We start from the raw sequence: 43,947 nt of genomic DNA on the forward strand, positions 1-43,947 counted from the left end.
AGATCCGCGAACTGGGCGGCCGCGTGGGCCGCACCGGGAGTGCCGGCGGCGGGCGTCGCGGGCGCCGGGCCGGGGGCGAGTCCATCAGTCAGAAGCTGTGCGAGTTAGTCGCCAAACAGCCGGAGATGGGCATCAAGGAGATCAAGGCGGAGGCGGAGAAGGCCGGCCTGGATACCAAGAACATCAGTCAGACCCTGGCCTACCTGAAGCGCCAGGGTCGCCTGACCTCGCCGCGCCGCGGCGTCTACAAGGCGTCCTGACGCGGCCGCAGGCCCGCCCGGATAACGATCACGGGCGGATCTGCAGCCCTTCTTCCGCACGTGTCAACTCACCATCGCCCGCAAACCAGCGGGCGATGGTCTTCCCGGCGATCTCGTGGCGCCAGCCACTGCCCAGGCGGCCGCTCGTGCCGTCGCCCTTCAGGAGTTCGACGACATCCTTGCGCTGCGCAATCGCGCCGGCGGTGATCTGGTTGCGTCGTGCGCACTCGCGCAGCAGGGCCATGCCGATGTCCGCAAGGACTTCTTCTGCTTCGGTCAGCTTGGCCTTGTCCGGCAGTTGTGGCCACTCCTCGCGGGGCAGGGCCTGGCCCTCGCGGATTGCCTCCAGCAGTTCCTCCTGACGCGGTGGCTTCATGCCGTCAGGAAAGCCGCGCAGCTGGTGCAGGGCGTTGGTGTCCTGGGGGGTGCGCCGCGCGATGTCGATCAGGATGTCATCGGCGAGGACCCAGCGACGCGGGCGGTCGCTTGCCTGCGCAGCTCGTTCGCGCCAGGCGGCCACGGCCTTTAGCACGCCGCGCTCGCGTGGCTTGAGCCGCTTGGCGCCGGAGACCCGTTTCCAGGCGTTCTCGGGATCCGGCTCATACAGGGCCGGGTTGCTCAGCGCCTCCATCTCAGGGCGCAGCCAGTGCATGCGCTCATGGCTCTCCAGTTCGTGCAGCAGGCGCATGAATACGGTGGCCAGAAAGCGTACGTCGTCCGCCGCGTAGCGGATCTGCTGCTCGCTCAGGGGCCGGCGTGACCAGTCGGTGCGGGTCTGGCTCTTGTCGAGGTCGCGGTCGAGGACCGCCTTGACCAGGTTGGCGTAGCCGACCTGCTCCCCGTAACCGAGCATGCTGGCCGCGATCTGGGTGTCGAATACCGGGGTGGGCACCCGTCCGAGTTCGCGGTACAGGACCTCGAGATCCTGTGAAGCCGAATGGAAGACCTTGGTTACGCCGGCGTCGAACAGGAGTGGTTCGAGCAGGTGGATGTCCAGCTTCAGCGGGTCGACACAGGCGATCTGGTCCAGCGTCGCGAGCTGGATCAGGCACAGGCGCGGGTAGTAGGTCTTCTCGCGCATGAACTCGGTGTCCAGCGCGATCCAGTCGGTCCCGGCGATGGTGTCGAGGAAGCCCCGCAGGGCCTCCGGGGTCTCGATCAGGCCGTGATCATGCATCGTGCGACTTCTGGCTGGCCTCGAAGGCCGCCTTCTGCTCGGCGGTGGCCTCTTTCTGGTAGCGCTCCTTCCACTCGCCGTAGGGCATGCCGTAGACGATCTCGCGGGCGCCTTCGTAGTCGACCGATTCGCCGCGCTCCTCGGCGGCCGCCACGTACCACTTGGACAGGCAGTTCCGGCAGAAGCCGGCGAGGTTCATCAGGTCGATGTTCTGCACGTCCTTGCGCTCGTCCAGGTGCTGCAGCAGGCGTCGGAACACGGCGGCTTCGATCTCGGTTTGCTTGCTCGGGTCCATGGAATGCTCCTCGTTGCGGGTTGGCACAGTATGCGCGACCGGCCCGGATGCTTCGAGCAGGCCCCGCGTCTCAGGGGCCTGCGAGCCATCTCAGGTCAGGTGCAACAGCCAGCGCCGGCGCATGTCGCGCAGCAGGAAAAAGATCAGCGGCCACAGCAGCGCGCTCGTGATTGCCGGCGACCAGTACATGATGTCGCCCGGCGGGAACCCGGTGATGCCCTGGGGCCACAAGGCCAGCAGCTTGAACAGCGCGATCAGGATCGCGACCACCATCATCTGCTGCCAGACCGGGTACACCCGCAGCCGCGGATGGATCTGCAGCACGATGTAGATGATCACCGCCAGGGCGATGGCGTTCTGTCCCAGCAGCTGGCCCAGCAGGGTGTCCAGCAGCACTCCGGCGACGAATGCCGTCAGGACGCCGACACGGGTCGGAAAGGCCATGGTCCAGTAGATTAGCACGAGTGCCAGCCATTCCGGGCGCGCCGGGCGCAGGGCATCGGGGATTGGCACGATCGCCAGCGCCAGGGCCGCCAGCAGGGTCAGTGCTACCGGCCAGGGGATGCCGATGCCGCGGGTCACGGCGCTTCCGGAGGCGCTTCGGCCGGCTCCGGTTCATGCGCCTCCGGAGAAACATCCCGGACCTCGTCGACCTCGAGGGGGAGGATCCCTGGCATGCTGCCCTCCGTCCACAGCAGCAGGACCTCGCGCGAGCGGTCCAGTGCGGCCAGGGGCTCGGCCTCGATGCTCAGGAACGGCTGACCCTGCGGCCGTTCCACCGAGGTCACGCGGGCCACCGGGTAGTCGGCCGGGAAGCGGCCACCGAGGCCGGAGGTTAGCAACAGGTCGCCGGGCTCCACATCCTCCTGCAAGGGGACGTGGCGCATCTCCAGGCGTTGCGGGTTGCCGGTGCCAACCACCAGCCCCCGCAGGCCCGTGCGCGCGCTGAGCACCGGAAGGGCGTGGCTGGGGTCGGAGATCAGCAATGCGACCGAGCTGGTCAGCCGGGTGGACAGTACCTGGCCGATCACGCCGTCGGCGTTGATCACGGGCTGTCCGGCGTAGACGTCGTCATTACGGCCCTTGTTGAGCACGATCTGCTGGCGGAAGGGATCCAGGTCCACGGCCAGCAGCTTGGCGATCTCGACGCGTTCCTCGGCCTGCTGGGCGGTGTTCAGCAACGCCCGCAGGCGGTCGTTCTCCTGTTGCAGGGCCTCGAAGCGCAGCTGGCGCGCGCGCAGCTCGGCGTTCTCGCTGCGCAGGATCCGGTTCTCGGTGATCAGGTCCTCGCGGCTGGTGAACGACTCGAATACCCGGCTGAACGCCCGGACTGGCGCGTCCACCGCGACCTGTAGCGGGTATGTGACCGTGGCCAGGGCGCTGCGGACAAACTGCAGTTCGTTCACGCGATGATCCAGCGCCATCAGCGCCAGTCCCAGAAGAACGACCGCGAGCAGGCGCAGAGTGGGCGATACACCCAGTCTGAACAGCGGCTTGCTGATGGCGTGACCTCCGGTTCCGGATCGCGTCGACTAGGCAAGGCGGCGCGGGGGTTCGCTCCGTGCGGCCTTGCCGACCTGTTGCGGCCCGGAGTGTAACCCGAACCCGTCGTCCGGGGAGACCCGCACCGGGGAAAAGCGGGCGGTGTGGCTCGGCGTTATTCCATCGACAGGAAGTCGACCCGCTTCTCGTCAAGCATCTCCAGCACCCGTCCGCCGCCGCGGGCCACGCAGGTCAGCGGATCGTCGGCGATGACCACCGGGATTCCGGTCTCTTCCATGATCAGGCGGTCCAGTTGCTGCAGCAGGGCGGAGCCGCCGGTCAGTACGATGCCGCGCTCGGCGACGTCCGCGCCAAGTTCTGGCGGGGTCTGTTCCAGCGCGGTACGCACAGCGGAGACGATGCCGTACAGCGGGTCCTGCAGGGCCTCGAGGATCTCGTTCGAGTTCAGGGTGAACGAGCGCGGCACGCCCTCGGCCAGGTTGCGGCCCTTGACCTCGATCTCCAGCAGTTCCTTGCCCGGGTAGGCGGAGCCCACCGCGTGCTTGATGCGCTCGGCCGTTGCTTCGCCGATCAGCACGCCGTAGTTGCGGCGCACGTAGGCCATGATCGCCTCGTCGAAGGTGTCGCCGCCGATGCGCACGGACTCGGAGTAGACGATGCCGTTCATCGATAGCACCGCAACCTCGGAGGTCCCGCCGCCGATATCCAGCACCATCGACCCGACCGCTTCGTCCAGCGGGATGCCGGCGCCAATGGCCGCGGCCACGGGTTCCTGCAGCAGGTAGACCTTGCGCGCCCCGGCGCCGAAGGCGGATTCGCGGATGGCGCGACGTTCCACCTGGGTGGCGCCGCAGGGCACGCAGACCAGCACGCGCGGGCTGGGACGGAAGATCCGGCGCTCGTGCACCTTCTTGATGAAGTACTGCAGCATCTTCTCGGTGGTGGTGAAGTCGGCGATCACGCCGTCCTTCATCGGACGCACCGTTACCACGTGCTCCGGCGTGCGGCCGAGCATTTTCTTGGCTTCGATCCCCACGGCTTCGATGGAACGCGGACCGCCCGGGCCGCGGTCCTGGCGAATGGCGACCACGGAGGGTTCGTTCAGGACGATGCCCTGGCCGCGCATATAGATGAGGGTGTTGGCGGTGCCGAGATCGATGGAGATGTCGTTGGAGAACAACCCCAGAAGGCGTTTGAACATGAAGAAGAAACCTGCTTGAGTGGGCGGGCGGGAAAGCCGTCGACTCTAGCAAGCGCCCGGGGTTTGGGCAACATCGGCTTTGTGGTAAGTTTGCGCTCCGTTTCGCCCGTGAATCCGAACGCTACAGGACCCTCCCGTCATGTCCGTCGATACATCCGAAGTCCGGCGCATCGCCCATCTCTCCCGTCTGGCCATGAACGACGACCAGACCCGGGATTTCGCCGGAGGGCTGAGCGACATCTTTGCCTTTGTCGAACAACTGAATGGTGCGGCCATCGAGGGTGTCGAGCCGATGGCCCACCCGCTGGATGCCGAGCAGCGCCTGCGCCCGGACGCGGTCACCGAGCCGGACCAGCGCGAGGCCTATCAGGCAATCGCCCCGGCCGTCGAGGGTGGCCTGTATCTGGTCCCGCGCGTGATCGAATGATCCGCGCGGTCCCCGTTCTGTTGAACCCGTCACGCTTCTAGCCAGCAAGAGTCCCCGAAACCATGGCCCAGGAAACCCTGTCCGGCTGGGTGCGCAAGCTCCAGGCCCGCGAGATCAGTTCGCGTGAACTGACCCAGCTGTATCTGGACCGGATCGAGCGTCTCGATCCGCAGTTGAACAGCTTCATCACCGTGACCGCCGAGCAGGCCCTGGCGCAGGCCGATGCCGCCGATGCGCGCCTGGCGAAAGGCGAGCAGAGCCCGCTGCTGGGCGTGCCGGTCGCGCAGAAGGACATCTTCTGCACCGAGGGTGTGCGTACCTCCTGCGGCTCGCGCATGCTGGATCCGTTCGTCTCGCCCTACAACGCCACCGTCGTCGAGCGCATGAATGCCGCCGGCGCGGTGATGCTGGGCAAGACCAACATGGACGAGTTCGCGATGGGCTCGTCCAACGAGACCAGTTTTTATGGCCCCGTTCGCAACCCCTGGGATACCGAACGCGTCCCGGGTGGTTCCTCCGGCGGCTCCGCCGCCGCGGTGGGCGCGCGCCTGGTGCCGGGTGCCACGGGTACCGACACCGGTGGTTCGATCCGCCAGCCGGCAGCCTTCTGCGGCATCACCGGGCTCAAGCCGACCTATGGCCGGGTCTCGCGCTACGGCATGATTGCCTTCGCCTCCAGTCTCGACCAGGGTGGCCCGATGGCGGCGACCGCCGAGGACTGCGGACGAATGCTGAACGCGATGGCCGGCTTCGACGAGCGCGACTCCACCAGCGTCGAGCGCCCGGCCGAGGACTTTACCGCCGGACTGGAACAGGACCTGAAGGGCCTGCGCATCGGCCTGCCGACGGAATTCTTCGGCGAGGCCGGGCTGGACGAGCGCGTGCGCGGCGTGATCGACGCCGCCATCGAGGTGCTCAAGGGCCGCGGGGCCGAGGTGCGCGAGGTCGGCCTGCCGAACAGCCACCTGTCGGTGCCGGCCTATTACGTGGTCGCCCCGGCCGAGTGTTCCTCCAACCTCGCGCGTTTCGACGGCGTGCGCTACGGCTACCGCTGCGAGAATCCCGAGGACCTGATGGACCTCTACACGCGCTCGCGCGGGGAGGGCTTCGGCGACGAAGTGAAGCGCCGCATCATGGTCGGGACCTACGTGCTGTCCGCTGGCTACTACGACGCCTACTACCTGAAGGCGCAGAAGGTCCGGCGCATCATCGCCGATGACTTCTGCGGCGCCTTCGAGGACGTGGACGTGCTGCTGGCGCCGACGACCCCGGAGCTGCCGTTCGCGCTGGGTGCCAAGGCCGACCCGGTCAGCATGTACCTGTCGGACATCTACACCATCGCCGCGAACCTCGCGGGGCTGCCGGCGATGTCGCTGCCGGCCGGCGAGATCGACGGCCTGCCGGTCGGGCTGCAGCTGATCGGCAACTATTTCGACGAGGCGCGCCTGCTGGGCGTGGCTCACCAGTATCAGCAAGAGACCGACTGGCACGCCCGCGTGCCGGCGGCCTTCGCCTGAGGGCCCTGAACATGGAATGGGAAACCGTCATCGGGCTGGAGATTCACGCCCAGCTCAATACCGTCTCCAAGATATTCTCCGGGGCGCCCACCGCCTACGGCGCCGAGCCCAACCGCCAGGCCTGTCCGGTGGACCTGGGCATGCCCGGTGTACTGCCGGTGCTGAACCAGGGCGCGGTGGAGCGGGCCGTGATGCTGGGGCTGGCGATCAATGCCGAGATCACCCCGCGCTCGGTCTTCGCGCGCAAGAACTACTTCTATCCGGACCTCCCCAAGGGTTACCAGATCTCGCAGTTCGAACTGCCGATCGTCGGTCTGGGCCATCTCGATATCGAGCTGGAAGACGGCACGATTAAGCGCGTCGGGGTGACTCGCGCGCACCTCGAGGAGGATGCCGGCAAGAGCCTGCACGAGGGCTTCGAGGCGATGACCGGCATCGACCTCAACCGCGCCGGCACCCCGCTGATCGAGATCGTCTCCGAACCGGAGCTGCGCTCCGCGAAGGAGGCGGTCGCCTACATGAAGAAGCTGCACTCCCTGGTGCGCTACCTCGATATCTGCGACGGCAACATGCAGGAAGGCAGTTTCCGCTGTGACGCGAACGTCTCGATCCGGCCCAGGGGCCAGACCAAGTTCGGTACCCGCGCGGAACTGAAGAACCTGAATTCCTTCCGCTTCGTCGAGCGCGCGATCAACTTCGAGGTGGAACGCCAGATCGACGTAATCGAGGGCGGCGGCTCGGTGGTGCAGGAGACCCGCCTGTACGATCCGGACCGCGACGAGACGCGCTCCATGCGCAGCAAGGAAGAGGCGAACGACTACCGCTACTTCCCCGATCCGGATCTGTTGCCGCTGGTCGTGGACGATGCCTTCGTCGACTCCGTGCGTGCGAAGCTGCCGGAGCTTCCGGATGCCAAGCGGGTGCGCTTCGTCGAGCAGTACGGCCTGTCCGACTACGACGCCGGCGTCCTCACCGCGACCCGCGAGATGGGCGACTTCTACGAGGCCGTGGCCGCCGGCTGCGATGCGCCCAAGCTGGCCGCCAACTGGGTCATGGGCGAGTTCTCCGCCGCGCTCAATCGCTCCGAGGTCGAACTGAAGGACGCCCCGGTCAATGCCGACGGTCTGGCCGGCCTGCTCGCACGCATCCAGGACGAGACCATCTCCGGCAAGATCGCCAAGGAGGTCTTCGAGGCGATGTGGAGCGGCGAGGGCAACGCCGATGCCGTGATCGAGGCCAAGGGCCTCAAGCAGATCACCGACACCAGCGCGATCGACGCCATCATCGACGAGGTGATGGCCAGCAACCCGCAGCAGCTCGAGCAGTATCGTGGCGGCAAGGACAAGCTGTTCGGCTTCTTCGTCGGCCAGGTAATGAAGGCGACCCAGGGCAAGGCCAATCCGGCCCAGGTCAACGAGCGCCTGAAGGCGAAGCTCGACGCTTGATTTTGTCCGAGGTCAGTCGCCATGCTTGAGACCGACACCCTGCACCGGTTCATGCTGGAGGAGGCCGGGGTGCGCGGCGAATGGGTGCACCTGGATGCCGCCTGGCAGGCCCTGCTGCAGCGCCACGAGTACCCGCCGGTGGTGCGCGACCTGCTGGGCCAGGCCTATGCAGCCGTGGCCCTGACGGCCGCCACGCTCAAGTTCGACGGCTCGCTGATCCTGCAGATCACCGGCCCGGGCCCGGTTCACATGATCGTCGCCCAGGCCGACGGTCAGGGACGGCTGCGCGGGCTCGCCCGCTTTCGCGAGACTCCGCCGGAGGGCGCGACGCTGGTCGAGTGTGCCGGCGAGGATGCCCGGCTCATGCTGACCCTGGACCCCGGAGATGGCGGCGAGCGCTACCAGGGCGTGGTCGAGCTGGAGGGCGAGACGCTGGCGGACGCGATGAACGTCTATTTCGAACGTTCGGAACAGCTGCCGACGCGGCTTTGGCTGGCAAGCGGGGCACAGTCCGCGGCCGGCATGCTGCTGCAGGCGCTACCCGGCGAGGGTGGTGGTGATGCAGTGACGCGGGATTCCGAGGAGTGGAACCGCGCGACGATCCTCGCCGAGACCACCACCGCCGAGGAGCTGCTGGAGCTGGATGCCGGGACCCTGCTGGGCCGGCTGTTCGCCGAGGAGCGCGTGCGCCTGTTCGATGGTGCCTCCGTGAGCTTCCACTGCCCCTGCTCTCGCGAGCGCATCAGCGAGACCCTGCGCAGCCTGGGCCGCGACGAGATCCGCAGCATTATCGAGGAGCAGGGTGCGGTCGACGTGACCTGCGAGTTCTGCAACGCCCACTACCACTTCGACCCGGTGGATGCCGAGGCCCTTTGCGTCCCCGAGGGTACCCAGCCGCCGACCCCGGAAACCCGCCAGTAGCCAGCGCCCAGAGGCGTGCCGCCTGCCCTCCTCGTTAGCCCGCCGTGACCCCCGGAGGGCCGAACCGCGTGCGAGGCGCTCCCGACCGTCTGCGGTATTGCTATAGATGCAGGACTGATCTTCCAGCGTTCGCAGACGGGGGCGCAATGTATTCCCGGCACACCGAGATCCCGACCCTGGATGTCCGCCCCGGCTGGCTGGTGGAGGCGCGCTACTTCAACCAGGTCCGTCGGGCCCTGGGCCTCCTGGGGCCGGAGATCCGCCTGTCGCCGCCGGGGCTCAAGCACCTGGACCTGATCCTGCAGCGTGATGCCTGGATCGTCGTCGACCGGGTGCTGAACGACATGCCAGTGGTCGCCTGGACCGCCTTCCACTCTCGCGGGCGGCGCAGTCTGCACCGTCCGGTTGCCTGCGAACTGCTGCTGTTTCACGCGATGGCCACCATGGTGATGAACCGCACCCTGTCCGCGATGGAGCCCGAGCTGGCGGTGGCGCTTGCCGAGGCCGCGCCGTCGCAGTCACCCGGCAAGGTCCTCCCCTTTCACCCGAGCTCCTGTGCCTGATCCGGTGCGCTAGCGCGCCCATTAATCAGGGTTTCCCCTGGCTCAGGCCGGGGCGTGGCGGTGGCTGCACGCCGGGCAGGCCGGGTCGCGGCGGAGGCGGATCTCGCGGAACTGCATGGCCAGCCCGTCGAGGATCAGCAACCGGCCGACAAGGGTCGGGAGTCCCATCAGCAACTTGAGTGCCTCGGTCGCCTGCAGGCTGCCGACCACGCCGGGAAGACTGGCCAGCACGCCGTTGGCGGCGCAGGTGTCCTCGTCGCCACCCCCCTCGCCGTACAGGCAGTGGTAGCAGGCTGCCCCGGGATCGCGGTAGTCGAAGGTGGTCAGCTGGCCCTCGAAGCGGATCACGGCCCCGGACACCAGCGGCGTCCCGGCGGCGAGCGCGGCGCGGCTGATTGTCCCGCGCGCGGCAAAGTTGTCCGTGCCGTCCAGTACCACGTCGGCGTCGGCGAACAGCCGGCGCATGGCCTCGTCGTCGAGGTGTTCGGCGCGCGCGTCCACGCGGCAGCCGGGATTCATCGCGATGACGCGATCGGCCGCAGAGGCGACCTTTTCGCGACCGATATCGGCTTCGGTATGCAGGATCTGGCGCTGCAGGTTGGTCACCTCGACGTGGTCGGGGTCCACCAGGGTCAGGTGGCCCACCCCGGCCGCGGCCAGATAGGCGGCGACCGGCGAGCCCAGTCCGCCAAGCCCCATGACCACCGCATGGGCCTGCCGCAGTGCCTCCTGTCCCTCGACCCCCACGCCGGGGAGCAGGATCTGGCGGCTGTAACGCAGGAGTTGGTCGTCTTCCATCGGGAGGGTCTCCGGGGGCGGCCCGAAATTGTAACCGGCGTCATGGTTCGCGGGCGGCTTCAGTTGGGTACCGTTCAGGAGCGCGTCATACGCTGGACTCGTGAGACGCTGATTGAATCGCGCGCTCGCGCCCGAGTCACTCTTGCGAGCGAACAAGGCGCGTTGACCGCTGTGCAGTCATTCTGCACAGGGGAGCCGCAACGCCGATCACGCGCAAAAGCGGCCACAAACCCGAACGCGGGATTCAATCAGCGTCGCCGATGGCAATCCTGCCACAACCATGGATTGGCCGATGCTCCTGTGGAGTGTGCGGCGCCCCGAATGGAAGCGGGCTATCCATGAAACGAATCGCGATTCTGGCACCTGCGGCATTGCTGGCGGTCGCGCTGTACGCCCCGGCCCATGTGGCGTGGCGATTCGCGGGGATACGAGCACTACCGGGGTGACCCGGCTACGTGTGGTCAAAGACAGGCGAAGCGGGCGAAACAGCGCGGTCGTCGGCATCACAAGCGTTCGCGCAGTCCCGAGCATCGTCACTACCACTACTACGACAACGCTTCGGGCCGCCACCGTTCGTCGCCCAGTGGTTCGCTCAACCTCCAACTGCGCCTTCCGCTTTGACCCGGACGCGTCCCGGTGCAGCGCGAGCCCTGGCCCCGGGGCCAGGGCGGGGTGTAGGTGTCCCGGTTCGAGGGCTGAGCGGGCTCAGCGCATCCCCAGGGTGGTGCGTTCGTGCCCGGAGCGGTCTCGCAGCGTGCGAATCGCCCGGTAGCCCGCCTGCCGCAGGCGTTCCCGCACGGGCGGGGCCTGGTCGAAGCCGTGTTCCAGGAGCAGCCAGCCGCCCAGACTCAGGTGGGCACGGGCGGTGTCGATTACCCGGTACAGGTCGGCCAGGCCGTTTGCGGCCGCGGCCAGGGCCGAGCGCGGCTCGAAGCGCAGGTCGCCGCGCGTCAGATGCGGATCATCCGGAGCGATGTAGGGCGGGTTGCAGGTGATGATGTGGAAGTGCGCCGCAGGTGCCAGCGCCTCCAGCCAGTCGCCCCGCCACAGCCCGACGGGCAGCCCGAGTTCGGCCGCATTGGCCCGCGCCTGTTGCAGGGCCTCGTGACTGCGTTCGCTGGCGAAGGCGTCGATGTCCGGACGTTCGCTTTTCAGCGCCAGGATGATGGTGCCGGGGCCGGTGCCGAGGTCCAGCACGCGGGGGGTGGCGGTCGCGAGGTCGTCGATCACCGCCAGGGCCTGTTCCACCAGCAGCTCGGTCTCGGGGCGCGGGATCAGGCAGGCCGGGGACACCTCCAGGTCCAGCGTCCAGAAACTGCGCCGGCCAAGGATGTGGGCCATCGGCTCGCCGGCGCAGCGGCGCTGGCAGAGCGTGTCGGCGCGGGCGGCCTGCTCGGCGGTAGCGGCGTCGTTGCCGTGGGCGATCAGCTGCGTGGTATCCCGGCCGGTGGCAGTGCCCAGCAGCATGCGGGCCTCCAGTCCGGGGTTTTCGATCCCGGCGTCCTGCAGGCGGGTGCGCAGGGCCCGCAGCAGGGCGTCCAGCGTGGCGGGCGTATCCATCAGACCTCGGAGAGGGTGGCGAGCTGCTCGGCCTGGTATTCGTGGATCAGCGGGTCGATGATGGGGTCGAGGTCGCCGGCCATCACCTGTTCCAGCTTGTACAGGGTCAGGTTGATGCGATGGTCGGTCACCCGGCCCTGCGGGAAATTGTAGGTGCGGATGCGCTCGGAGCGGTCGCCGCTGCCGACCAGGCCCTTGCGTTCGGCGCTCTGCGCGGCGGACTGGGCCTCGCGCTCCGCCTCGAACATCCGCGCGGCCAGGTAGGTCATGGCCTTGGCGCGGTTCTTGTGCTGAGAGCGCTCTTCCTGGCATTCGACCACAATGCCGGTGGGGAGGTGGGTCAGGCGCACGGCGGAGTCGGTCTTGTTGATGTGCTGGCCCCCGGCGCCAGAGGCGCGGAAGGTGTCCACGCGCAGGTCGGCCGGGTTGATCTCCGGCATCTCGACCTCTTCCAGCTCCGGCAGGATGGCGACCGTTGCGGCCGAGGTGTGGATGCGGCCCTGGGACTCGGTCTCGGGGACGCGCTGCACGCGATGGGCGCCGGACTCGAACTTGAGCCGCGAATAGGCCCCATGGCCGGCCAGGCGTGCGATGACCTCGCGGTAGCCGCCGTGCTCGCCCTCGCTGGCGCTGAGAATCTCCAGCTTCCAGTTCTGCTGCTCGGCGTAGCGGGTGTACATCCGCAGCAGGTCGCCGGCGAAGATCGCGGCCTCGTCGCCGCCGGTTCCGGCGCGGATCTCCAGGAATACGTTGGCGTTGTCGTGCGGATCCTTCGGGATCAGGTGACGGTAGAGTTCCGCCTCCAGCGCCTCGGTTTGTTCGGTCAGGGATTCGATCTCCGCCTCGGCCATGGCGCGCAGATCAGCGTCGTCGTCGTCGAGCATCGCGCGCGCTTCTTCCAGCGCGGCGTGGTTGTCGTGCCAGGCCTTCCAGGCCTCGGCCACCGGTTCCAGCTGGCTGTATTCCTGTGAGAGCCGGCGCAGCTGGTCCGGGTCCTCGGCGGCGTCCGGGGTGGCCAGCAGCTGCGCGATCTCGGCGTGGCGTTCGGCCAGGCCCTCGAGCTTGGTACGGAACGAGGCCTTCACGAACGGGTGCCGGATTCGGAATCGTCGCCGGGATCGTCTTCCGGAGCGGGCAGCTGGAACAGGCGATGGGCGGCCTCCAGCAGGCGCGCATCGCCCTCGTGCGCGGCGGTGTTCAACGACTTGCAGGGGGCATGCATCAGCTTGTTGGTCAGGTTGTGGGCCAGCAGCTGCATCGCCTCCTCGGGTGACTTGCCGGCGCGCAGCATGGCCTCGGCCTTGGCGAGGGCCTCGGCCTTCACGCTGTCGGCGCGCTGGCGCAGCTGGCGGATGCTGTCCACCGAGTCGCGGGCGCGCAGCCAGCGCATGAACTCGCCGGCGCGCTGGGTGATGATCTCCTCGGCCTGCTCGGCGGCGGCCTGGCGCGAGGCCATGTTCTCGTCGATGACCTCCTGCAGGTCGTCCACGGTGTAGAGGTAGACGTCCTCGAGCTGGCCGACCTCGGGTTCGATGTCGCGTGGCACGGCGATGTCCACCATGAACATCGGTTTGTGGCGGCGCTTGCGCAGGGCGCGTTCCACCGCGCCCTTGCCGAGGATCGGCAGTGGCGCGGCGGTGGAGGAGATCACGATGTCGGCCTCGGCCATTCGGTCGGGGAGCTGGTCGAGGCTGATGGCCTCGGCATCGAAGCGGCCGGCCACCGCGCGGGCGCGCTCCACGGTGCGGTTGGCGACGATCATGTTCCCGATGCCGCCTCCCGAGAGGTGCTGCAGGGCCAGTTCAATGGTCTCGCCGGCCCCGATGACCATCGCGGTCAGGGGCTTCAGGTCGCCAAAGATCTGGCGGGCCAGCGAGACGGCGGCAAAGGCCACCGAGACGGCGCTCTGGCCGATGGCGGTCTGGGTGCGGACGTCCTTGGCGGTGGCAAAGGCATGCTGGAACAGGCGTTCCAGCGAGCGGCCCAGCGTGCCGGCATCGTGGGCATGCTGGTAGGCCGTCTTCATCTGCCCGAGGATCTGCGGCTCGCCGAGGACCATGGAGTCCAGCCCGCTGGCGACGCGCAGGGTGTGGCGCACGGCGGAGCCGTCGTGGTGCAGGTAGAGATAGGGCTTCAGCTCGTCGCGGTCGATACCGTGGTAGCCGCCGATCCAGTCGAGTACACGCTGTTCGCTGTGCGGGTCGCCCTCGCGGAAGTACACCTCCGTGCGGTTGCAGGTGGACAGGATCGCGGTTTCCGGCAACAGGACACCGGAGCGCAGCGAGTGCAGGGCCTCGCCGAGCTCGTGCTCGTTGACGGAGAGCCGTTCGCGTATGGCGACCGGGGCCGTCTTGTGATTGATCCCGAGAGTGAACAGCATGCTGGCGCGTATTGTGCCGGAAAACGCGGGCGTGTGGCCGAATTTCCCGATAGTGTACTGTGCTGTAGGCTTGGCGGCAGTGGCTTTTGGCCGGGATGGAACCCCGGAGGTGCCTGCCCCGTCCCATCCGATATGTCCGTACTGATCCCGACTGGATACAACATGATTCGAAGCCTGCTCGCGCTGGCCGCCGTGCTCTCCCTGGCGGGCTGCGCACATACCCAACTGGACGCCTCCGAACCACCGGAGTCGGACCGCCCCGCGGTGCAGCCATTGATGCAGACCGAGGACCCGGAGGCGGCGTTGATGTTCAGCGTCCTGGCTGCCGAGATCGCGGTGCGCTCCGGCGAGCATGCCGAGGCGGCGCGGTACTACGGTGCGGCGGCATTGCTGAGCGATGACCCCGCGATTGCCGAGCGTGCCACCCGGATCGCGCTGTTCGCGCGTGACCAGGAGCAGGCCCAGCGTTCGGCCGATCGCTGGCTGCGCCTGGCCCCCGAGAGCACGGATGCCAGCCAGATCTCGACCGTGCTGCGGATCAACGCCGGTGACGCCGAGCAGGCGGCCGAACAGCTGGATTCGCTGATGAATCGTGTGGTGGTCCAGGGAGACGATCCCCACTCCACGCTCGGTGCTGTCATTGGCCAGGCTCGGGATCAGGCGGCGGCGCTGGAGACGATGCGCCTGCTCACCGAGCGGCGCCGGGACGATGTTGGAGTTCACCGCGTTCAGGCCGAGGCCGCGCTGCGCTTTGGCGAGCCGGGCGAGGAGGTGGTGGCGATCACTGGACGGGCCACGGAACGCTTCCCGGAATCGGTCCCGCTGCGTCTGCTGCACGCACGCGCCCAGAGCGAGGCGGGGCAGGAGGATGCCGCGGTCGAGACCCTGCGCGCGACCGTGGAGGCGCACCCGGAGAGCCGCGAGGCGCGCCTGGGCTATGCGCGCGTCCTGACGGAGATGGAGGACGACGCCTTCGCCCGCGAGGAGATGGATCGCCTGGTGGAGATGGCGCCGGAGGATACCCAACTCCTGCTGGCGCTCGCCTTGATGAACCTGGAGGCGGAGCAGCTGGGACCGGCTCGCGATTATCTGGAGCGTCTCGATGCCCTGGGCGAGCGCGAGAACGACGTCGCGTACTACCTCGGAAGGTTGCACGAGCTCGCCGACGAGCCGGATGACGCCCTGGCGGCCTATGCCCGTGTGGAAGGCGGCGAGCATGTCGAGGATGCCCGGCTGCGCAGCGCGCGTCTCACGCTCCAGCGCGACGGGCCCGAGGCCGCCCGGGAGCGTTTTGATCCCATGCAGCAGGGCGTCGACGACGGCCTGGCCCGGCGGGCCTATCTGGCCGAGGCCAACGCCCTCCGCGAGATGGGGGCGTATGCCGAGGCCCGCAGCCGCCTGAACCGAGGGCTGGTCCAGTTCCCGGGCGATACCCGACTGCTGTACCTGCGCGGGCTCGTCCACGAGCGGGAGGATGATATCGCGGCTGCCGAGGCGGATTTCCGCGCCATCCTCGAGTCCGATCCCGAGAATGTCGCGGCGCTGAACGCGCTGGGTTACACGCTGGCGGATCGCACGGAGCGCTTTGAGGAGGCCTATGAGCTGATCCTGCGCGCCTACGAGCAGGAGCCGGATGATGCCGCGATCGTCGACAGCTATGGATGGGTCCTGTATCGCCTGGGCCGTCTGGAGGAGGCCGAGACCCAGTTGCGGCGTGCCTACTCGTTGTCCGAGGACGGCGAGATCGCCAGCAACCTGGCGGTAGTGCTGTGGGAGCGCGGCGAACGCGACGAGGCGCGCGAGATCGTCGAGGCCGCGCTGGAGCGCGAGCCGGACCATGAGCGCCTGCAGCGGGTGCGTGACGACTTGACCGAATGAGCCTGCCAAGGGTCGTTCGGAGGCCGGGCCGAGTCCCGGGCGGGGGCTGGCTGGCCGGCTTGCTGGTTGCCTGGGGGCTGCTGGCCGGCTGTGCCGCTCCCCTGCCCGAGGCGGATACCTCGCCGTCGGCCGAGGCCGCCTTCGAGGCTCGCAATGATCAGCTCGCGGCACTGGACAGCTGGCGACTGGTGGCGCGCCTGGGGCTGACCTCCGGGGATGAGTACTGGTCCGCCCAGCTGAACTGGCGCGTGCAGGAAGGCCGGCACGTGCTCGATCTGTCCGGCCCGATGGGGCGTGGCGGTGGTCGGCTGACGCTTTCCGACAGAGGCCGGGCACTGCTGGTGACCCGGTCCGGCGAGCGCTTCGAGGCGCGCGATCCGGATGCACTGGTGGCGCAAGTTCTGGGGGAGTCCATTCCGGTCAGTGGCATGATCTACTGGGTGCGCGGCCTGTTGCACCCGGAGGCCACCTACCAGCTGGATATCGATGCGGACGGCCGGCCGCTGGAGATCCTGCAGTCCGGCTGGGCCATCGGATACACCGAGTTCGAGGAGGTTGACGGCGTGCAAATGCCGGTCGCTATGGTCCTCGAACGCGAGGGGGTGGAGTTGCGCGCCCGCATTGGCCGGTGGCAGCTCGGTGGGGAGGCGCGGTGACGCCCGCGGCCGCGTCCGGCGCCTTCGACACGAGCTTTCCCGCGCCGGCCAAGATCAACCGCTTCCTGCACATCACCGGGCGCCGGGCGGACGGCTATCACGAGTTGCAGACGGTGTTCCAGTTCCTCGGGCTGGAGGATACCCTGCGTTTCGAGCCGTTGCCCGCGGGCCGTTTCGAGATGGCCCGCGCGGGTATCGACGGCAACGACAACCTCTGCCTGCGTGCCGCCCGGCGCCTGGCCGGAGCGGTGGAAACTCCCTTCGGCGTGCGCATCCACCTCGAGAAACGGATCCCGGTCGGGGGCGGTCTGGGGGGCGGCAGCTCCGATGCGGCCACGACGCTGGTGGCTCTGAATCATCTGTTCGGCCTGGGTTGCTCCGTCCAGCAACTGGCGGCGGTTGGGCTGGAGATGGGGGCCGACGTCCCGGTGTTCGTTGCAGGACAGGCCGCCTGGGCCGAGGGCGTCGGCGAGCAGTTGGTGCCCGTGGACCCGGACACCGGCTGGGTGCTGCTGATCGACCCCGGCGTGTCGGTCGCCACCGGGGCCATGTTCGGGTGTGCGGAATTGACACGCGACTGTCCCGCCGAGACAATTTCGTCCGCGGTGGATGCCGGGCGGTTCAGGAACGTGTTCGAGCCGGTTGTCCGGGCGCGCTATCCGGAGGTCGATCGGGCGCTGGCCTGGCTGGCGGAGCAGGCGCCGCAGGCGCATCTGAGCGGTAGCGGCGGCTGCGTGTTCGGGATCTTTTCCGACGAGGCGGCGGCCCGGGCGGCACAGTCCGCGCAGCCGGTAGCTTGGCGGAGCTGGGTAACGCCGCTGGTCAATGTGTCGCCCCTGCAGGCCTGGCTGCCGCCGCGCGGCGCCGGCCTCGAGGCGCGATAGCATCCAGCGAGATATTGGGCTGTAGCCAAGCGGTAAGGCAGTGGGTTTTGATCCCGCCGTGCGCTAGGTTCGACGCGAGCGGCGCAGCCGCGAGCGACCGTCGCCAAAGGTGACGGCCCGTAAGGGTGGCGCGCAGCGCCAGCATCCTGCCGGCCCGGATCGGCGACGCCGATCCGCGGGATGTGCCGGGCGCGGTGCCTGCCAGGCAGTACAATTGGAGTCCAGCGAGATATTGGGCCGTAGCCAAGCGGTAAGGCAGCGGGTTTTGATCCCGCCATGCGCAGGTTCGACGCGAGCGGCGCAGCCGCGACCGACCGTCGCCGAAGGTGACGGCCCGAAGGGTGGCGCGTAGCGCCATCATCCTGCCGGCCCGGATCGGCGTTGCCGATCCGCGGGTTGAGCCGGGGCACGACGCCGGCCAGGCAGTACAATAGAGTTCAGCGAGTTATTGGGCCGTAGCCAAGCGGTAAGGCAACGGGTTTTGATCCCGTCATGCGCAGGTTCGAATCCTGCCGGCCCAGCCAACAACCGCTTCGCGCCAGAAAGGCGCGAGGCAAGCCATCAAGACCCCGGTCCCGAGCCGGGGTCTATAATGTGGAGCCTGCGCGGTGCATCCGCCCGCTCCACTCCATCCAGACCGGGACGAACCGTGGTCGACAAGAATCGCATGATGATCTTCGCGGGCAATGCGAACCCGCGTCTCGCCCAGGCCGTTGCGGAACACCTGGGGCTGCCGATGGGCAAGGCCATCGTCGGGCGTTTCAGCGATGGCGAGGTACAGGTCGAGCTGCTGGAGAATGTGCGCGGCCGCGATGTCTTCCTGATCCAGCCGACCGGCCAGCCGACCAACGAGAACATCATGGAGCTGGTGATCATGGTGGATGCGCTGCGCCGCGCCTCGGCCGGTCGAATCACCACGGTCATACCGTACTTCGGCTATGCCCGCCAGGACCGCCGCGTGCGCTCGGCGCGGGTGCCGATCTCGGCCAAGGTGGTCGCGAACATGATCGAGGCGGTGGGCGCCGATCGCGTGCTGACCATCGACGTTCACGCGGACCAGGTTCAGGGTTTCTTCAACGTCCCGGTGGATAACATCTACGCCTCGCCGGTGCTGCTGGGCGACGTCTGGCGGCATGTCTCGGGCGATCTGACCGTGGTGTCGCCGGATGTCGGCGGGGTGGTCCGTGCCCGCGCGATCGCCAAGCGGCTGGATGACGCCGATCTGGCGATCATCGACAAGCGCCGGCCGCGTGCGAACGAGTCCGAGGTGATGCACATCATCGGGGATGTGCGTGGCAAGTCCTGCATCATCATTGACGACCTGGTGGATACCGCCGGCACGCTGTGCCAGGCGGCGAAGGCCCTGAAGGCACACGGGGCGCACTCGGTGATGGCCTATGCCACGCACCCCGTGCTTTCCGGCGCGGCAATTGATAACATAAACGGTTCGGCGCTTGACGAACTCGTGGTGACCGACACCCTGGCCCTGCAGCCCAATGCGCAGGCCTGCGACAAGATTCGTCAGCTGTCGGTCGCCGAGATGCTTGCGGAGACTATCCGCCGCATCAATCGCGAGGAGTCGGTCAGTTCGCTGTTCATGGACTAGCGAAGCCGCCGGGCCGAAAACGAATTCGGGGAGTTCGTGTCCCCTTCAGCGCCCCGCCTGGTCGCGGGCGGGGTGTGTTCAGGGCGCTTCGGGTGAAGCGCCTTTCATTTTGGAGACTGTAGCAATGAGCATGAGCTTTACCATTGAAGCCGAGAAGCGTGACGAACAGGGTTCGAGTGCGAGCCGCCGCCTGCGTCGCGCCGGCAAGCTGCCCGCCATCCTGTACGGAGCGGACAAGGACGCCGAGGCCATCACGCTGGATCACAATGCGATGGTCCACAACCTCAAGGAAGACGCGTTCTACTCGCACATCCTGAGCGTGAAGCTGGACGGCAAGACCGAGAAGGCGATCCTGCGCGACGTGCAGCGTCATCCGTTCAAGCCGACCATCTACCACGTTGACCTGATGCGTGTGAGCGCCAACCAGCCGATCCGGGTCAGCGTGCCGCTGCACTTCCACAACGAGGAAGAGGCCAAGGGCGTGAAGCTGGGCGGCGGCATGGTCAGCCGCATGATCAACGAGCTCGAGGTCGAGTGCCTGCCGGGTGACCTGCCCGAGTCCATCGATCTCGACGTGATCGAGATGGATGTCGGTGACACCCTGCACATCTCCGAGCTGGAGCTTCCGGAAGGCGTGCAGAGCGTGGCGCTGATGCATGGCGAGGAATACGACTACGCCGTGGTCAGTGTCCTGCTGCCGCGTGCCGCCAAGACCGAGGAAGAAGAGGTCGAGGAAGGCGAGGCCGCGGAAACCGAAGGTGGCGAGGAAGCCGCGGGTGGGGAAGAGGCCGCCGGCGACGAATCGGAGTCCGAGGACAAGGAGTAAGCCCTGCGGCTTGCCGCCTGAACGATGGCGATCCAACCCGAACCGATCCGTCTGTTGGTTGGGCTGGGGAATCCAGGCCCGCGTTATGCCGAAACCCGGCATAACGCGGGTTTCTGGTTTGTGGACACCCTGGCCCGCCGGCATGGCGCGGAATTCCGCCCCGAGAGCCGCTTCGATGGCGAGGTGGCGCGTCTGGTCCTGCCCGAGGGCGACTGCTGGCTGCTCAAGCCCATGAGCTTCATGAACAAGAGTGGCCTGCCGGTGCGCAAGTGTGCCGACTTCTACCGCATCCCGCCCGAGGCCATCCTGGTCGTGCATGACGAACTGGATCTCGATCCGGGGGTGGTCCGGCTCAAGCTGGGTGGCGGGCATGGCGGGCACAACGGCCTGCGTGACCTGCACCGGCACATGGGCGGCCCGAACTACGCCCGGGTCCGGGTCGGAATCGGCCATCCGGGCCATCGTGACGATGTGGTGCCCTTCGTCCTGGACCGTCCCGGAAAGGCCGACACCCAGGCCATCGAGGAAGCCATCGACACGGCTCTGCCTGAGGTTCCGGCGTTGGTGGCCGGGCGCTGGGACGAGGCGGTACGCAATCTGCATGGGGGTAGGTCGAAACCGGCCGGCCCCAAGAATTCCGAGGAAGCCCGATGAGTCTCAAATGCGGGATCGTGGGTCTGCCGAATGTCGGCAAGTCCACCCTGTTCAATGCCCTCACACGCGCGGAGATCGCTGCGGAGAACTATCCCTTCTGCACCATCGACCCGAACGTGGGCGTCGTCGAGGTCCCGGATCCGCGCCTGACGCGGCTGAGCGAGATCGTGAAACCCCAGCGCACGCTGCCGACCACGGTCGAGTTCGTGGATATCGCTGGTCTGGTCGCGGGCGCCGCCCAGGGCGAGGGTCTGGGCAACCAGTTCCTGGCACACATCCGCGAGACGGACGCCATCGCGCAGGTGGTGCGCTGCTTCGAGGACGACGACATCGTGCATGTCGCCGGCAAGATCGACCCGATCGCCGACATCGAGACCATCAGCACCGAGTTGATGCTGGCGGATCTGGAGACCGTGAACAAGGCGCTGACGCGCCTGGCGCGTGCGGCCAAGTCGCAGGACAAGGCCGCGATTGCCCAGCTACAGTCTGCCGAGAAGGTCGCGGCCGGCCTGGATCAGGGGATTCCCGTGCGGGCGCAGGACCTGGACGATGACGAGCGGAGCGCGCTGTATGACCTGCATCTGCTGACGCTCAAGCCGCTGATGTACATCGCCAATGTCAACGAGGCCGCGCTGGCCGGCGGCAACGCGATGGTCGAGGCCGTGCAGGCCAAGGCCGCCGAGGAAGGCGCCGAGGTGGTCAGTGTCTGTGCCGCCATCGAGTCCGAGATCGCGGTGCTGGACCCCGATGAGCGCGCGGAATTCCTGACCGATCTGGGACTGGAAGAGCCGGGGCTGGACCGGGTGATCCGCACGGCCTATCGCCTGCTGAGCCTGCAGACGTTCTTTACTGCCGGCGAGAAGGAGGTCCGCGCCTGGACCGTCCGCCAGGGCTCCACCGCGCCGCAGGGCGCGGGGGTGATCCACACCGACTTCGAGCGGGGTTTTATCCGTGCCGAGGTGGTGGGGTACGACGATTTTGTCGCCCACAACGGCGAGCAGGGTGCGAAGGATGCGGGCAAATGGCGCTTGGAAGGCAAGGAATACCTGTTGAAGGAAGGCGACGTGGTACATTTCCGCTTCAATGTCTGAGCGTTATACTCGGAATTGAGCTTGGGGTGCGCCGCGACGCCGCCAGCACCCCGTTCTGGCACCAAATTTTAGGAGTACAGTAATGGACGTAATGGATCGTATCCGCCAGCAGGTGGAAGACAACCCTGTGGTGATCTTCATGAAGGGCACCCCGCAGTTCCCCATGTGCGGGTTCTCCAGCCGTGCGGTGGAGGCGTTGAAGCGCTGTGATCAGGAATTCGGCTACGTGAACGTGGTCGCGGACCAGGAAGTCATGCAGAACCTGCCGCGCTTCGCCGACTGGCCGACGTTTCCGCAGGTCTACATCGACGGCGAGTTGGTTGGGGGTTGCGACATCACCCTCGAGATGTTCGAGAGCGGCGAGCTCAAGAAGATGGTCGACGCCGCCCACGCTAAGCGCACCGCGAGTTAAGAGCGCCGTGCCGTAGCCCAGCTCCGTGGGCTGCGGCACACCCCAACTCCATTATCGCGAGGCCCCGCCAGGTGCCGCGGCGATTTCCCGGCATACGCGCAAGGCGGGCTTGCGTCAGCTCCCGGGCGGGAGTTCTTCCGGGTCGGGCAGGCGCAGCGCGTGTTGCGGTACGCCGATCCCGTCCTGCCAGCGGTTGGCGATCTGGCAGAAAATGTCCGCCGTCTTTTCCGCATCGAAGGCCGCGCTGTGCGCCGCCTCGGTGTCCCATCCCAGTCCCGCGGCATCCGCCGCCCGTGCCAGCACCGTCTGCCCGAAGGCCAGCGCCGACAGGGATACGGTATCCAGGCTGCTGAACGGGTGGAACGGGTTGCGCTTGATCCCGCAGCGTTCGGCCGTCGCGTGCACGAAGCCCAGGTCGAAGTGGGCGTTGTGCCCCACCAGCACCGCGCGCTTGCAGTGGTTCACCTTCACCTCGCGGCGCACTTCGCTGAACAGCTTGCCCATTGCCTGATCCTCGGGCCAGGCCGCCCGCAGAGGGTGGTAGGGGTCGATGCCGTTGACCTCCAGTGACTTCGGGTCCAGCTCCGATCCCTCGAACGGGCGCACATGCAGGCTCACCGTACGGTCACGCATCAGGTGGTCGTTGGCGTCCCGGCGCAGGAATACCGCGGCGATTTGCAGCAGCGCGTGGCGGCGGCAGTCGAAGCCGCCGGTTTCCACGTCGACGACCACCGGGAGGAAGCCGCGGAAGCGGTTCGCCATCGGGCGGTGATTGGGGTCCAGCTGCAGGGATTCGGGCATTGGGGTACTCGGTTTCGGGTGGGGCGGTGATTCGGGATGCGGACAGTCTCAGGCGGGGCGCTGGCCCGTGATTCGCCGCCTTGGGCGGATTGCTGGAGGTTTGCGCACGTTCCCGCAGATTTCCCCGACGATCGGCGCCATAGAAGGCTTTCGCTTGACCTGTTGGCAGCACAGTCGGGATACTTGCGCCTTTTATGCCCGCCTGACACCGGCGCATGGTAGCAAATGCCCGGCCGCCCGGTGGCCCGGCCCGGTAGGGGCAACCCGATTCCCAACCCGTCTTCAGGGGTAGAACGCATGGACCCGAACGCGACCGAACACGATATCGACCCGCAGGAGACCCAGGAGTGGATTGACGCCCTGGCCTCCGTGCTGGAGACGGATGGCCCCGAGCGGGCGCATGCCCTCCTTGAACGCCTGGTCGACAAGGCGCGCCGCAGTGGGGCCTACCTGCCGTATTCCGCCAACACCGCCTATGTGAATACCATCCCCACGCACCTCGAACCCGAGTATCCGGGTGACGGCGCGGTGGAGCATCGTATTCGTTCCTACATCCGGTGGAACGCGATGGCGATGGTGGTCAAGGCCAACCGCGCCTCGGCCGAGCTGGGTGGGCATATCGCGACCTTTGCCTCTGCCGCGACGCTTTACGACGTCGGCTTCAACCACTTCTGGCATGCCCCGTCGCACGACCACGGCGGTGACCTGCTGTTTGCCCAGGGTCACTCCTCGCCGGGCATCTACGCCCGCGCGTTCATGGAGGGGCGCCTGACCGAAGACCAGCTGGATCACTTCCGCCGCGAGGTCGACGGCAAGGGCCTGTCGTCCTACCCGCACCCGTGGCTGATGCCGGACTTCTGGCAGTTCCCGACGGTGTCCATGGGGCTCGGCCCGATCATGAGCATCTACCAGGCGCGCTTCATGCGCTACCTGCAGGATCGCGGCATGGCGCAGACCGAGAACCGCCGCGTCTGGAGTTTCGTCGGTGACGGCGAGGTCGACGAGCCCGAGACCCTGGGGGCGATCACCCTGGCCTCGCGCGAGAAGCTGGACAATCTGACCTGGGTGGTGAACTGCAACTTGCAGCGCCTGGATGGCCCGGTGCGCGGCAATGGCAAGATCGTGCAGGAGCTGGAGGCGATCTTCCGCGGTGCCGGCTGGAACGTGGTCAAGGTCCTGTGGGGCCGCTACTGGGACCCGCTGCTGGCCAAGGACACCGACGGCCTGCTGCAAAAACGTATGATGGAGGCGGTCGACGGCGACTACCAGAACTACAAGTCGCGTGACGGCGCCTACGTGCGCGAGCACTTCTTTGGCAAGTACCCCGAACTCAAGCGCATGGTGGCCAACATGTCCGACGAGGACATCTGGCGCCTGAACCGCGGGGGGCACGATCCGGTCAAGGTCTATGCGGCCTACAAGGCGGCGGCCGAACACAAGGGAGAGCCGACCGTGATCCTCGCGCACACCGTGAAGGGCTATGGCATGGGCGCGGCAGGCGAGGCCCAGAACCGCACCCACAGCCAGAAGAAGATGGACGCGGACGACATGAAGCAGTTCCGCGACCGCTTCAATATCCCGCTGTCCGACGAGCAGGTGGAGAAGGCCGAGTACATCAAGCCGGACCCCGACTCCGACGAGATGAAGTACATGCACGCCCGGCGCAAGGACCTGGGCGGCCACCTGCCCGTGCGCCGACCGCTGGCCACGCCGCTCGAAGTGCCCGGTCTGGATGTCTTCAACGGCCTGCTGGAGGCCTCCGGCGAGCGCGAGATGTCCACCACCATGGCCTTCGTGCGCCTGCTGACCCTGCTTGCCCGCGACAAGAAGATCGGCAAGAACGTGGTCCCGATCGTGCCCGACGAGGCGCGAACCTTCGGCATGGAGGGGCTGTTCCGCCAGCTGGGGATCTATTCCTCGGTCGGCCAGCTCTACGAGCCGCAGGACAAGGAACAGGTGATGTATTACAAGGAGGACAAGAAGGGCCAGATCCTGGAAGAGGGGATCAACGAGGCCGGCTCCCTGTCTTCCTGGATCGCCGCAGCCACGTCCTACTCCACGCACGGCGTGGCGATGGTCCCGTTCTACATCTTCTATTCGATGTTCGGTTTCCAGCGGGTCGGCGACCTGATCTGGGCCGCCGGCGACATGCGCGCGCGCGGCTTCCTGATGGGGGCGACTGCCGGGCGCACCACGCTGGCCGGCGAGGGCCTGCAGCACGACGACGGCCACAGCCTGATGATGGCGGCCAACGTGCCCAACTGCATCGCCTACGACCCGACCTTCGCCTACGAGCTGGCGGTGATCGTGCAGGACGGCATGCGCCGCATGTACGCGGAGCAGCAAAGCGTCTTCTACTACATCACCGTGATGAACGAGAACTACCCGCAGCCGGCCATGCCGAAGGGCGCCGAGGAAGGCATCCGTCGCGGCCTGTACCGGTTGCAGGCCGGCGGGCGCAAGAAAAAGAAGGTGCGCCTGCTGGGTTCCGGGACCATCCTGCGCGAGGCCATTGCCGCGGCCGAAATGCTGGACAAGGACTTCGGCGTGGCCGCCGAGGTCTGGAGCGCGACCAGCTTCAACGAGCTGGCCCGCGACGGCCGCGATGCCGAGCGTCATGCGCGGCTGAACCCGGAGGCCAAGCCGCGCACGTCCTGGGTGGAAGAATGTCTGGGTGGATCGGAAGACCCGGTCGTCGCCGCCACTGATTACGTCCAGGCCTACGCGGATCAGATCCGCGCCTTCGTGCCGGCCGACTACCGCGTGCTGGGCACCGACGGCTTCGGCCGCTCGGACACCCGCGCGGCGCTGCGCCGGCACTTCGAGGTCGATCGGTACCACATCGCGGTCACGGCCCTGAAGGCCCTGGCCGACGCCGGGACCGTCGAGGCCAAGACCGTGTCCGACGCGATCAAGAAGTACAAGATCGACGTCGAACGGCCCAACCCCTTGCAGGCCTGAGGCCGCCGGTACCGAGGCAGGAGCAGACATGAGCAACACGACTACCGTGCACGTACCGGACATCGGTGACTTCAAGGACGTCGAGATCATCGAGGTGATCGTGAACCCCGGGGACACCATCGCCCCGGAGGATCCCCTGATCACCCTGGAATCGGACAAGGCCTCCATCGAGATCCCGGCCCCGCAGGGCGGGACCGTGAAGGCGCTCAAGGTGAAGGCCGGCGACCGCGTCAACGAGGGCGATCCGATCCTGGAACTGGAACCCTCCGACGAGGGTGCCGCCGAGGACACTTCCGCCAAGGAGGAGGCACCGAAACAGGAGGCGCCACAGGAGGCGTCGTCCTCCGCGGATGCGAAGGCCGCGGCGGGGCCCGCGACTGACCCGTCGAAGAAGTCCGAGCCACCGAAGTCCGCCGACCGGGCCGACCCGCGCCCGTCGCCCACCGAGCACATCCGTGACGAGTCGGCCTTCCGCAAGGCCCATGCCTCGCCGGTGGTGCGCAAGTTTGCGCGCGAGCTGGGCGTGGACCTGACCAAGGTCGACGGATCCGGGCGCAAGGGGCGCATCCTGCGCGAGGACGTGCAGGGCTTCGTCAAGCGCGCCTTGAGCCAGGGCGCCGGTGGCGGGCTGGGGGTCGAGCCGATGCCGGAGATCGACTTCTCCGAGTTTGGGCCGATCGAGACCCAGCCGTTGTCGAAGATCAACAAGCTCACCGGCAAGAACCTGCACCGCAACTGGGTCACCGTCCCGCACGTGACTCAGTTCGACGAGGCCGACATCACCGAGCTCGAGGACTTCCGCAAGTCGCTGAAGGCCGAGTACGAAAAGAAGGGCGTGAAGGTCACCTTCCTGCCATTCCTGATGAAGGCGGTGGTCTCCGCGCTCAAGCAGTACCCGCGTTTCAACGCCTCGCTGGACGCGACCGGCGAGAACCTGATCATCAAGCAGTACTACAACCTCGGCATCGCGGTGGATACCCCGGACGGTCTGGTCGTCCCGGTGGTACGCGACGTGGACCGCAAGAGCCTGGTCGACATCGCCTCCGAGCTGATGGACCTGTCCCAGCGCGCCCGCGACAAGAAGCTGAAGCCGGCCGACATGCAGGGCGGCTGCCTGACCATCTCCAGCCTCGGCGGGATCGGCGGCACCCAGTTCACCCCGATCGTGAATGCCCCCGAGGTCGCGATCCTGGGCGTGTCGCGCTCCAGCATGAAGCCGGTGTGGAACGGCAAGGAGTTCGAGCCGCGCCTGATCCTGCCGCTGGCACTGTCGTACGACCACCGGGTGATCGACGGCGCACTGGGCGCGCGCTTCGCCACCACGCTGAGCGGGCTGTTGTCCGACATGCGCCGCATGCTGCTGTAGGGAAACACGGATCGATGTACACGTTCGCGTTGGTGCCCCATGTTTTCCGAGACCAGGCGCGGTTCGTAGCCGGTAGTGGTTCTACCGGCAAGGGCCGCAACGCAGGATCGGGGAACATGGGGCACCAACCCCACAAATTATTGAATGACGGGGCTCGGCCGCTATTGCCCGCTGACGGCGTTGCGGCTCGCGTATGTAGCTCGGCTACACTGCGCTCACCGCGCCTTGTCAGCACGCAATAGCGACTCGAGCGCGAACGCGTACATCGATCAGTGTTTCCCTAAGCGAATTCGAACCGGAGCGATTGGATGAGCCAGACCAAGACCATCGAGGTCCCGGACATCGGGGATTTCAAGGACGTCGAGATTATCGAGGTCCTGGTGCAGCCGGGCAGCGAGATTGCGCCGGAAGACCCGCTGATCACCCTCGAGTCCGACAAGGCGACCATCGACGTGCCCGCCCCCGAGGCCGGCACGGTGAAGAAGCTGCACGTGAAGGTCGGGGACAAGGTGTCCAAGGGCAGCAAGCTCCTGGATCTCGAGGGGAGTGGCGAGGCCGCGGGCGGCGCGGATGCGCCGGCGGCCGGCGGCGGCGAAAAGGCCGAATCCGCGAAGGCGGAGTCCGGTGCCGCGAGTGAGCCGAAAAAGGCGGCGGCCCCCAAGGCGGCCGCCGACCCGAACACCGACAGCCAGTGCCAGGTGCTGGTGCTGGGTTCCGGCCCCGGCGGTTATACCGCCGCCTTCCGCGCTGCGGACCTGGGCCTGGACGTGGTGATGGTCGAGCGCTATCCGCAGATCGGCGGCGTGTGCCTGAACGTCGGCTGCATCCCGTCCAAGGCGCTGCTGCATGCCGGCGAGGTGCTGCACGAGGCGGAGCGCTTCGCCGCCCTGGGCATCAAGTTCGGCGAGCCGGAGATCGACCTGGACGGGCTGCGCGGCTACAAGGGCAACGCGGTCAAGAAGCTGACCGGCGGGCTCAAGCAGCTGTGCAAACAGCGCAAGGTGCGTGTGGTACAGGGCGTGGGCGAGTTTTCCGGCGCCAACAGCATCGCGGTGGAGGGCGATGACGGCCGCGAGGTGATCGGCTTCGAGCACGCGATCATCGCCGTCGGTTCGCAGGCGATCAAGCTGCCCGGTTTCCCCTGGGACGACGAGCGGGTGATGGATTCCACCGACGCGCTGGACCTGGCGGAGATCCCGGACCGCATGCTGGTGGTCGGCGGCGGCATCATCGGCCTGGAGATGGCCTGTGTCTACGAGGCCCTGGGTTCCAAGGTCACGGTGGTGGAGCTGTCCGACACCCTGATGCCGGGCGCGGACCGCGACATCGTGCGCCCCTTCGAGAAGCGCGCGAAGAAGCGCTTCGAGAATATCTTCCTGAAGAGCAAGGTCTCCGGTGCCAAGGCCACCAAGGCCGGGATTGTCTGCCAGTTCGAGGGCGAGGCCAAGGGGCTGCCGGAAGAGGACACTTTCGATCGCGTGCTGGTCGCCGTGGGCCGCGGCCCGAACGGGGCGAAGATCAAGGCCGAAGCGGCAGGTGTGCAGGTGAGCGAGCGCGGTTTCATCGAGGTCGATAGCCAGCAGCGCACCAACGTTGAGCACATCTTCGCCATTGGCGACGTCGTCGGCCAGCCAATGCTGGCACACAAGGCCACCCACGAGGGCAAGGTGGCCGCCGAGGTGATTGCCGGTCACAAGGTGCACTTCGATGCCCGCGCCATCCCGTCGGTTGCCTACACGCACCCCGAGGTCGCCTGGATGGGTGTGACCGAGGAGCAGGCCAAGGCCGACGGCATCGAATACACCAAGGGGGTGTTCCCCTGGGCCGCCTCCGGCCGGGCGATCGCGCTGGGCGCCGAGGACGGCATGACCAAACTGCTGTTCGACGCCGATGATCGCGTGATCGGAGCCGGCATCGTGGGCCCGTCCGCCGGCGACCTGATCGGCGAGGCGATGCTGGCGCTGGAGATGGGCGCCGAGATGGAGGATATCGGCCTGACGGTCCACCCGCACCCGACCCTCAGCGAGACGGTGGCGTTTGCCGCCGAGGCCGCGCACGGTTCGATCACCGACATCCTGCCGCCGAAGAAGCGCTAGCGGGCCATGTTCGCCCTGCGCCAGTGGTTGCGTTGCGTACTCCCGGGCCTGCTACTGGGGGCCGGCATGGCCACGGCGGGCGCCGAACCTTACAGCGAGCCGCTGGAACGCAGTGACTGGCACCTGACCGAGGACGATGCGGCCTGTCGTATCGAACAGGGCGTCCGTCATGGCGGTGTACTGCGTTTCGAGGCCCGGCCGGGCCTGGTGACCGCGGCCTTCTGGCGCGCCCCCTATCCGATGCCGGACGGGGCCGCGCCGCGCCTGCGCACTGGGGCCCCGGAGTGGCTGCGCCCGGCGACCGAGGCACCGCTGGACCTGCAATTGCAACCACGTGACGATCGCCTGTTCCGCATTCCCCAGACCTTCGCCCAGCCATTGAAGACCCGCCTGCTGGCTGGCCATGACGTGCGCATCGATTTCCCGGGCGGGGACGAGACGGTGCACTTTCGGGGCATTCGCTTCGCCCTGCGGGCCCGCGACTTCCGGGCTTGTTACGGGGAGCATGAAGCGCCGCCCGCGACTCCCGACGCGGGGGCCCTCGACCGCTGGAGCGTCTATTTCGACACTGGCAGCCACCGGCTGGATGCTGCAGCGCGCGAGGTTCTGGAGCGGGCGGCCCGCGTGCTGACGGCTGCGGGTGATGCCCCGCGCATCCGGGTGGTCGGGTGGACGGATGCCGAGGGCCCGCTGGAGATCAATCGGGCCCTGAGCCGCGATCGCGCCGAGGCTGTGCGCGCGGCGCTGGTGGAGACCGGCGTCTCCGCTGGGGCCGTCGAGATCGAGGCCTCCGGCGTGGATCCGGCGGCCGATGGTGCGCGGCGGGCTTCGCGCCGTAGCGATATCTGGTGGCTGGACCCCGGGGCGTTGTCGGGCGTCGACGACGCCCCAGCCCCGCTGCCATCCGCCAGCGCGGGCGAGGCCGAAAGCGCCGACTCGGGGCCCGAGGCGTCCCCGGCCGACCCCTCCGCGACCCCGGCGTGGTAGTGACGCCGGTCACGAAAACGACTATATCTTCACGTTAAGACAAGGATTGGCATTCTTATGAGTTCCTCGATCAATCGCGTCGTCCTCGCATACTCGGGCGGGCTGGACACCTCGGTCATTCTCAAGTGGTTGGAGGAACAGTATGGCTGCGAGGTCATCACTTTCACCGCCGATCTCGGCCAGGGCGAGGAGGTCGAGCCGGCACGCGCCAAGGCCGAGGCCCTGGGCGTGAAGCAAATCTACATCGAGGACCTGCGCGAAATCTTTGTGCGCGACTACGTATTCCCGATGTTCCGCGCCAACACGATCTACGAGGGCGAATACCTGCTGGGGACTTCCATCGCGCGTCCGCTGATCGCCCGGCGCCTGGTGGAGATCGCCGAGGAGACCGGGGCCGATGCCATCGCCCACGGCGCGACCGGCAAGGGCAATGACCAAGTGCGTTTCGAGCTGGGTGCCTATGCGCTGAAGCCGGGCATCCAGGTGATCGCCCCCTGGCGCGAATGGGACCTGAATTCGCGCGAGCGCCTGATGGCGTACGCCGAGCAGCACAATATCCCGGTGGACTACAAGAAGCAGGGTACCAAGTCGCCGTACTCCATGGATGCCAACCTGTTGCACATCTCCTACGAAGGCGGTCCGCTGGAGGATCCCTGGACCGAGGCCGAAGAGGACATGTGGCGCTGGTCGGTCTCCCCCGAGGCCGCGCCGGATGAATCCGAGACCCTGACCATCGGTTTCGAGAAGGGTGATCCGGTCTCGATCAACGGCGCGCGCCTGAGTGCGGCGGCGCTCCTGTCGAAGCTCAACGAGCGTGGCGGCGCCCACGGCGTGGGCCGGCTGGATATCGTCGAGAACCGTTATGTCGGCATGAAGTCGCGCGGCTGCTACGAGACCCCGGGCGGCACCATTCTGCTCAAGGCCCGCCGGGCGCTGGAGTCCCTCACCCTGGACCGCGAGGCGGCGCACCTGAAGGACGAGCTGATGCCGCGCTACGCCAGCATCATCTACAACGGCTACTGGTGGAGCCCGGAGCGGCGCATGCTGCAGGCGGCGATCGACGACACCCAGGGCGTGGTCAACGGCGAGGTGCGCCTGCGCCTGTACAAGGGCAACGTGATCGTCGCCGGTCGCCGCTCCGAAGACACCCTGTTCGACGACGCCATCGCCACCTTCGAGGACGACGCCGGGGCCTACGACCAGAAGGACGCCGAGGGTTTCATCCGCCTCAACGCGCTGCGCCTGCGCATCGCCGCCAGCCGCAACCGAAAGCCGACATGACATGACGGCCCCCGGCTTCCAGTCCCGACGGTCCGGGAGCAAACGGTGGACGTGCTCCGGACCCGGTTGGCTGGGACGACTGGGCCTGTTGCTTCTCGTGTTCGGCGGGTTTGCCCCGCACGCGGTCCCGGCTGCGGACGGAGGGGATGCCGCGGCGAGCGAGGAACGTCTGGTGCTGGGCGTTCTGGCCCATCGCGGGGACGATGTCGCGCGCAGCCAGTGGACCCCGTTCGCCGAGTACCTGTCGGAGCAGGTGGAAGGCGCCTACTTCGAGCTCGAACCGGTGGACAACGACGCGCTGCAGGCGGCGGTGGCGGAAGATCGCTTCGACCTGATCCTGACCAACAGCGGGTCCTATGTGATGCTGGAACAGCAGCACGGGATCTCACGCATCGCGACCATGCAGCCGCGGGAGGTCGGCCGTGACGAGGATCGCTTCGGCGCGGTCGTGATCGCGCGGGCCGATCGCCAAGACCTGGTGGAACTTGCCGACCTGCGCGGTCAGCGCCTGTCCGCGGTGCATCCCGATGCCTTCGGGGGCTGGTGGATGACCTGGCGCGAGTTGCAGGCGGCCGGACTGGATATCGAGACCGACCTGGCATCGCTGGTGTTTACCGGCTTCCCGGTCGGTCGCGGACTGGACTGGGTGCTGCAGGGGGAGGTCGATGCCGCGACCTTCCGTACCGGCATCCTGGAGGATCTGGAGGCGCGCGGCGACCCGCGAGTCGAGCAGGTCCGTGTGGTCGGCGAGCGCGCCTTTCCGTCGTTTGACTACCGCGCAAGCACCCGCCTGTATCCCGAGTGGCCCCTGTCGATGCGCGGAGATCTGGATGCCGGGCTGGCCCGCGCGATTTTGCTGGCGATCCTTTCGCTGGATGAGGGACATCCCGCCAGCCAGGCGGCCGGCATTGGCGGCTGGGCCGCGCCCCGTTCCTACGAGGACGTGCACGGACTGATGCACGAGCTGGGCGTCGGGCTGTACGCGCCGCAGCCCTTCGACATCCAGGACTGGCTGCGCGCCAACCTCCTGTGGCTGGTTTCGGGGCTGGCGGCGGTGGCGCTGCTGGCGCTGCTGTATGTCTCGCGGGTGCACGCCCGGGTGCGTCGTTCCGGGCGCAACCTGGAGCGCAGCATGGAGGCGATTCCGGACGCGGTGATCACCCTCGACGTCCGCGGCGGGATCTCCTATGTGAATACGGCGGCCCGCGAGCTGGCCGGCCTGACGCGTGACCAGGTGCTGGGCTGCTCCCTGGACCATCTTCTTGACCTGCGCGAGCTGGGTACCAACCGCCCCCTGCTGCCGGACGATGCCCGGGGTGACCGGCTCGAACAGGCCCTGGGCGAGCGTTCGGATGCGCGCCTGGTCCGTCGCGACGGCCATGAACTGATCGTGCGCATTGCCCGCACGGCCCTGGATCCGGTGGCTGGCAGTTCGGTGCGCACGCTGCTGGTGCTGACGGACGTCTCCGAGGAGCGCCGGCTGGTGGATCGCCTCGTACACGAGGCCAGTCACGATGGCCTGACTGGCCTGCTCAACCGGCGCGCCTTCGAGCGCGAGCTGGAGATGGCTATGGATGCCGTCCGCGACAATCGCGCCGTGGCCAGCCTGCTGCTCGTGGATCTGGACTATTTCAAGGAGGTCAACGATCTCCATGGCCATCGGGTCGGTGACGAGCTGCTGCGCCAAGTTGCCCATGTGTTGCGTCAGCTGACCCGCGGTCATGACGCCGTGGCGCGGATCGGGGGCGACGAATTTGCGATCATTGCCCGTGACACCAATGCCGAGTATGGGCGTATCCTCGGCCAGCGGATCTGCGCGGCCCTCGCGGATCGCCCGTTGCAGGTGGAGGCCCGGGACGTCACCATTGGCGCCTCGGTGGGCGTGGTCGAGTTGGGTCCAGAGGTGCCCGGCGTCGACGAGGCGTTCGTGGCGGCCGATCGCGCCTGCTACCAGGCCAAGGATCAGGGCCGGGGTCAGGTCGGGCTGGCCGGCAAGGCGGACATTCACCCGATCATCGGGTCCTGAAGGATGCGCGGCACTGGTGCGCCGAACGACCGCCTGTCCGCGCGGTCCATGCGAAACCGGCCCGGCGCCGGATTGAAAAAGGAATCACATGTCCGTTGTCTCCCGCTTGCGACCCGGCCTCCTGGCCCTGATGTTCCTTGGTCTGACCGGCTGCGCGACAGTGCCCAGCGAAGACCGCCACCCTGACGACCCCTGGGAGTCCTACAACCGGGCGGTGTTCGAGTTCAACGAAGACTTCGACGAGTCGCTGCTGCGCCCCGCGGCGGTGCAGTATCGGCGCCTTCCACAACCGGTTCAGACCGGGGTCGGCAACTTTTTTTCCAACCTCGACGACTTCACGGTCCTGTTCAACAACCTGTTGCAGGGCAATCTGGAGAATTCGGCATCGGACACCGGCCGCATCATGTTCAATTCGACCTTCGGGCTGTTCGGGCTGATCGACGTGGCCTCGCCCATGGGGCTGGAAAAGCATAACGAGGACTTCGGCCAGACACTTGGGGCCTGGGGCGTCGCCCGGGGTCCTTATCTGCAGTTGCCCCTGCTCGGTCCCAGCACGGCCCGGGATGCGCCCGCGCGGCTGGTGGACCGCTACACCAACCCGCTCTACCACACCAATCTGCGCAGCGATCACGCCGGCTGGTGGGGCGGCTTGACTGTGCTGGATGTGGTCGACATGCGTGCCGGTCTGATCCCGACCGAGCGCATGCTGGAACAGCTCTCCGATGACCCCTACATCGCCATGCGCCAGGGCTACCTGCAGCGCCGGGAGTTTCTCGTGCGCGGTGGCAGGCCGGATGACGAGGCCGACGCCATGCTGGACGAACTGGAGGAGCTCGAGGCGCTGGAGGCCGAGGAGATCGAACGTTGAACGGCCTCGCCGCGATGCTGAACCTCCTGCGCCTGCAGAAGGGGCCGCAGGACCTGCCCGCCGATAACGGCACGCTGGTCTTCTGGGTCGGCATCGCCCTGATCGCCGGCATGGTGATCGGGGTCCCGCTGTACGGCTTCGGGCAGGCGCTGGCGCTGAACGTGATGGACCTGGTGGTCCTGTACGCCTTCGTCGTGATCGTGCTGAGCCTGCGGGGGGTGCCGGACCGCTGGCGACAGACCTTCATGGCGATGGCGGGAACGGGCGCGGTGCTGGGCCTGCTGATGGCGCTGCTGATGCTGCTGGCAGGCGGCCCCGACCCGGCAAGCGATCCCGAGGAGGTCTCCACCGGCCTGCTCCTCGGGATGCTGGTGCTCTTTGCCTGGCTGCTGCTTGTATTCGGTCACATTCTTCAGCAGGCCCTGGCGCTGGGCATGCGCCTGGTCGGGATGCTGATCGCCCTCGGCTATATTGTGGCCTCCAGCGCGGTCACCCAGACCGCGATCGGGCTGTTCCAGTGAGTGCCGAACGCCTGCACATCCTTGGCATCGGGGGCACCTTCATGGGCGGCCTGGCCCAGCTGGCTCGCGCCCGGGGCTACACGGTCACCGGTTCCGACCAGAAGCTCTATCCGCCGATGAGCGATCAGCTGGAGCAGGCTGGTATTGCCTACCACGAGGGGCACGACCCGGCGACGCTGCCCGACACGGGACCGGTCGTGGTCGGCAACGTGATGCGGCGCGGCATGCCCGTCATCGAGGCCCTGCTGGATCGCGGGCTGGACTACACCTCGGGACCGCAGTGGCTGGGCGAGCACCTCCTGCGCGATCGCTGGGTGCTGGCGGTAGCCGGTACCCACGGCAAGACCACCACCGCCAGCCTACTGGCCTGGATCCTGGAAGATGCCGGGATGACCCCCGGTTTCCTGATCGGCGGGGTTCCCGGCAACTTCGGGGTCAGCGCGCGCCTGGGGGACGCCCCGTTCTTCGTGATCGAGGCCGACGAATACGACAGCGCCTTCTTCGACAAGCGGGCAAAGTTTGTCCACTACCGGCCGCGTACCCTGGTCCTGAACAATCTGGAATTCGACCACGCCGATATCTATCCGGACCTGGCGGCGATCGAACGGCAGTTCCACCATCTGGTGCGCACGGTTCCGGGGCAGGGATGCATCCTGGTGCCGGCGGGCGATGCCGCGCTGGAGCGGGTGCTGGAAATGGGTTGCTGGACCCCGGTGGAATACTTGAGTGCCGACCCCGAGTCGGGGGCGGGCACCGCACTGGCCGCGCGTCCGCTGAACGCCGACGCCTCCGAGTTCGAGGTGCTGGCGGACGGGGCCGTGGTGGGACAGGTCGCGTGGTCGATGAGCGGACGGCACAACCTGGCCAATGCCCTGGCTGCCCTCGGTGCGGCGCGTCATGCCGGGGTGCCCCTGACCACCGGGATCGCGGCGCTTCCGGGCTTTCGCGGTGTGCGCCGGCGCCAGGAACTGCGCGCCGAGATCGAGGGCATCCGGGTGATCGACGACTTTGCCCATCACCCCACCGCGATCCGCATGACCCTGGAGGGCCTGCGCGGGCAGGTCGCGCCGGGCGGGCGCCTGGTGGCGATCCTCGAACCGCGTTCCAATACCATGCGCATGGGGGTGCATGCGGAGGCTCTGGGCGCGGCCCTGGCGCAGGCCGACGCGGTGCATCTGTATCACGCACCGGAGATCGACTGGTCCAGCGACGGCCTGCAGCGGCAACTCGGCGAGCAGTTGTCCGTGGCGCGTGATATCGAGTCCCTGCTGCAGGGGATTCTTGCGTCGGTGCGCACTGGCGATACGCTGGTGATCATGAGCAACGGAGCCTTCGACGGGCTGCACCTGCGCCTGATCGAGGCCCTGCAGGGAACCCCCGCATGAGCGATCGCCCGCGCAGTATCTCGCTGGCCCTGACCGGGGCCTCCGGGGCTCCCTATGGCCTGCGCCTGCTGCAGTGCCTGGTGGAGTCCGGCGTACAGGTGCACCTGATGTTGTCGAAGCCCGCCCAGGTGGTCCTCGCGTTGGAGACGGACCTGGACGTGCCGGGCCGCCCGGCCGAGATCGCGCGTTACTTCAGCGCGTACTGCGGGGCGGCGCCCGACCAGATCCGCTGTTACGGCGCCGAGCAGTGGACGGCCCCGGTGGCCAGTGGCTCGGCCGTGCCGGAGGCCATGGTGGTCTGCCCCTGCACTACGGCGACGGTGTCGGCGATTGCCACCGGGGCCTCCCGGGGACTGATCGAGCGCGCCGCCGACGTCGTGCTCAAGGAACGGCGCAAACTCCTGCTGGTGGTGCGCGAGACGCCGTTCTCCGAGATCCACCTGGAGAATATGCTGCGCCTGGCGCGCATGGGCGCAGTGGTGATGCCGGCCAACCCGGCCTTCTATCACCGGCCACAGTCCATCGACGAACTGGTCGACTTCATGGTGGCGCGGGTGCTGGATCATCTCGATGTCGAGCACGCCCTGGTGCCGCGCTGGGGTGATGCGCCAATGCCGGGAGAGGACGCATGACCACGCTGCCGCTGTTTCCGCTCAATACGGTGCTGTTCCCCGAGGGGCTTCTACCGTTGCGGATTTTCGAGACCCGCTATCTCGATATGGTGCGCCGCTGCCTGCGCGACGATGGCCGTTTCGTCATTGTGGCCACAGAACCGGAGCGCCAATCCGGGGAACTCCCGGCCGAGACGGATCCCTCCGCGGGCTTTTACGGAGTCGGGACCGAGGCCACCATCGTGGACTGGGACCAGCGCCCGGACGGCCTGCTGGGGATCCTGGTGAAGGGTGAGGGCCGGCGGGTGATCCACAACGCCCGGCGCGCCGAAGACGGCCTGTGGCTGGGCGAGGTGGAGCCGCTGCCGGAATATCCCGAGGTCAGCCTGCCGGTCGACTACGCTTCCCTGGCGGACCTGCTGGAGCGTTTGCTGGACCAGTTGGGAACGCCATGGTCGCACCTTGAACGCCGCTTCGACGATTCGACCTGGGTGGCCGCGCGGTTGACCGAACTGCTGCCGATCGATCTCGAGATCAAGCAGCAACTCCTGGAGGCGGACGATCCCATCGAGCGTCTGGAGCGCCTGCGAGCGGCCATGCTCGCAGCATCGAAATCCTGAAAGCTCGCGGCGAGGCTGGTAAGGTTTCGGTACATTTTTAACCGGAGCCCGCCAACATGGCCGTTCAGGAACTCACGCAGGACACCTTCGAATCCACCATCACCGGGAATGACATCGTCATCATGGACTTCTGGGCCCCCTGGTGCGGGCCGTGCCAGCAGTTCGCCCCGACCTTCGAGGAAGCCTCGGAAAAGCACTCCGACGTGGTCTTTGCCAAGGTAAACACCGACGAGGAGCAGGGCATCGCCGGTGCCTTCCAGATCCGTTCCATCCCGACGCTGATGATCTTCCGCGAGCAGATCATCGTGTTCTCGCAGCCGGGCGTGCTCTCCGCCGGCCAGCTGGACGAGGTGCTGGGCAAGGTGCGCGAACTGGACATGGAGCAGGTGCGCGCGGACGTCGAGCGCCAGCAGCAGGAACAGGAACAGGCCGGAGGCGCGTAAGTCGCCTCGGCAGAACGTCCCCCGCGGGCATGTTTCGCGGGACCCAACCCGGCCGAGCCTTGCAGCTCCGCCGGGTTTTTTCGTGTAGGGCGTGGGCCGGGGCCGTAGAATGGACGCCTTCAGGCCCGAACCCCTGCCGCCAAGTGCGAAAGGATGCCTTCATCATGCCCCCGTTTCCCGAGGATGCAGGCCCGTCATGCTGAGCGTGATGACCCAGATGGGGGCGCTGATTGTCGCCGGTGTGGTCTGGCGGGCCCTGCAGCCTGGCGGCCTGGATGCGGACACCACACGTCGCGTCCTGACCACCCTGGTCTACTACCTGCTGTTGCCGGCGCTGGTGCTCCAGGTCCTGTGGGTTGCCCCGCTGGGCCTGGACTCCCTGCGCATCGCGCTGGTGGCCGGGCTGACGGTGCTGGCAATGGTGGGGGTCACGCTGATGGCCTGTCGGATCTGTATGGCCGAACGAGCCGCCATCGGGGCCATGTTGCTGGCGGCGGCCTGGCCCAACGCCACCTATCTTGGCCTGCCGGTACTCGACAGCCTGTTCGGCGAGGCCGGGCGCGCGGTGGCGATCCAGTACGACCTGTTCGCTTGCCTCCCCCTGGTTCTGACCCTGGGGGTGCTGCTGGCGCGGCGTTACGGCGATCCCGAGGCGGTGCGTCTGTACGGGGGCGGGAGCCCGCTCAGAGGCCTGGCGGCGGTGCCGTCCATCTGGGCGGCGGCCGTCGGCGTGGGCCTGAATCTCGCCGGCGTCCCGCTGCTTGACTGGCTGGACGTGTTTCTCGGGTTCCTGGCCGACAGCGTGGCACCGTTGATGCTCTTCTCGCTGGGGCTGGCGCTGGTGTTCACTCGTTTTCGGGGCCGCGATGCCCGGCCGCTTGCCGTGGTGGCAGTGGTCCAGTTGATCCTGGCCCCTGTCTTTGCTCTGGGGCTGGTGTTGTGGACCGGCCTCGGGGGCGTGCCCGGTATCGGGTCGGTGCTGGAAGCGGCGATGCCGGCGATGGTCCTGGGGCTGGTGTTCTGCGACCGCTTCCGCCTGGATACCGGCCTCTACGCGGCCGCGGTCACGCTGACCACTGCGCTGTCGTTGGTCACCCTGCCCCTGTGGTTCGCCCTCGCCACCCGCCTCATCGCCTGACCCTCAACGCAGTTGGTGGCTGGCCCTGGTTCGTCCTCCGGTGTTTACGTGCCGTCGTCTGGCCGCCTGCCGAGCGCTGGCGAGTCAGCGCCGGGCAGTAAGCGGAGCGAAGCCACCGTAAACACCGGGTGATGAACCAGGGCCAGCCACCACCTGGCATGTGGTGGACCGAAGCCGGTGTAAACACAGTGGACGAACCTGGATCAGCCTCAAGCTGTGGGGCAGTCGCCGTACCGATGCGATTCGCTTCGCTCATCGGCATCCTACAGCGGGGGAGGGGCCGGCGGGGGGGCAAGTGCTAGCGGATGAGCATGAGGAGGCCGGCGAGGATCAGGATGCCGGCGAAGCCGCGGCGGAGATGGGCGACCGGCAGGTGATGCGTCAGCCAGACGCCACCGCGTACGCTGATGGATGTGCCGATCACGACGCCGAGGATGGCCGGAAGGTAGAGATAGCCGAGTGCCCATTCCGGTGCCTGATAGGCCGGATCGGTCCATTGCGGCAGGACGAACACCAGGCTGGCGCCGACGGAAATGGGCACGCCAAGGGCTGCGGCCGAGCCGATCGCGCGGCGCAGCCCCAGGCCCTGGCTGACCAGAAACGGCGTGGTCAGCGTGCCGCCCCCGATGCCGATCAACGAGGAGATGGCCCCGATAATGGTACCCCCGCCTAGCCAGACACTGCGTCGAGGTACTGGCGCCTCCGGCGGTTGGACGTTTAGAAGCATCCAGACGCCGATTGCTACCTCGAAGGCCCCGAAGATGCGGCCCAGGTGGTCGGAGTCGATGCGCGTGGCCAGCCAGGCGCCGATCAGTGCGCCAACGATGATGCCGGGCAGCAGCCGGCGCACGGCAGGGCCGTCCACGCCCCCACGGCGGTGGTGGGCGCGTGCCGACAGGATCGCCGTGGGGATGATCGCGCCCAGCGAGGAGCCGACCGCGAGCTGGACGAGGCTGGCCGAGTCGAAGGCCAGCAGGCTGAATACGGCGACGAATACCGGCACCAGGATCAGCCCGCCGCCGATGCCGAACATGCCGGCCGGGATGCCGGCGACCAGGCCCAGCGCCACGAACAGCAGCCCCAGCACCAGCGGTGACTGGATCAGTGTCTCGGTCATTCGTGCGTAGCGGCGAGTAGCGGGTCAGCGCGCAGCGGACCGGCAGACCGCTGGGGTCTCGCCGGCTCGCCGGGCAGGGGAGGCGGGAGCGCGCTCAGAGCGCCTTGAAACACTTGCGTGCGGCCTCGATGGTCGCGTCGAGGTCGGCGTCCGAGTGGGCGTTGGACATGAAGCCGGCCTCGAAGGCGCTGGGGGCCAGGTAGACGCCCTCGCCCAGCATGGCGTGGAAGAAGCGACCGAAGGCGGCGGTGTCGCAGGCGGTGGCGCCGGCGAAGTCGGTGACCTTCGACTCGCTGAAGAACAGGCCGAACATCCCCGGGACCTGGTTGGTGGTCAGGGCTACACCCGCCTCGCGCGCGGCGTCCTCGAAGCCCGCGACGACCTTCTTGGTGCGCGTCTCCAGTTCGTCGTGGAAGCCCGGGCGCGACAGGATCTCCAGGGTCTTCAGCCCGGCGGTCATCGCGATCGGATTCCCGGACAGGGTGCCGGCCTGGTAGACCGGTCCCAGCGGGGAGAGCTGCTCCATGATCGCGCGCTTGCCGCCGAACGCCCCCACCGGCATGCCGCCGCCGATGATCTTGCCCAGCGTGGTCAGGTCCGGGGTCACACCCAGGTAGCCCTGGGCGCAGTTCTTCGACACCCGGAAGCCGGTCATCACCTCGTCGAAGATCAGTACCGCACCGTGCTGGTCGCAGACCTCGCGCAGGGTCTCGAGAAAGCCCGGTTCCGGCGGGATGCAGTTCATGTTGCCGGCGATTGGCTCGACGATGATGCAGGCAACCTCGTCGCCCTTCTCGGCAAAGAAGGCACGGAGGCCGTCCGGGTCGTTGTAGGTCAGGGTGCTGGTCAGCGCGGCCAGCTCCTTGGGCACGCCCGGGGAGCTTGGCTGGCCGAGGGTCAGGGCGCCGGAGCCGGCCTTCACCAACAGGGAATCGCCGTGACCGTGGTAGTTGCCCTCGAACTTCACGATGCGGTCGCGCCCGGTGTAGCCACGCGCCAGGCGGATCGCACTCATGGTCGCCTCGGAGCCCGAGTTGGTCATGCGCACCAGGTCCATCGACGGCACCAGCTCGCAGACTTTGGCGGCCATGTCGTTCTCCAGCCGCGTGGGGCAGCCGAAGGACAGGCCGTTGTTGCAGGCCTCGCGCACCGCCTCGATCACCTCGGGGTGGGCGTGACCGGCCACCATCGGGCCCCAGGAGCCGATGTAGTCGATGTAGCGCTGGCCGTCGGCGTCCCACATGTAGGCGCCGTTGGCGCGGTCCATGAAGATCGGGGTCCCGCCCACGCCCTTGAAGGCGCGAACGGGGGAATTCACGCCGCCGGGGATATGTTGCTTGGCGGCCTCGAACAGACGCTCGGTTTCCTGCATGACGGTGTCCTGTTTTCGTTGAGTTCGGGGTTCGGTAGGCCCGGCAACCATAGCGACGGCCGCGGGCGGGTGCAAAGAGATCAGTCGAACAGTTCGCTTATCTGTCGCGCGGCGGCCTCGGGGTCGGGTGCGGCGCTGATGCCCTGGATCACGGCGACCAGGTCTGCCCCGGCCGCGACGACCTCGGCGGCATTGTCCGCGGCAATGCCGCCAATGCCGCAGATCGGCAGGTCCAGGGCCGCGCGTGCGCGCCGGATCAGTTCCGGCCCGGCGTACGCCGCCTCGGGCTTGGTCGGGGAAGCAAACATCGTGCCGAAGGCGACATAGTTGGCCCCGGCCCGCACGGCGGCTTCAGCCCGCTTCAGCTCGTTGTAGCAGGAGACGCCGACCACTGCGCAGGGGCCGAGCCGCGCGCGGGCCGCGACCGGGTCCGGGTCGTCCCGCCCGAGGTGTACCCCGTCGGCCTCGACGCGCGCGGCCAGCTCGGTGTCGTCGTTGATGATGCACAGCGCGCCGTGCGCATGAGCGAGGGCAACCAGTTCGCGGGCGATGGCCTCGCGTGCATCATTGGGCAGGGTCTTGTCACGGAACTGGATCAGCCGAGCCCCGCCGCGCAGCGCGGCCCGGCTGTTTTCGAGGTGGGTGGCGCGCGGGTCCGCGCCCGCCGAAACGGCCGGGGTGATGAAATAGAGCCCGCGCAGCCGCGAGTCACGCTCAGGCGTCATGGGGGCACAGCCGGTTGGGGACGTGCTGGCCGTGGCCGGGGGCGTAGCCGCGGGCGACTGCGTCGTTCATGAAGGCCTGGGCCTCGATTACCGCCGGTTCCAGGTCGCGCCCGCGCGCGAGGAAGGCGGCGATGGCCGCGGCCAGGGTGCAGCCGGAGCCGTGGAAGCCGGTCGGTTGGCGCGGAAGCTCGAAGGCGCGCATATGCCCGTCCTCGCGGTACAGGCGGTTGATGATCGCTTCGTCACCGCTGCCCGCGTGGCCGCCGGTGACCAGCACATTGGCCGCGCCCCGTTCGCGCAGCTGCTGGCCCCACTGTGTGGCATCGTCGGTCCGGGCCAGGCGCGCGGCCTCCGGTCCGTTGGGGGTGATCAGGGTCGCACGCGGCAGCAGGGCCTCGCGGGTCGCGTCCACCACGGCCTCGGTCGCGAGCGCCCCGCCGCCGCCGGCGACCATCACCGGGTCCAGCACCACCGGGATGTGCGGGTGCGCAGCCAGCAGCGTGGAGACTGCGGTGACGTTGTCGACCGAGCCGAGCATACCGACCTTGATCGCGGCGACCTCGAGATCGGTCAGCGTCACCTCGATCTGGGCGCGCAGCTGCTCCGGCGGGAGTACGGTGAAGCCCACCACGTTGCGGGTGTCCTGCACGGTGATCGCGGTCACCGCCGTGGCCCCGTGCACACCGAGCCGGGTAAAGGTCGTGAGGTCGGCCTGCAGGCCCGCGCCACCGCCAGGGTCGGAGCCGGCAATGGTCAGCGCGATCGGGGGATGATTCATGAAGGGGGGCTCCCGTGCTAAGGTTGCGCGCGCCCCGGCACCCCCGGGGCGTTTCTGGTCCGAATCCCGGGAGTGTACGCAGCATGAGCAGCGAGTTCGAAGTCGAGTCCCTCCGTCCCCTGGTTGCCGCCGCCGCGGCGGGTGGCACGTTGAACGCGGAGGTCGATCAGGCCCTGGCCGCGCTGGAGCAGGAACTGAACCGGCTCGCCAGCGAGTTGCAGGTGGAACATGTCGGCCCCGGGGTGGGTATGGCGGACATGGATGCCCAGCATGTCTATCGCCTGGTGATCCGCCAGCACGAGATCGACGTAACCCGTCACGAGTGGAGCCTGTGGGTCTGCGATGCGCTGGATAACTGCGACTTCCGCGCGACCTGGCCGGTCACCGGCGCTGGTCGCCTGCGGCGCAAGCAGGTGGTTGCTGTGGTGCCGGAGCTGGTTGCCGGATACCGCGATGCGGTCGCGGCGGCAGGAAAGAGCGATACGCCGGCCGGACAGCGCCTCGCCCAGATCGCGGCGGTTTTTGAATAACGCGGGTCGCTGCGGGCGCCGGGCAGCGGCAGCCGAGAAAGACCAAGGGCGGTTGTATAACGAAGGCACGAAGTAGGGCGAGGGGCGTTCGCACCACAGAGGACACGGAGAAAGTCGGGTGTGTTGGCTGGAGAGGATTGGCGCGTGATGGTTTCTGGGTGTGTGCAGGCAAGTCCCGCCAAGTACGCGGACTTATAGCCTTCGTCCGGCCCAACGGATCCAGGCCTTCGAAAATTCTTTTGGTTTTCTTCGTGCCCTCAGTGTCCT

40 protein-coding genes, 1 tRNA gene and 3 pseudogenes are annotated in these 43,947 nt (G+C 67.7%); 30 read left to right on the forward strand and 14 right to left on the reverse strand.

Annotated elements, in window-relative coordinates; translation table 11 throughout:
* Positions 1-260: pseudogene (locus ACESLR_RS04975) on the forward strand (hypothetical protein); the annotation flags it as partial.
* Positions 261-288: 28 nt separating this feature from the next.
* On the opposite strand, the gene rnd reads toward ACESLR_RS04975, so the two are convergent.
* From rnd to ACESLR_RS05000, 5 genes are all read right to left on the reverse strand, one after another.
* On the reverse strand, positions 289-1,437 hold the full coding sequence (rnd, locus tag ACESLR_RS04980) for a ribonuclease D (protein ID WP_373024679.1): 1,149 nt from the start codon (positions 1,435-1,437) through the stop codon (positions 289-291).
* On the reverse strand, positions 1,430-1,732 hold the full coding sequence (locus tag ACESLR_RS04985) for a DUF1244 domain-containing protein (RefSeq protein WP_373054615.1): 303 nt from the start codon (positions 1,730-1,732) through the stop codon (positions 1,430-1,432). Before ACESLR_RS04985 ends, rnd begins: the two co-directional genes overlap by 8 nt.
* A 90-nt stretch (positions 1,733-1,822) precedes the next feature.
* On the reverse strand, positions 1,823-2,314 hold the full coding sequence (mreD, locus tag ACESLR_RS04990; RefSeq protein WP_373024677.1) for a rod shape-determining protein MreD: 492 nt from the start codon (positions 2,312-2,314) through the stop codon (positions 1,823-1,825).
* Positions 2,311-3,156: a rod shape-determining protein MreC gene (mreC, locus tag ACESLR_RS04995; protein ID WP_373024676.1), complete on the reverse strand. Its 846-nt coding sequence runs from the start codon at positions 3,154-3,156 to the stop codon at positions 2,311-2,313. The genes mreD and mreC overlap by 4 nt, the downstream gene beginning before the upstream one ends.
* Positions 3,157-3,389: 233 nt before the next feature.
* Complete coding sequence (locus ACESLR_RS05000; RefSeq protein ID WP_024327527.1) at positions 3,390-4,436, reverse strand: rod shape-determining protein; 1,047 nt, start codon at positions 4,434-4,436, stop codon at positions 3,390-3,392.
* A 139-nt stretch (positions 4,437-4,575) separates the two neighbouring features.
* Here ACESLR_RS05000 and gatC point away from each other — a divergent pair, with 139 nt between their 5' ends.
* The 5 genes from gatC (at position 4,576) to ACESLR_RS05025 (ending at position 9,309) form a co-directional block, all read left to right on the forward strand.
* Positions 4,576-4,863: an Asp-tRNA(Asn)/Glu-tRNA(Gln) amidotransferase subunit GatC gene (gene gatC / locus ACESLR_RS05005; protein ID WP_373024675.1), complete on the forward strand. Its 288-nt coding sequence runs from the start codon at positions 4,576-4,578 to the stop codon at positions 4,861-4,863.
* A gap of 62 nt (positions 4,864-4,925) precedes the next feature.
* Positions 4,926-6,380 carry an Asp-tRNA(Asn)/Glu-tRNA(Gln) amidotransferase subunit GatA gene (gene gatA / locus ACESLR_RS05010; RefSeq protein ID WP_373024674.1) on the forward strand — a complete coding sequence of 485 codons (1,455 nt, stop codon included), beginning with the start codon at positions 4,926-4,928 and terminating at the stop codon, positions 6,378-6,380.
* Positions 6,381-6,391: 11 nt separating this feature from the next.
* Positions 6,392-7,825 carry an Asp-tRNA(Asn)/Glu-tRNA(Gln) amidotransferase subunit GatB gene (gene gatB, locus ACESLR_RS05015; RefSeq protein WP_373024673.1) on the forward strand — a complete coding sequence of 478 codons (1,434 nt, stop codon included), beginning with the start codon at positions 6,392-6,394 and terminating at the stop codon, positions 7,823-7,825.
* A 21-nt stretch (positions 7,826-7,846) separates the two neighbouring features.
* Positions 7,847-8,746, forward strand: a complete 900-nt coding sequence (gene hslO / locus ACESLR_RS05020; RefSeq protein ID WP_373024672.1) for an Hsp33 family molecular chaperone HslO — start codon at positions 7,847-7,849, stop codon at positions 8,744-8,746.
* 146 nt (positions 8,747-8,892) lie between these two features.
* A complete protein-coding gene (locus ACESLR_RS05025; protein ID WP_373024671.1) occupies positions 8,893-9,309 on the forward strand; it encodes a hypothetical protein in 417 nt (138 codons plus the stop codon).
* A 42-nt stretch (positions 9,310-9,351) separates the two neighbouring features.
* On the opposite strand, the gene ACESLR_RS05030 is transcribed toward ACESLR_RS05025, so the two are convergent.
* Entirely contained in the window at positions 9,352-10,107 is a 756-nt protein-coding gene (locus ACESLR_RS05030; RefSeq protein WP_373024670.1) for a HesA/MoeB/ThiF family protein, read from the reverse strand.
* Positions 10,108-10,445: 338 nt separating this feature from the next.
* On the opposite strand from ACESLR_RS05030, the pseudogene ACESLR_RS05035 reads away from it, so the two are divergent.
* A pseudogene (locus tag ACESLR_RS05035) lies at positions 10,446-10,728 on the forward strand (hypothetical protein).
* 84 nt (positions 10,729-10,812) lie between these two features.
* On the opposite strand, the gene prmC reads toward ACESLR_RS05035, so the two are convergent.
* Genes prmC through hemA form a run of 3 tightly spaced genes read right to left on the reverse strand, consistent with a single transcriptional unit; the run spans position 10,813 to position 14,047 of the window.
* The gene (gene prmC / locus ACESLR_RS05040) at positions 10,813-11,667 is read right to left on the reverse strand and encodes a peptide chain release factor N(5)-glutamine methyltransferase (protein WP_373024669.1); all 855 of its coding nucleotides are present in this window, start codon (positions 11,665-11,667) and stop codon (positions 10,813-10,815) included.
* The gene (gene prfA, locus ACESLR_RS05045) at positions 11,667-12,752 is read right to left on the reverse strand and encodes a peptide chain release factor 1 (RefSeq protein ID WP_373024668.1); all 1,086 of its coding nucleotides are present in this window, start codon (positions 12,750-12,752) and stop codon (positions 11,667-11,669) included. Before prfA ends, prmC begins: the two co-directional genes overlap by 1 nt.
* The gene (gene hemA, locus ACESLR_RS05050; RefSeq protein ID WP_373024667.1) at positions 12,749-14,047 is read right to left on the reverse strand and encodes a glutamyl-tRNA reductase; all 1,299 of its coding nucleotides are present in this window, start codon (positions 14,045-14,047) and stop codon (positions 12,749-12,751) included. Before hemA ends, prfA begins: the two co-directional genes overlap by 4 nt.
* A gap of 132 nt (positions 14,048-14,179) precedes the next feature.
* Here hemA and ACESLR_RS05055 point away from each other — a divergent pair, with 132 nt between their 5' ends.
* The 9 genes from ACESLR_RS05055 to grxD all read left to right on the forward strand — a co-directional run bounded on the left by ACESLR_RS05055 (position 14,180) and on the right by grxD (position 22,054).
* Positions 14,180-15,925, forward strand: a complete 1,746-nt coding sequence (locus ACESLR_RS05055; RefSeq protein WP_373024666.1) for a tetratricopeptide repeat protein — start codon at positions 14,180-14,182, stop codon at positions 15,923-15,925.
* Positions 15,922-16,581 (forward strand): lipoprotein insertase outer membrane protein LolB, encoded by a 660-nt coding sequence (gene lolB / locus ACESLR_RS05060; protein ID WP_373024665.1) that lies wholly within the window; start codon positions 15,922-15,924, stop codon positions 16,579-16,581. The genes ACESLR_RS05055 and lolB overlap by 4 nt, the downstream gene beginning before the upstream one ends.
* Positions 16,578-17,465: a 4-(cytidine 5'-diphospho)-2-C-methyl-D-erythritol kinase gene (gene ispE / locus ACESLR_RS05065; protein ID WP_373066759.1), complete on the forward strand. Its 888-nt coding sequence runs from the start codon at positions 16,578-16,580 to the stop codon at positions 17,463-17,465. Before lolB ends, ispE begins: the two co-directional genes overlap by 4 nt.
* A 449-nt stretch (positions 17,466-17,914) precedes the next feature.
* Positions 17,915-17,989: transfer RNA gene (locus tag ACESLR_RS05070), tRNA-Gln, on the forward strand.
* 143 nt (positions 17,990-18,132) lie between these two features.
* On the forward strand, positions 18,133-19,071 hold the full coding sequence (locus ACESLR_RS05075; protein WP_373024682.1) for a ribose-phosphate diphosphokinase: 939 nt from the start codon (positions 18,133-18,135) through the stop codon (positions 19,069-19,071).
* Positions 19,072-19,195: 124 nt separating this feature from the next.
* Complete coding sequence (locus ACESLR_RS05080) at positions 19,196-19,897, forward strand: 50S ribosomal protein L25/general stress protein Ctc (protein WP_373024663.1); 702 nt, start codon at positions 19,196-19,198, stop codon at positions 19,895-19,897.
* Positions 19,898-19,921: 24 nt separating this feature from the next.
* The gene (gene pth, locus ACESLR_RS05085) at positions 19,922-20,551 is read left to right on the forward strand and encodes an aminoacyl-tRNA hydrolase (RefSeq protein ID WP_373024662.1); all 630 of its coding nucleotides are present in this window, start codon (positions 19,922-19,924) and stop codon (positions 20,549-20,551) included.
* Positions 20,548-21,642, forward strand: a complete 1,095-nt coding sequence (gene ychF, locus ACESLR_RS05090; RefSeq protein WP_373024661.1) for a redox-regulated ATPase YchF — start codon at positions 20,548-20,550, stop codon at positions 21,640-21,642. Before pth ends, ychF begins: the two co-directional genes overlap by 4 nt.
* A gap of 82 nt (positions 21,643-21,724) precedes the next feature.
* Positions 21,725-22,054: a Grx4 family monothiol glutaredoxin gene (gene grxD / locus ACESLR_RS05095; protein ID WP_373024660.1), complete on the forward strand. Its 330-nt coding sequence runs from the start codon at positions 21,725-21,727 to the stop codon at positions 22,052-22,054.
* A gap of 114 nt (positions 22,055-22,168) precedes the next feature.
* Here grxD and rnt read toward each other — a convergent pair whose 3' ends face one another.
* Complete coding sequence (gene rnt, locus ACESLR_RS05100; protein ID WP_373024659.1) at positions 22,169-22,855, reverse strand: ribonuclease T; 687 nt, start codon at positions 22,853-22,855, stop codon at positions 22,169-22,171.
* Between the two features lie 297 nt (positions 22,856-23,152).
* Here rnt and aceE point away from each other — a divergent pair, with 297 nt between their 5' ends.
* The 13 genes and pseudogenes from aceE (at position 23,153) to ACESLR_RS05165 (ending at position 39,158) form a co-directional block, all read left to right on the forward strand.
* On the forward strand, positions 23,153-25,816 hold the full coding sequence (aceE, locus tag ACESLR_RS05105) for a pyruvate dehydrogenase (acetyl-transferring), homodimeric type (RefSeq protein WP_373024658.1): 2,664 nt from the start codon (positions 23,153-23,155) through the stop codon (positions 25,814-25,816).
* Position 25,817: 1 nt separating this feature from the next.
* A pseudogene (aceF, locus tag ACESLR_RS05110) lies at positions 25,818-27,182 on the forward strand (dihydrolipoyllysine-residue acetyltransferase); the annotation flags it as partial.
* 308 nt (positions 27,183-27,490) lie between these two features.
* The gene (gene lpdA, locus ACESLR_RS05115; RefSeq protein WP_373024657.1) at positions 27,491-29,278 is read left to right on the forward strand and encodes a dihydrolipoyl dehydrogenase; all 1,788 of its coding nucleotides are present in this window, start codon (positions 27,491-27,493) and stop codon (positions 29,276-29,278) included.
* Between the two features lie 6 nt (positions 29,279-29,284).
* On the forward strand, positions 29,285-30,265 hold the full coding sequence (locus ACESLR_RS05120; protein ID WP_373024656.1) for an OmpA family protein: 981 nt from the start codon (positions 29,285-29,287) through the stop codon (positions 30,263-30,265).
* Positions 30,266-30,322: 57 nt separating this feature from the next.
* Positions 30,323-31,546, forward strand: a complete 1,224-nt coding sequence (locus tag ACESLR_RS05125; protein WP_373024655.1) for an argininosuccinate synthase — start codon at positions 30,323-30,325, stop codon at positions 31,544-31,546.
* 1 nt (position 31,547) lies between these two features.
* Entirely contained in the window at positions 31,548-33,572 is a 2,025-nt protein-coding gene (locus ACESLR_RS05130) for a diguanylate cyclase domain-containing protein (protein ID WP_373024654.1), read from the forward strand.
* 88 nt (positions 33,573-33,660) lie between these two features.
* On the forward strand, positions 33,661-34,440 hold the full coding sequence (locus tag ACESLR_RS05135) for a VacJ family lipoprotein (RefSeq protein WP_373024653.1): 780 nt from the start codon (positions 33,661-33,663) through the stop codon (positions 34,438-34,440).
* Positions 34,437-34,961, forward strand: coding sequence for a hypothetical protein (locus ACESLR_RS05140; RefSeq protein WP_373024652.1), 525 nt, complete (start codon positions 34,437-34,439; stop codon positions 34,959-34,961). The genes ACESLR_RS05135 and ACESLR_RS05140 overlap by 4 nt, the downstream gene beginning before the upstream one ends.
* Positions 34,958-36,346 carry a UDP-N-acetylmuramate:L-alanyl-gamma-D-glutamyl-meso-diaminopimelate ligase gene (gene mpl / locus ACESLR_RS05145; RefSeq protein ID WP_373024651.1) on the forward strand — a complete coding sequence of 463 codons (1,389 nt, stop codon included), beginning with the start codon at positions 34,958-34,960 and terminating at the stop codon, positions 36,344-36,346. Before ACESLR_RS05140 ends, mpl begins: the two co-directional genes overlap by 4 nt.
* On the forward strand, positions 36,343-36,978 hold the full coding sequence (locus ACESLR_RS05150; protein ID WP_373024650.1) for a flavin prenyltransferase UbiX: 636 nt from the start codon (positions 36,343-36,345) through the stop codon (positions 36,976-36,978). Before mpl ends, ACESLR_RS05150 begins: the two co-directional genes overlap by 4 nt.
* The gene (locus ACESLR_RS05155) at positions 36,975-37,577 is read left to right on the forward strand and encodes an LON peptidase substrate-binding domain-containing protein (protein WP_373024649.1); all 603 of its coding nucleotides are present in this window, start codon (positions 36,975-36,977) and stop codon (positions 37,575-37,577) included. The genes ACESLR_RS05150 and ACESLR_RS05155 overlap by 4 nt, the downstream gene beginning before the upstream one ends.
* Positions 37,578-37,633: 56 nt before the next feature.
* Positions 37,634-38,020 carry a thioredoxin gene (gene trxA / locus ACESLR_RS05160; RefSeq protein ID WP_373024648.1) on the forward strand — a complete coding sequence of 129 codons (387 nt, stop codon included), beginning with the start codon at positions 37,634-37,636 and terminating at the stop codon, positions 38,018-38,020.
* A 196-nt stretch (positions 38,021-38,216) separates the two neighbouring features.
* Complete coding sequence (locus tag ACESLR_RS05165) at positions 38,217-39,158, forward strand: AEC family transporter (RefSeq protein WP_373024647.1); 942 nt, start codon at positions 38,217-38,219, stop codon at positions 39,156-39,158.
* 298 nt (positions 39,159-39,456) lie between these two features.
* Here the strand turns inward: ACESLR_RS05165 and ACESLR_RS05170 are convergent, their stop codons facing one another.
* The 4 genes from ACESLR_RS05170 to thiD form a co-directional block, all read right to left on the reverse strand.
* Positions 39,457-40,275, reverse strand: a complete 819-nt coding sequence (locus tag ACESLR_RS05170) for a sulfite exporter TauE/SafE family protein (protein WP_373024646.1) — start codon at positions 40,273-40,275, stop codon at positions 39,457-39,459.
* A 94-nt stretch (positions 40,276-40,369) separates the two neighbouring features.
* Positions 40,370-41,647, reverse strand: coding sequence for a glutamate-1-semialdehyde 2,1-aminomutase (gene hemL / locus ACESLR_RS05175; RefSeq protein WP_373024645.1), 1,278 nt, complete (start codon positions 41,645-41,647; stop codon positions 40,370-40,372).
* 80 nt (positions 41,648-41,727) lie between these two features.
* Positions 41,728-42,372, reverse strand: a complete 645-nt coding sequence (thiE, locus tag ACESLR_RS05180; protein WP_373024644.1) for a thiamine phosphate synthase — start codon at positions 42,370-42,372, stop codon at positions 41,728-41,730.
* On the reverse strand, positions 42,362-43,150 hold the full coding sequence (thiD, locus tag ACESLR_RS05185) for a bifunctional hydroxymethylpyrimidine kinase/phosphomethylpyrimidine kinase (RefSeq protein WP_373024643.1): 789 nt from the start codon (positions 43,148-43,150) through the stop codon (positions 42,362-42,364). Before thiD ends, thiE begins: the two co-directional genes overlap by 11 nt.
* Positions 43,151-43,233: 83 nt before the next feature.
* Here thiD and ACESLR_RS05190 point away from each other — a divergent pair, with 83 nt between their 5' ends.
* Complete coding sequence (locus tag ACESLR_RS05190; RefSeq protein WP_373024642.1) at positions 43,234-43,680, forward strand: hypothetical protein; 447 nt, start codon at positions 43,234-43,236, stop codon at positions 43,678-43,680.
* Positions 43,681-43,947 lie beyond the last annotated feature (267 nt).

Origin of the sequence: Thioalkalivibrio sp. (assembly GCF_041685615.1) — a bacterium.
Lineage (GTDB): Bacteria > Pseudomonadota > Gammaproteobacteria > Ectothiorhodospirales > Ectothiorhodospiraceae > Thioalkalivibrio.

Bases quoted from the DNA above. Each gene is read 5' to 3' on its own strand.
- rnd (WP_373024679.1), bottom strand. From the start codon at position 1,437: ATGCATGATCACGGCCTGATCGAGACCCCGGAGGCCCTGCGGGGCTTC.
- ACESLR_RS04985 (WP_373054615.1), bottom strand. From the start codon at position 1,732: ATGGACCCGAGCAAGCAAACCGAGATCGAAGCCGCCGTGTTCCGACGC.
- mreC (WP_373024676.1), bottom strand. From the start codon at position 3,156: ATGGCGCTGGATCATCGCGTGAACGAACTGCAGTTTGTCCGCAGCGCC.
- ACESLR_RS05000 (WP_024327527.1), bottom strand. From the start codon at position 4,436: ATGTTCAAACGCCTTCTGGGGTTGTTCTCCAACGACATCTCCATCGAT.
- gatC (WP_373024675.1), top strand. From the start codon at position 4,576: ATGTCCGTCGATACATCCGAAGTCCGGCGCATCGCCCATCTCTCCCGT.
- gatA (WP_373024674.1), top strand. From the start codon at position 4,926: ATGGCCCAGGAAACCCTGTCCGGCTGGGTGCGCAAGCTCCAGGCCCGC.
- gatB (WP_373024673.1), top strand. From the start codon at position 6,392: ATGGAATGGGAAACCGTCATCGGGCTGGAGATTCACGCCCAGCTCAAT.
- hslO (WP_373024672.1), top strand. From the start codon at position 7,847: ATGCTTGAGACCGACACCCTGCACCGGTTCATGCTGGAGGAGGCCGGG.
- ACESLR_RS05025 (WP_373024671.1), top strand. From the start codon at position 8,893: ATGTATTCCCGGCACACCGAGATCCCGACCCTGGATGTCCGCCCCGGC.
- ACESLR_RS05030 (WP_373024670.1), bottom strand. From the start codon at position 10,107: ATGGAAGACGACCAACTCCTGCGTTACAGCCGCCAGATCCTGCTCCCC.
- prmC (WP_373024669.1), bottom strand. From the start codon at position 11,667: ATGGATACGCCCGCCACGCTGGACGCCCTGCTGCGGGCCCTGCGCACC.
- hemA (WP_373024667.1), bottom strand. From the start codon at position 14,047: ATGCTGTTCACTCTCGGGATCAATCACAAGACGGCCCCGGTCGCCATA.
- ACESLR_RS05055 (WP_373024666.1), top strand. From the start codon at position 14,180: ATGTCCGTACTGATCCCGACTGGATACAACATGATTCGAAGCCTGCTC.
- lolB (WP_373024665.1), top strand. From the start codon at position 15,922: ATGAGCCTGCCAAGGGTCGTTCGGAGGCCGGGCCGAGTCCCGGGCGGG.
- ACESLR_RS05075 (WP_373024682.1), top strand. From the start codon at position 18,133: ATGATGATCTTCGCGGGCAATGCGAACCCGCGTCTCGCCCAGGCCGTT.
- ACESLR_RS05080 (WP_373024663.1), top strand. From the start codon at position 19,196: ATGAGCATGAGCTTTACCATTGAAGCCGAGAAGCGTGACGAACAGGGT.
- pth (WP_373024662.1), top strand. From the start codon at position 19,922: ATGGCGATCCAACCCGAACCGATCCGTCTGTTGGTTGGGCTGGGGAAT.
- ychF (WP_373024661.1), top strand. From the start codon at position 20,548: ATGAGTCTCAAATGCGGGATCGTGGGTCTGCCGAATGTCGGCAAGTCC.
- grxD (WP_373024660.1), top strand. From the start codon at position 21,725: ATGGACGTAATGGATCGTATCCGCCAGCAGGTGGAAGACAACCCTGTG.
- rnt (WP_373024659.1), bottom strand. From the start codon at position 22,855: ATGCCCGAATCCCTGCAGCTGGACCCCAATCACCGCCCGATGGCGAAC.
- aceE (WP_373024658.1), top strand. From the start codon at position 23,153: ATGGACCCGAACGCGACCGAACACGATATCGACCCGCAGGAGACCCAG.
- lpdA (WP_373024657.1), top strand. From the start codon at position 27,491: ATGAGCCAGACCAAGACCATCGAGGTCCCGGACATCGGGGATTTCAAG.
- ACESLR_RS05120 (WP_373024656.1), top strand. From the start codon at position 29,285: ATGTTCGCCCTGCGCCAGTGGTTGCGTTGCGTACTCCCGGGCCTGCTA.
- ACESLR_RS05125 (WP_373024655.1), top strand. From the start codon at position 30,323: ATGAGTTCCTCGATCAATCGCGTCGTCCTCGCATACTCGGGCGGGCTG.
- ACESLR_RS05130 (WP_373024654.1), top strand. From the start codon at position 31,548: ATGACGGCCCCCGGCTTCCAGTCCCGACGGTCCGGGAGCAAACGGTGG.
- ACESLR_RS05135 (WP_373024653.1), top strand. From the start codon at position 33,661: ATGTCCGTTGTCTCCCGCTTGCGACCCGGCCTCCTGGCCCTGATGTTC.
- ACESLR_RS05150 (WP_373024650.1), top strand. From the start codon at position 36,343: ATGAGCGATCGCCCGCGCAGTATCTCGCTGGCCCTGACCGGGGCCTCC.
- ACESLR_RS05155 (WP_373024649.1), top strand. From the start codon at position 36,975: ATGACCACGCTGCCGCTGTTTCCGCTCAATACGGTGCTGTTCCCCGAG.
- trxA (WP_373024648.1), top strand. From the start codon at position 37,634: ATGGCCGTTCAGGAACTCACGCAGGACACCTTCGAATCCACCATCACC.
- ACESLR_RS05165 (WP_373024647.1), top strand. From the start codon at position 38,217: ATGCTGAGCGTGATGACCCAGATGGGGGCGCTGATTGTCGCCGGTGTG.
- ACESLR_RS05170 (WP_373024646.1), bottom strand. From the start codon at position 40,275: ATGACCGAGACACTGATCCAGTCACCGCTGGTGCTGGGGCTGCTGTTC.
- hemL (WP_373024645.1), bottom strand. From the start codon at position 41,647: ATGCAGGAAACCGAGCGTCTGTTCGAGGCCGCCAAGCAACATATCCCC.
- thiE (WP_373024644.1), bottom strand. From the start codon at position 42,372: ATGACGCCTGAGCGTGACTCGCGGCTGCGCGGGCTCTATTTCATCACC.
- thiD (WP_373024643.1), bottom strand. From the start codon at position 43,150: ATGAATCATCCCCCGATCGCGCTGACCATTGCCGGCTCCGACCCTGGC.
- ACESLR_RS05190 (WP_373024642.1), top strand. From the start codon at position 43,234: ATGAGCAGCGAGTTCGAAGTCGAGTCCCTCCGTCCCCTGGTTGCCGCC.